Annotated in this window: 42 protein-coding genes and 1 riboswitch (2 of these 43 running past the window's edge); of the genes, 14 read left to right on the top strand and 28 right to left on the bottom strand. The window is 60.7% G+C overall.

The window, feature by feature from the left end; genetic code table 11:
* The 4 genes from AC1RP7_RS07895 to AC1RP7_RS07880 all read right to left on the bottom strand — a co-directional run.
* Positions 1 to 199 carry the 5' end (the start) of a YqiA/YcfP family alpha/beta fold hydrolase gene (locus AC1RP7_RS07895; RefSeq protein WP_057712262.1) on the bottom strand. The gene continues 410 nt to the left of window position 1, outside the view, so only the first 199 of its 609 coding nucleotides appear in the window; the start codon lies at positions 197 to 199; its stop codon lies beyond the left edge, outside the window.
* A 272-nt stretch (positions 200 to 471) separates the two neighbouring features.
* Positions 472 to 1287, bottom strand: a complete 816-nt coding sequence (gene cpdA, locus AC1RP7_RS07890; protein ID WP_493181571.1) for a 3',5'-cyclic-AMP phosphodiesterase — start codon at positions 1285 to 1287, stop codon at positions 472 to 474.
* A 112-nt stretch (positions 1288 to 1399) separates the two neighbouring features.
* Entirely contained in the window at positions 1400 to 1852 is a 453-nt protein-coding gene (locus AC1RP7_RS07885; protein WP_007977461.1) for a DUF1249 domain-containing protein, read from the bottom strand.
* Positions 1843 to 2460: an NUDIX domain-containing protein gene (locus AC1RP7_RS07880; RefSeq protein WP_057712264.1), complete on the bottom strand. Its 618-nt coding sequence runs from the start codon at positions 2458 to 2460 to the stop codon at positions 1843 to 1845. Before AC1RP7_RS07880 ends, AC1RP7_RS07885 begins: the two co-directional genes overlap by 10 nt.
* A 224-nt stretch (positions 2461 to 2684) precedes the next feature.
* Here AC1RP7_RS07880 and AC1RP7_RS07875 point away from each other — a divergent pair, with 224 nt between their 5' ends.
* Positions 2685 to 3431: an RsiV family protein gene (locus AC1RP7_RS07875; RefSeq protein ID WP_102669298.1), complete on the top strand. Its 747-nt coding sequence runs from the start codon at positions 2685 to 2687 to the stop codon at positions 3429 to 3431.
* Here AC1RP7_RS07875 and cytX read toward each other — a convergent pair.
* Together cytX and thiC are read right to left on the bottom strand one after the other, a co-directional pair.
* Complete coding sequence (gene cytX, locus AC1RP7_RS07870; RefSeq protein WP_493181570.1) at positions 3400 to 4692, bottom strand: putative hydroxymethylpyrimidine transporter CytX; 1293 nt, start codon at positions 4690 to 4692, stop codon at positions 3400 to 3402. The two genes, AC1RP7_RS07875 and cytX, sit on opposite strands and share 32 nt — an antisense overlap.
* 152 nt (positions 4693 to 4844) lie before the next feature.
* Positions 4845 to 6734 (bottom strand): phosphomethylpyrimidine synthase ThiC, encoded by a 1890-nt coding sequence (gene thiC / locus AC1RP7_RS07865; RefSeq protein WP_008063536.1) that lies wholly within the window; start codon positions 6732 to 6734, stop codon positions 4845 to 4847.
* A 165-nt stretch (positions 6735 to 6899) separates the two neighbouring features.
* A riboswitch (TPP riboswitch) is annotated at positions 6900 to 7005 on the bottom strand.
* 205 nt (positions 7006 to 7210) lie between these two features.
* Here thiC and AC1RP7_RS07860 point away from each other — a divergent pair.
* A complete protein-coding gene (locus AC1RP7_RS07860) occupies positions 7211 to 8644 on the top strand; it encodes a TolC family outer membrane protein (protein WP_493181569.1) in 1434 nt (477 codons plus the stop codon).
* A 121-nt stretch (positions 8645 to 8765) separates the two neighbouring features.
* Here AC1RP7_RS07860 and waaA read toward each other — a convergent pair whose 3' ends face one another.
* Positions 8766 to 10058 carry a lipid IV(A) 3-deoxy-D-manno-octulosonic acid transferase gene (gene waaA, locus AC1RP7_RS07855; protein ID WP_493181568.1) on the bottom strand — a complete coding sequence of 431 codons (1293 nt, stop codon included), beginning with the start codon at positions 10056 to 10058 and terminating at the stop codon, positions 8766 to 8768.
* 11 nt (positions 10059 to 10069) lie between these two features.
* The gene (locus AC1RP7_RS07850) at positions 10070 to 10972 is read right to left on the bottom strand and encodes a LysR family transcriptional regulator (protein ID WP_198530224.1); all 903 of its coding nucleotides are present in this window, start codon (positions 10970 to 10972) and stop codon (positions 10070 to 10072) included.
* A 103-nt stretch (positions 10973 to 11075) separates the two neighbouring features.
* Here AC1RP7_RS07850 and AC1RP7_RS07845 point away from each other — a divergent pair, with 103 nt between their 5' ends.
* The 4 genes from AC1RP7_RS07845 to AC1RP7_RS07830 all read left to right on the top strand — a co-directional run bounded on the left by AC1RP7_RS07845 (position 11076) and on the right by AC1RP7_RS07830 (position 14592).
* A complete protein-coding gene (locus tag AC1RP7_RS07845; RefSeq protein ID WP_057712271.1) occupies positions 11076 to 11408 on the top strand; it encodes a DMT family transporter in 333 nt (110 codons plus the stop codon).
* Between the two features lie 201 nt (positions 11409 to 11609).
* Complete coding sequence (locus AC1RP7_RS07840; RefSeq protein WP_057712272.1) at positions 11610 to 12785, top strand: NAD(P)/FAD-dependent oxidoreductase; 1176 nt, start codon at positions 11610 to 11612, stop codon at positions 12783 to 12785.
* On the top strand, positions 12782 to 13594 hold the full coding sequence (locus AC1RP7_RS07835) for an aldo/keto reductase (protein ID WP_493181567.1): 813 nt from the start codon (positions 12782 to 12784) through the stop codon (positions 13592 to 13594). The genes AC1RP7_RS07840 and AC1RP7_RS07835 overlap by 4 nt, the downstream gene beginning before the upstream one ends.
* Before the next feature lie 32 nt (positions 13595 to 13626).
* Positions 13627 to 14592 carry a hypothetical protein gene (locus AC1RP7_RS07830; protein ID WP_057712274.1) on the top strand — a complete coding sequence of 322 codons (966 nt, stop codon included), beginning with the start codon at positions 13627 to 13629 and terminating at the stop codon, positions 14590 to 14592.
* 181 nt (positions 14593 to 14773) lie between these two features.
* Here the strand turns inward: AC1RP7_RS07830 and hldE are convergent, their stop codons facing one another.
* Complete coding sequence (gene hldE / locus AC1RP7_RS07825) at positions 14774 to 16198, bottom strand: bifunctional D-glycero-beta-D-manno-heptose-7-phosphate kinase/D-glycero-beta-D-manno-heptose 1-phosphate adenylyltransferase HldE (protein ID WP_057712275.1); 1425 nt, start codon at positions 16196 to 16198, stop codon at positions 14774 to 14776.
* 211 nt (positions 16199 to 16409) lie between these two features.
* Positions 16410 to 18212, bottom strand: a complete 1803-nt coding sequence (msbA, locus tag AC1RP7_RS07820; protein WP_057712276.1) for a lipid A export permease/ATP-binding protein MsbA — start codon at positions 18210 to 18212, stop codon at positions 16410 to 16412.
* Positions 18213 to 18366: 154 nt separating this feature from the next.
* Between msbA and AC1RP7_RS07815 the strand changes: the two genes are divergently transcribed.
* Both AC1RP7_RS07815 and AC1RP7_RS07810 read left to right on the top strand, forming a co-directional pair.
* A complete protein-coding gene (locus AC1RP7_RS07815; protein WP_218495197.1) occupies positions 18367 to 20229 on the top strand; it encodes an O-antigen ligase family protein in 1863 nt (620 codons plus the stop codon).
* Positions 20229 to 21452, top strand: coding sequence for an acyltransferase family protein (locus AC1RP7_RS07810; RefSeq protein ID WP_493181566.1), 1224 nt, complete (start codon positions 20229 to 20231; stop codon positions 21450 to 21452). The genes AC1RP7_RS07815 and AC1RP7_RS07810 overlap by 1 nt, the downstream gene beginning before the upstream one ends.
* Positions 21453 to 21517: 65 nt before the next feature.
* Here the strand turns inward: AC1RP7_RS07810 and AC1RP7_RS07805 are convergent, their stop codons facing one another.
* The 15 genes from AC1RP7_RS07805 to glnE form a co-directional block, all read right to left on the bottom strand.
* On the bottom strand, positions 21518 to 22402 hold the full coding sequence (locus AC1RP7_RS07805; protein WP_218495199.1) for a glycosyltransferase: 885 nt from the start codon (positions 22400 to 22402) through the stop codon (positions 21518 to 21520).
* Positions 22399 to 23553, bottom strand: coding sequence for a glycosyltransferase family 4 protein (locus AC1RP7_RS07800; protein ID WP_150754789.1), 1155 nt, complete (start codon positions 23551 to 23553; stop codon positions 22399 to 22401). Before AC1RP7_RS07800 ends, AC1RP7_RS07805 begins: the two co-directional genes overlap by 4 nt.
* Complete coding sequence (locus AC1RP7_RS07795; protein WP_154861143.1) at positions 23550 to 24992, bottom strand: PIG-L deacetylase family protein; 1443 nt, start codon at positions 24990 to 24992, stop codon at positions 23550 to 23552. Before AC1RP7_RS07795 ends, AC1RP7_RS07800 begins: the two co-directional genes overlap by 4 nt.
* Positions 24993 to 25000: 8 nt before the next feature.
* Positions 25001 to 25897, bottom strand: coding sequence for a GNAT family N-acetyltransferase (locus AC1RP7_RS07790; RefSeq protein ID WP_493181565.1), 897 nt, complete (start codon positions 25895 to 25897; stop codon positions 25001 to 25003).
* Positions 25897 to 27027, bottom strand: coding sequence for a glycosyltransferase (locus AC1RP7_RS07785; protein WP_057712282.1), 1131 nt, complete (start codon positions 27025 to 27027; stop codon positions 25897 to 25899). Before AC1RP7_RS07785 ends, AC1RP7_RS07790 begins: the two co-directional genes overlap by 1 nt.
* The gene (locus AC1RP7_RS07780) at positions 27011 to 28768 is read right to left on the bottom strand and encodes a carbamoyltransferase family protein (protein ID WP_090452771.1); all 1758 of its coding nucleotides are present in this window, start codon (positions 28766 to 28768) and stop codon (positions 27011 to 27013) included. Before AC1RP7_RS07780 ends, AC1RP7_RS07785 begins: the two co-directional genes overlap by 17 nt.
* A gap of 166 nt (positions 28769 to 28934) precedes the next feature.
* Positions 28935 to 29270, bottom strand: a complete 336-nt coding sequence (locus tag AC1RP7_RS07775) for a YceK/YidQ family lipoprotein (RefSeq protein ID WP_489339635.1) — start codon at positions 29268 to 29270, stop codon at positions 28935 to 28937.
* A 228-nt stretch (positions 29271 to 29498) separates the two neighbouring features.
* Positions 29499 to 30950 carry a lipopolysaccharide kinase InaA family protein gene (locus AC1RP7_RS07770; RefSeq protein ID WP_492587260.1) on the bottom strand — a complete coding sequence of 484 codons (1452 nt, stop codon included), beginning with the start codon at positions 30948 to 30950 and terminating at the stop codon, positions 29499 to 29501.
* Positions 30950 to 31702, bottom strand: coding sequence for a lipopolysaccharide kinase InaA family protein (locus tag AC1RP7_RS07765; protein WP_090452769.1), 753 nt, complete (start codon positions 31700 to 31702; stop codon positions 30950 to 30952). The genes AC1RP7_RS07770 and AC1RP7_RS07765 overlap by 1 nt, the downstream gene beginning before the upstream one ends.
* The gene (locus AC1RP7_RS07760) at positions 31699 to 32433 is read right to left on the bottom strand and encodes a lipopolysaccharide kinase InaA family protein (protein ID WP_218495204.1); all 735 of its coding nucleotides are present in this window, start codon (positions 32431 to 32433) and stop codon (positions 31699 to 31701) included. The genes AC1RP7_RS07765 and AC1RP7_RS07760 overlap by 4 nt, the downstream gene beginning before the upstream one ends.
* A complete protein-coding gene (gene rfaP, locus AC1RP7_RS07755; protein WP_218495205.1) occupies positions 32433 to 33239 on the bottom strand; it encodes a lipopolysaccharide core heptose(I) kinase RfaP in 807 nt (268 codons plus the stop codon). Before rfaP ends, AC1RP7_RS07760 begins: the two co-directional genes overlap by 1 nt.
* The gene (locus tag AC1RP7_RS07750; protein ID WP_340312344.1) at positions 33240 to 34361 is read right to left on the bottom strand and encodes a glycosyltransferase family 4 protein; all 1122 of its coding nucleotides are present in this window, start codon (positions 34359 to 34361) and stop codon (positions 33240 to 33242) included.
* Positions 34361 to 35422 (bottom strand): lipopolysaccharide heptosyltransferase I, encoded by a 1062-nt coding sequence (gene waaC, locus AC1RP7_RS07745; RefSeq protein ID WP_046039742.1) that lies wholly within the window; start codon positions 35420 to 35422, stop codon positions 34361 to 34363. Before waaC ends, AC1RP7_RS07750 begins: the two co-directional genes overlap by 1 nt.
* A 1-nt stretch (position 35423) precedes the next feature.
* Complete coding sequence (gene waaF, locus AC1RP7_RS07740; RefSeq protein WP_057712291.1) at positions 35424 to 36458, bottom strand: lipopolysaccharide heptosyltransferase II; 1035 nt, start codon at positions 36456 to 36458, stop codon at positions 35424 to 35426.
* Between the two features lie 206 nt (positions 36459 to 36664).
* Positions 36665 to 39604: a bifunctional [glutamate--ammonia ligase]-adenylyl-L-tyrosine phosphorylase/[glutamate--ammonia-ligase] adenylyltransferase gene (gene glnE / locus AC1RP7_RS07735; protein WP_493181564.1), complete on the bottom strand. Its 2940-nt coding sequence runs from the start codon at positions 39602 to 39604 to the stop codon at positions 36665 to 36667.
* A gap of 383 nt (positions 39605 to 39987) precedes the next feature.
* On the opposite strand from glnE, the gene aceE reads away from it, so the two are divergent.
* The 5 genes from aceE (at position 39988) to msrA (ending at position 50079) form a co-directional block, all read left to right on the top strand.
* Complete coding sequence (gene aceE / locus AC1RP7_RS07730) at positions 39988 to 42633, top strand: pyruvate dehydrogenase (acetyl-transferring), homodimeric type (protein ID WP_057712293.1); 2646 nt, start codon at positions 39988 to 39990, stop codon at positions 42631 to 42633.
* 11 nt (positions 42634 to 42644) lie between these two features.
* Positions 42645 to 44612, top strand: a complete 1968-nt coding sequence (gene aceF / locus AC1RP7_RS07725; RefSeq protein ID WP_493181563.1) for a dihydrolipoyllysine-residue acetyltransferase — start codon at positions 42645 to 42647, stop codon at positions 44610 to 44612.
* A gap of 275 nt (positions 44613 to 44887) precedes the next feature.
* Positions 44888 to 46282 carry an alkaline phosphatase D family protein gene (locus AC1RP7_RS07720; RefSeq protein WP_493181562.1) on the top strand — a complete coding sequence of 465 codons (1395 nt, stop codon included), beginning with the start codon at positions 44888 to 44890 and terminating at the stop codon, positions 46280 to 46282.
* A 234-nt stretch (positions 46283 to 46516) separates the two neighbouring features.
* Entirely contained in the window at positions 46517 to 49210 is a 2694-nt protein-coding gene (locus tag AC1RP7_RS07715; RefSeq protein ID WP_090452761.1) for a putative bifunctional diguanylate cyclase/phosphodiesterase, read from the top strand.
* A gap of 218 nt (positions 49211 to 49428) precedes the next feature.
* Positions 49429 to 50079 (top strand): peptide-methionine (S)-S-oxide reductase MsrA, encoded by a 651-nt coding sequence (gene msrA / locus AC1RP7_RS07710; protein ID WP_057712297.1) that lies wholly within the window; start codon positions 49429 to 49431, stop codon positions 50077 to 50079.
* Positions 50080 to 50189: 110 nt separating this feature from the next.
* On the opposite strand, the gene AC1RP7_RS07705 is transcribed toward msrA, so the two are convergent.
* The 3 genes from AC1RP7_RS07705 to putP form a co-directional block, all read right to left on the bottom strand.
* Positions 50190 to 51029 (bottom strand): 23S rRNA (adenine(2030)-N(6))-methyltransferase RlmJ, encoded by an 840-nt coding sequence (locus AC1RP7_RS07705; protein WP_057712298.1) that lies wholly within the window; start codon positions 51027 to 51029, stop codon positions 50190 to 50192.
* Positions 51030 to 51269: 240 nt separating this feature from the next.
* Complete coding sequence (locus AC1RP7_RS07700; RefSeq protein WP_493181561.1) at positions 51270 to 51506, bottom strand: hypothetical protein; 237 nt, start codon at positions 51504 to 51506, stop codon at positions 51270 to 51272.
* A 431-nt stretch (positions 51507 to 51937) separates the two neighbouring features.
* Positions 51938 to 53422 (bottom strand): sodium/proline symporter PutP, encoded by a 1485-nt coding sequence (putP, locus tag AC1RP7_RS07695; RefSeq protein ID WP_057712300.1) that lies wholly within the window; start codon positions 53420 to 53422, stop codon positions 51938 to 51940.
* Between the two features lie 461 nt (positions 53423 to 53883).
* Between putP and putA the strand changes: the two genes are divergently transcribed.
* On the top strand, positions 53884 to 57671 hold the 5' portion of the coding sequence (gene putA / locus AC1RP7_RS07690) for a trifunctional transcriptional regulator/proline dehydrogenase/L-glutamate gamma-semialdehyde dehydrogenase (RefSeq protein ID WP_493181560.1). It continues 163 nt past the right edge of the window; 3788 of the gene's 3951 nt are visible here — the first part of the coding sequence; the start codon lies at positions 53884 to 53886; its stop codon lies beyond the right edge, outside the window.

Below are 57671 nucleotides of genomic sequence, written 5' to 3'. Positions count from 1 at the left end.
TGCCGACCAGCAGTGGCCGCCCCAGCTCGGCAATCGCTTGCTCCAGCTGCTCGATAGCCTGGCGCGGGTGATGGTGCAATGCCGGAACGCGCAAGTGTTCGCTCAGGCCCAGACGCTCCATCACCTCGACCAACTGACAGGCCTTCTTCGACAACGGCGAGCTGTTGAAGCCGTGGATATAAAGGATCGAACCGGACATTTGAGCTCCCTGTGCGTCGGCTAAAGAGGCGGAGTTTACTGTAGGAGCGAGCTTGCTCGCGATGGTCGTCAACGATAACGGTGCAAACCTGACGCCCCGCGGCGCTCTCAGGCTAATCACGAGCGAGCTCGCTCCTGCAAGGGATTTATGAACAACGCAGATCCAATGTGGGAGCGAGCTTGCTCGCGATGGTCGTCAACGATAACGGTGCAAACCTGACGCCCCGCGGCGCTCTCAGGCTAATCGCGAGCGAGCTCGCTCCTACAGGGGGGTCAGTAGCCGTTGGAACCGTAATCCACGGTGAAATCAAACTCGGTGACCCGCTCGACACCCGTTTCCAGCCGCCCATCGGGCAGCAACCGCAGCCAGCGATATCCGGGGGCCTGTTCCCCGACCTTGAAATCCTCACTGCCGGGCTCGAACTGGATGCAGGTCGAGGGCGAGGCGATCAAACGTACGCCGTTGCGCATCCGGTCGATTTCCTGGTGCACATGCCCCCACAACACCGCACGTACCTGCTCGAAGCGATCCAGCACGGCGAACAGCGCCTCGGGATTGCGCAAGCCGATCGGTTCCATCCATGCACAACCGATGGACACCGGGTGATGGTGGAAGCACACCAGATGATGGCGCTCCGGCGCTTCGCTCAACGAGCGGGCGAGCAACTGCAGCTGTTCATCCTGCAAATAACCCGGCACCGAGCCTGGCACCGCCGAATCGAGCAACGTGACCCGCCAGTTGCCGATATCCACCACCGGTTCGAGCAAAGCGCTCTGCACCGCCGCCTCGGCCATGATCTGCGGCTCATCGTGATTGCCGGGAATCCAGCGCGCCGGCGCATCGAGCTGACGCGTCATGTCGCGAAATTGTTTGTAGGACTCCAGCGTCCCGTCCTGGGACAGATCACCCGTGGCCAGGATCAAGTCAATCCGCGGCTGTTGCGCGCGCACCAGTTCGATGACCTTTTGCAGGCTGTCGCGCGTGTTCATGCCCAGCAACACGCCGTCCGCTTCGGCAAACAGGTGACTGTCGGAGAGTTGCACCAGCAACGCCGGATCGGCGGTGGTCAATGTGGATACGCTCGGCAAGGCGTTCTCCCAGGGCGTGATCACGGGGATGGGTAAGTGCCGCAATTATGCTGGGGGACGATCGAAAGGGGAAATCTGTGAAGCTGACGCAGTTCACAACTGCTGATCACAATTAACGTACCACTTCGTACTCATGTCCCAGCGCCAGGCAATGGCTCAGCCATTCGCCCAGAAACATGTTCAGCTGGGCCTTTTCGTCCGGCTGGTGCATCGAGGCGTTCGGGTAAGGATAGATGCCGCGAAAGCGTCGTGCATGTTCGGCGCTGACCACTTCGGCCATGCGCGCGTCGTGATAGACCTGCACTTCCAGTTGCGGCACCGGCAGCCAGGGCAGGCTGTGTTCCTGACGCACTTGCAGGGTCGTGGTGTAGGGGCAGGTCAGCAGGACTTCCAGGGCCAGCACACCGAGCATCTGGTCGCCATGGGTCACGGCGATGCGCCGCGCGGCGGGCTCGCTGCGCATGTCCGGCAGCAGTCGCATCAAGCGCGCGTAGTTCGCCTCGCAGGACGCTTGCAGCCCCACCAGGTCCACCCGATAGCGATCGCGCAGCTTGTTTACGACCATAACCCCCTCACTTCAACGCGGTTCAAAGCCAGCCATTGCAAGGCAATGATGCTCGCCGCGTTGGCAATACGCCCGTCGCGCACGGCTTGCAGGGCATCTTCGAAAGCCCAGACCGTGACGCGGATGTCTTCTGCCTCTTCCTCCAGCCCATGCAGGCCGCCAACCCCGGTAGTGTCGCAACGCCCCAGGTACAGATGCACGAATTCGTTGCTGCCGCCCGGCGATGGAAAGTATTTGGTCATCGGCCAGAGCGCCCCGATTTCAAGCCCAGCTTCCTCCTGCGCTTCGCGGTGAGCAACTGCTTCCGGCACTTCATCCTTGTCGATCAGACCAGCGACCAGTTCGATCAGCCACGGGTTGTCGGTCTTGCCCATGGCGCCGACGCGAAACTGCTCGATCAGCACCACTTCATCGCGTTGTGGATCGTAAGGCAGCATGCATACCGCGTCATGGCGAACGAACACTTCACGATTGATCTCGCGACTCATGCCCCCGGCGAACAATTCGTGGCGCAAGTGCACGCGTTCGAGTTTGTAGAAGCCCTCGTAGCACTTTTCGCGCCGCACGATATCAACGGCGGTCGGAATGGCGTTGGCAAAATCCGTCATGAGTATCCTCTTTTACTGCAAATCCTGTTCGAGGTTGCTTTTTTCCTGGGCCTCGACTTCGCGCCATCCTAACGCGCCCGTGACGTTTGATGCAGCCCCTTTCCCGTCAGCGGGATGGACGGTGAGGGCGAAACCCACTCTAATTAGCTTAGTGGCGAACTGACTGCTTTGTTGAGAGTCGAAGCCGGTAACTTTTTGCCTTCCCTGTTTCAGAAAGGACGCTCATGTCGCTTTTCAAAATCGCCTCCGTGGCCGCTATCGCCCTGACCCTGGGCGCTTGCGCGAGCCTGTTCCAGCCCAACTACCGGACGCCGCTGGAAACCACCCGCGACGCCTCCGAGCAACTCAAGCCCGGTTGCAGCAACCCGGATTGCCCCCTGGTCAACATCGACACCCTGCACTTCCCGGACGAGCCTGCACTGGACGGCATCATCGAAAAGCGCCTGCTGCAAATGACCCGCACCTCGCCCGACGCGCCGGTCGCCCCGACTCTGGCGGCCTATCGCGAAGAGTTTTTGCGCACCGCCGGCCCGCGCTTCAGCAGCTATCTGCAGGCAAAGGTACGTGAGCAGCATGACGGCTTGGTGATTGTCGAATTGTCCAGCTATCTGGACACCGGCGGTGCCCATGGCACCCCAGGTCGAGGGTTCATCAACTATTCACGCCAACAGCATAAAGTGCTGACGCTGTCGGACATGCTGGTGCCTGGGCAGGAAGACGCGTTCTGGAAAGCCGCGCAAGTGGCACACAACAGCTGGTTGATCAGCACCAAGCTCGATCAGGAACCGGAGTTCGTGAAGAGCTGGCCGTTCCAGAAAACCCAGAACGTGGCGCTGACCTACGGCGGGGTAATCCTCAAATACGAAACCAGCACCATCGCGCCTTACGCGCTGGGCCATGTCGAACTGAAGATCCCCTACCCTCGCCTGAACGGCATCATCAAGCCCGAGCTGTTTCCAGGCCGTAACTGAAGGCCCGACCCAGCACTAGCTGGAGCAACCCTGCCACTACCAGTGCCGGCAGGGTTGCGCCGACATCCGGATACAGGTTGGCCAGCAAGTGATAGGTGCTGACCCCGCCCAGCCAGGCGAGGAGCGCCGGCCAGCGCAACGCGGCTGACGCCACCTGGCCACTGCGTTTGCGCAGGATGAAGTGATCCACCAGCACTACGCCGAACAACGGCGCAAACACCGAACCGATCAGCAACAGGAAGTTCTGGTACTGGGCCAACGGCGCCAGCAGGGCAATCAGCGTGCAGATAACGCCGATGGCCAACGCCAGGTGCTCGACTTTGGCGCGCAACAGAATCCCGCTGGACACCGCCGCCGAGTGAATATCGGCAAAGGCGTTTTCCGATTCATCCAGCAGAATCAGCAACAGCGGAATCCCCAGGCCGGCGCCGGCCAGTGCCAGCAGCAAGGCATTGACTTCGCCGCTCGGCGCGAACGCCAGAGTGTAGGCCACGCCCAGGCTCATCAGCCAGAAATTGCCGATGAAGAAGCCGATGGCGGTGCCGCCGAAGACGTTTTTCGCCCGCTTGCCGAAGCGCGAGTAGTCGGCGATCAGCGGCAACCACGAGAGCGGCATGGCAATGGCGATGTCGAAACCCACGGCGAACGGCATCGAACCGTCACCGGCCTGGGCCCACAATGCGGCCAGGTCAGCCTTGGCGAACAGGTTCCAGGTCAGCCAGACACACGCGGCCAGCAGCAGCCAGATACCCCATTTGCGCAGGATCTGGCGCACGAAAGTCAGCGGACCGCTGACCGCGAGCAAGGTCGCAAGGGCACCGAAAAACAGCGTCCACAGCACGGGATTGGACAGCAGGCTACCTTCGTTGAAGGCCTTCGCGCCCAGCAGGCTGGCAGCATCGCGCATGACGATGATTTCGAACGAACCCCAGCCGATCAATTGCAGCAGGTTCAGTACCGCCGGCAGGCTTGCGCCTTTGGCGCCGAGGCTGAGTTTGAGCGCGGCCATCGACGACAGGCCGGTGTCGCTACCGATCACGCCGACCGCCGCCAGCAGCAGAACGCCGACCAGGGTGCCGAGAAAAATTGCCAGCAACGAACCGGACAGGCCAAGGCCCGGCGCGAGCAATGCACCAGTCTGCAGGACCATCAGGCCGATGCCGAGGGAGAACCACAGGGAAAACAAATCACGGCCGCCGAATACGCGTTTGTCGGTCGGCACCGCGATATCGGGGGAGTAAGTGCTGGGTTGAATGCTCAAGGGTGTTATCTCAGAGGGACATTTGTTGTTTGTATGATCGTCATCGCGAGCAAGCTCGCTCCCACAGGGGACTTGCGGCGCTCACAAATCCCTTGTGGGAGCGAGCTTGCTCGCGATGGCGGCGGTGCAAGCACCGCCGCCCTCAGCTCAGATCAAACTTTCTGATACAGCTGACTGCCTTCCTGCTTGAAGCGCTCGGCCTGTTCGGCCATGCCTTGGGCGACGTCCACGTCGACCGCTTCGATCCGCTGGTTGGCCGCATACTCGCGGACTTCCTGGGTGATCTTCATCGAGCAGAATTTTGGCCCGCACATGGAGCAGAAGTGCGCCACCTTGGCCGAATCCTTCGGCAGGGTTTCATCGTGATACGAACGCGCGGTGTCCGGATCGAGCCCCAGGTTGAACTGGTCTTCCCAACGGAATTCGAAGCGCGCCTTGCTCAAGGCATTGTCGCGGATCTGTGCGCCCGGATGCCCCTTCGCCAGATCGGCGGCATGCGCGGCGATCTTGTAGGTGATGATCCCGGTCTTCACGTCATCCTTGTTCGGCAGGCCCAGGTGCTCCTTCGGCGTCACGTAGCAGAGCATGGCGCAACCAAACCAGCCGATCATCGCGGCACCGATACCGGAGGTGATGTGGTCGTAGCCCGGCGCAATGTCGGTGGTCAGCGGGCCAAGGGTGTAGAACGGCGCCTCGTCGCAGCATTCGAGCTGCTTGTCCATGTTCTCTTTGATCAACTGCATCGGCACGTGGCCCGGGCCTTCGATCATGCACTGCACGTCGTGTTTCCAGGCAATCTTGGTCAGCTCGCCGAGGGTCTCCAGTTCGCCGAACTGCGCTTCGTCGTTAGCGTCGGCAATCGAGCCCGGACGCAGGCCATCGCCCAGCGAGAAGCTGACGTCGTAGGCCTTCATGATTTCGCAGATGTCTTCGAAATGGGTGTAGAGGAAGTTCTCTTTGTGGTGCGCCAGGCACCACTTGGCCATGATCGAACCGCCACGGGAGACGATGCCGGTCACGCGCTTGGCGGTCATCGGCACGTAGCGCAACAGCACGCCGGCGTGAATGGTGAAGTAGTCGACGCCCTGCTCGGCCTGCTCGATCAGCGTGTCGCGGAACAGCTCCCAGGTCAGGTCTTCGGCCACGCCGCCGACTTTTTCCAGGGCCTGGTAGATCGGCACCGTACCGATCGGCACCGGCGAGTTACGGATGATCCACTCGCGGGTTTCGTGGATGTGCTTGCCCGTGGACAGGTCCATGACCGTGTCCGAACCCCAGCGAATGCCCCAGGTCAGTTTCGCCACTTCTTCTTCGATGGACGAACCCAGTGCACTGTTGCCGATGTTGCCGTTGATCTTCACCAGGAAGTTACGGCCGATGATCATCGGTTCCAGTTCGGTGTGGTTGATGTTGGCCGGAATGATCGCGCGGCCACGGGCGATTTCGTCACGGACGAATTCCGGGGTGATGATTTTCGGCACACTGGCGCCGAAGCTGTGGCCGGCGTGTTGCTGGTCCAGCAGGCCGGCGGCACGGGCCACTTCCAGCTTCATGTTTTCGCGGATGGCGACGTATTCCATCTCGGCGGTGATGATGCCTTTGCGCGCATAGTGCATTTGGCTGACGTTGGCGCCCGGCTTGGCGCGGCGCGGGTTGTTGACGTGGGCGAAGCGCAGCTTCGTCAGCTCCGGATCGGCAAGTCGCTCCTGGCCAAAATTCGAACTCAGGCCGCTCAGGCGCTCAGTGTCGCCACGGGATTCGATCCACGGCGAACGCACATCGGCCAGGCCTTTGCGCACATCGATGATGACATTGGGGTCGGTGTACGGACCCGAGGTGTCATACACCACCACCGGTGCGTTGACCTCGCCACCGAAGTCGGTCGGCGTCACGTCCAGGCTGATTTCGCGCATCGGCACGAGGATGTCCGGGCGAGTGCCCTGGACATAGATTTTTTGCGAGCGGGTAAACGGCTGAACCGATTGCTGATCGACCTTGGCCGAATCACTCAGGTTGGTGGCAATTTTTGCTTTTGTAGTCATCACGGGCTCTCCAGACACACATCCAGGCAGTGGATTTTTGTCGGAGCGAACCTGTAAACGAATGGACGCACGGGCGCTGGGAAAACCAGCTGTGCTGTGCTCAGTGCTCGAGGGGTGTTCGATTGTCGAACAACATCCCGGACGAAGCACAAGAGGACTCGCCGGGTGACGAGAAATCTTGTTCCCTACGCAGGCGCTAACCTGATCAGGTTCAACGGGATCCGAAATTATTCGATCTCAGCCTCAAAGCAAGGCACCCCGACAAGAACCCGGCCAGTCTAGACACAACTGGCAAAGAACGCCAACCCCACGGCAAACACCATGATGAATGGCGTAATTACACGCAGTATCAGGATTGTTGCCGTCCGAATGCACAACTACACTCGCTACGCTGAGCCGCGCATTGACGCTGTCAAAGCAGGGCCTTAGCCTTGGCGCTCAAATTACCTCTGTAATATCAATTCTAGGGATCGTCTATGCTGCGCAAACTCTCACTGGCCCTCGCCGTGTCTTGTGCGTCCAACGGAATGGCCTGGGCAGCAGATGCGCCCTTATCGGCCAAGACGGACCTGGTCAGCGTTTATCAAGAAGCCGTCAACAACAACGCCGACCTGGCGGCTGCCATCGCCCAATATGGCGCGCAGAAAGAAGTCGTGCCCCAGGCTCGCGCCGGGCTGCTGCCAAACCTCTCGGGCGGCGCCAATGTTTCCGAGGTGCGTACGTCGCTCGATCAACCTTCGGGCACGACCAACCGCGACGCTCATTCCTACCAGGCCACTTTGGCGCAGCCGCTGTTCCGCGCCGATCGCTGGTTCCAGTTCCAGGCCGCCAAGGAAGTCAACGAACAGGCCGCCCTGCAACTCTCGGCGACCGAGCAAAACCTGATCCTGCAAACCGCTGACAGCTATTTCAACGTGCTGCGCAGCCAGGACAACCTGGCTTCGACCAAGGCCGAAGAAGCGGCGTTCAAACGCCAGCTCGATCAATCCAATGAGCGTTTCGATGTCGGCCTCTCGGACAAGACCGACGTATTGAACTCACAAGCCAGCTACGACACCGCTCGCGCCAACCGCATCGTTGCGCAGCGCCAGGTGGACGACGCCTTTGAAGCATTGATTACCCTGACCAACCGTCAGTACAACTCGATCTGGGGCATCAGGCATGACTTGCCGATCCTGCCGCCAGTACCGAACGACGCCAAGGCCTGGGTCGAAACCGCGGGCAGGCAGAACCTCAATCTGTTGGCCAGCAACTATGCCGTCAGCGCCGCCGAGCAAACCCTCAAGCAACGCAGGTCCGGGCACTTGCCAACGGTTGACGCGATCGCCAAGTACGAGAAAGGCGACAACGACGCACTGGGCTTCAGCAACCCGAACAACCTGCCCCAGGCGTATGGCGGCAACGTCGAGCAAACGACCGTGGGCCTGCAACTGAACATCCCGATCTACAGCGGTGGCCTGATCAACTCCCAGGTGCGTCAGTCCTATGCACAACTGGACCAGACCGAACAGCAACGCGAATCCCTGCGCCGCAGCATCGTGGAAAACACCCGCGACCTGCACCGCGCGGTGAACACCGATGTCGAGCAGGTACAGGCGCGCAAGCAATCGATCATCTCCAACCAGAGCGCGGTGGAAGCGACTGAAATCGGCTATCAGGTGGGTACGCGAAACATCGTCGACGTGCTGGATGCGCAGCGCTCGCTCTACACCTCGGTGCGCGACTACAACAACACCCGCTACGACTACATCCTCGACAACCTGCGCTTGAAGCAACAGGCCGGTACGTTGAATCCGGGGGACCTGCAAACCCTGGCTCGCTGGCTCAACCCGAACTACAACCCGGACAAGGACTTCCTGCCTCCGGATCTGGCCAAGGCGGCAGAGGAGCAGTTGAAAGCGCGACCTTGACCATCAGAGTTCAAGGCAGCACAAACCTTGTGGGAGCGAGCTTGCTCGCGATAGCTGACTGACAGGCAACTTAGGTGTTGGATGTACAGCCGCCATCGCGAGCAAGCTCGCTCCCACAGGATCAGCGGCGAACTGAAGACTTGTCGATCAACCGCCCCAACCCATCCAGCAACCGCTGCAACGCCCCCTGATTGGTGCGCATCACCGTCAACCCGGCCTCAGCCATGCGCTGCGCATCTCGCGGCAGTTCGAACAGTCGCTGCACCGCCACCGCCAGCCCTTCGGCATCTTCCACTTCCTGCAACGCCCCGGCACTGCGCAACTGCGCGGCGATTTCGAGGAAGTTGAAAAGATGCGGACCGCTCAACACCGGTTTAGCCAGGGCCGCCGGCTCCAGCAGGTTATGCCCGCCATTCGGCACCAGGCTGCCACCGACAAATGCGCTGTCCGCCAGAGCGTAGAGAAACAGCAACTCGCCCATGGTGTCGCCCAGCAGCACTGAAGTATTCGCACTGACTGCATCGCCGCTGGAGCGCCGGACCGTGGCAAACCCTTGTTGCTGGCACAACCCGAACACCGAATTGAAGCGCTCAGGATGACGCGGCACCAAAATCAGCAGGGCATCGGGGTGACTGGCCAACAACTGACGGTGGGCCGCCAGCACCACCTCGTCTTCGCCGTCATGGGTACTGGCCGCGATCCACACCGGTCGTTCCAGCGCCTGCCATTGCCCGCGCAGCTCAACGGCGCGCTCCAGCAGTTGCGGGTCGATGGTCAGGTCGAACTTGATCGAACCGGTCACTTCGACGGTTTCCGTCCGCGCGCCCAGGTCGCGCAAGCGCTGGGCCTCGGCTTCGGTCTGCACCGCGAACAGACTCATCTCGGCCAGCATCGGCTGGGTCAGTCTGGGGAACCGGCCGTAACCTCTGGCCGAACGCTCGGACAGCCGCGCATTGGCCAACGCCACGGGGATCCCGCGTTTGGCACATTGATGGATGTGGTTGGGCCACAGTTCGGTTTCCATGATCACCGCCAATTTCGGCTGGACCCGATCAAGGAAGCGCCGGGCAGCGCAAGGCAGGTCATAGGGCAGATAGCAGTGCTGGATACGCGGCTCATTGGCGAACAGTGCATGGATGCGTTCCGAACCGGTCGGGGTCATGCAGGTCACGGTGATCGGCAGATTCGGATAACGCGCCAGCAAGGCGCGAATCATCGGTGCGGCCGCAATGCTTTCGCCCACCGACACGGCGTGCACCCAGATGCCGCCCGGTTTCATCGTCGGCATCCCGTAGGAAAAGCGCTCGCCGATGCGCCTGGCATACGCCGGCGCCTTGCGCGCGCGCAGCCAAAGCCGAATCGCTACCAATGGCAGCCCCAGATAAAACAGCGCGGTGTAGAGAGTTCTATTCATGGCGGCGGAGTTTATCGGCTTTTTTCGCCTATCGTCTGCAAGTGCACGGCAAAACGTTCGGCGAGCCAGCGCGCGGCCGGACCGAGCGGTTCATCCCGGCGCCATACCAGTTCCACCACCAGGGCCGGCGGGGTCCATTCGCTGACCAGTTCGACCATCTGGTTCTGATAGGTCGGGTACTGCACCACGTGGCGTGGCAACCAGGCCCAGCCGAGGCCGCGCACCAGCCATTCGGCCATCACATAAAAGCTGTCGGCGCGCCAGACCTGCGGGCTGGCCGGGTCACTGCCGGGATAAATGCTCGACTCTGTGGACATCAGCAACTGCCGATGTTGCGCCAGTTGCTGGCCGTCCACGGCGCCCTTGCGCGCCAACGGATGATCCTTGCCGCACACCGTGACCATTTCCACACTGCCCAGCACCCGCCGCTCAAGAGCCTCGGGAATCTGATCGTGAAAGAACAGCAGCCCCAGATCGGCGCGCCGCTCCACCAGCTTGCGCGCGACATCGCCTTGGGCAGCGCTGGTCAGTTGCACTTCAAGGCTGGGGAATTTTTCCGCCAGGGCTTCGAAGCTTTCGATGATCGGCTGATAAGGCATCGCCTCATCCTGCGCCACACGCAGTCGAGCTTCCTGCCCGCGCATCATCGCCAGCGCCCGGCCATTGAGCCGTTCGCACTGGCGCAACACTTCCCGCGCTTCGTCCAGCAATGCCGTGCCGGCTTCAGTGAGTTTCGGCTGACGGCCGCTGCTGCGGTCGAACAGGCTGACGCCCAGGTCTTCTTCCAGCAACGCTATCGAACTGCTGACCGCCGACTGCGCCTTGCGCTGATCGCGCGCCACAGCAGAAAACGAACGCTGCTCCGCTACGCTCACAAACAACCGCAGCTGCTCCAGACTCCATTGCATGCTCATGGCTCAACCCATCTCTCAAACAGATAGGTAATGACTTTACCGCATCTGGCGAATCTCTAGAATGCCGACCTCAGAGAGCAACACTTCACACGAGGATTGACCCATGACCGCTTACTACTACCTGGCCATTGCCATCTGCGCCGAAGTGATTGCCACTGTTTCGATGAAAGCGGTCAAAGGCTTCAGCACCCCGCTGCCACTGGTGCTGGTCATCGTCGGGTACGGGATCGCCTTCTGGATGCTGACCCTGGTGGTGCGCAGCGTTCCGGTGGGCGTGGCGTACGCCGTGTGGGCCGGCATGGGGATCGTGATGGTCAGCATCGCAGCGCTGTTTATCTATGGGCAGAAGCTGGACGTGCCGGCGATGATGGGGATGGCGCTGATTGTGCTGGGTGTCGTGGTCATCCAGCTCTTCTCCAAGACTGCCGGGCACTAGAGTTCGAAACACGACCCCCTGTGGGAGCGAGCTTGCTCGCGATGACGGCATGGCATTCAGCATCAATGTTGACTGACCCACCGCTATCGCGAGCAAGCTCGCTCCCACAGGGTTACTCGTTGGCTCGAGAGTACTGGCGTCAGCCCCTCCAATCTTCGAGTCTGTATACTGCGCCCTCGTCTTGAACACAGAGGTCGCCGAATGCCATCCGTTATTTCCACCGACGTGCTGATTGTCGGCGCTGGTGTCGCCGGCCTCTGGCTGAATGCGCGCCTGCGTCGCCAGGGTTTTTCGACCGTGCTGGTGGAAAGCGCCAGCCTCGGCGGCGGGCAGAGTGTCAAGTCCCAGGGCATCATCCACGGGGGCGCCAAATACGCGCTGCATGGCGCCCTGACCGGTGCCTCGGAAGCCATCGCCGACATGCCGCGCCGCTGGCGTGAAGCCTTGGCTGGCGACGGCGAACTGGACCTGTCCGGGGTGCGACTGTTGTCCGAAGCCCATTACCTCTGGTCCCCTGGCACCCTCGCCGGCAACCTCACCAGTTTCTTCGCCAGCAAAGCCGTGCGCGGCCGCGTCGATCAGGTCAAGGGCGAGCAATTGCCGCCAGCCCTGCAAGACAAACGTTTCAAGGGCAAGGTCTATCGCCTGGCGGAACTGGTGGTCGACGTGCCAAGCCTGATCCAGCGCCTGGCCGATCTGGCCGGAGATGGCTTGCTTGCCGGGCAGAAGATCGAGCCGCTGCTCGAAGGCGGCGTGCTGGTCGGCCTGAAGGTGGACGAGCGCGAGATCCGTGCCCAACGCATCGTCCTGAGCGCCGGCGCCGGAACCGCGGCATTGCTTGAAACGCTGGGCCTGAGCCAGCCCGCCATGCAGCGCCGCCCGTTGCACATGATCATCGCCAAGGGGCCAAGCCTCAAACCGCTGTACGCCCACTGCCTGGGTGGTGGCACCAAACCGCGCATCACCGTGACCACGCACCCGGCGGCGGATGGCCAATGGGTCTGGTACCTGGGCGGCGATATCGCGGAATCCGAAGGCGTGACCCGTGAGCCCGCCGAGCAGATCGCCACCGCACAGAAAGAACTAGGTCAATTGCTGCCATGGATCGACCTGAGCACAGTGCAATGGGCCACCTTGCGCGTGGATCGCGCCGAACCGCTGCAATCAGGCCTGACCCGTCCCGACAACGCCTTTGTGGCCGAGGAAGGCCGACTGCTGGTGGGCTGGCCGACCAAACTCGCCCTGGCGCCGGACTTCGCCGACCGGGTGATCGCCAGCCTGACCCGCGACGGTATCCAGCCAAGCCACCCGGCAGCGCTGCCTGAACTGCCGAAGCCGCCGATGGGCGTACCGGCCTGGGAGCAACTGCTGCCATGAGCCAACCGACCCTGCACGACCTGCATCGCCCGTTGGGCAGCACCGGCCTGCTGGTTTCACCCCTGGGCCTGGGCACCGTGAAACTGGGCCGCGACCAAGGGGTGAAGTACCCCAACGGCTTTCAGATTCCCGATGACGACGAAGCACGCAGGCTGCTCAAACTCGCCCGCGACCTGGGCATCAACCTGATCGACACCGCCCCGGCCTATGGTCGCAGCGAAGAACGCCTCGGCCCGTTGCTGCGCGGTCAGCGTCAGGATTGGGTGATTGTCAGCAAGGTCGGCGAGGAGTTTGCCGACGGCCAGTCCCGTCACGATTTCAGCGCCGCGCACACTCGTATGTCGGTGGAACGCAGTCTGCAACGCCTGGAAACGGACTTCATCGACCTGGTGCTGGTGCACTCCGATGGTAACGACCTGGCGATCCTCAATGACTGCGAAGTCTACGAAACTCTCGCCGAGCTCAAGGCCGAAGGCAAGATTCGCGGTTTCGGGTTTTCCGGCAAAACCGTCGACGGTGGCCTCAAGGCACTGGAGCAAGGCGATTGCGCGATGGTCACCTACAATCTGAACGAACAAAACGAGAAAGCCGTCATTGACTATGCTGCTGCACACGGCAAAGCCATTCTGGTCAAGAAAGCCCTCGCCAGCGGTCATGTCTGCCTGAGTCCGGGCGTGGATCCGGTGCGCGCCAGTTTCGAGTTGTTGTTTGAACATCCGGGTGTTGCCAGTGCTATTGTCGGGACCATCAATCCGCTGCACCTCGCCCACAATGTCGCGACCGTTGCCCAGGTCCTACGTAGCCACTGACGCCGCCCACGCGGCCTTAAGCAGGAGCCGACATGTCGCGTACGCTCATCAGAAAGAACCCGAGCAACTTCAAGACCCTGCCGTTATTCGTCGAAGCGACCCCCGAAGGCCTGGCTTACCAGAGCGTCGGCAGGCCGCTGAATTTCTCCCAGACTCTGCAACGTCGTCGGCCGGTGACGGTTGGCGACAGCGAACGGTTTGCCCTGGAGTTGGCCAACCTCGGGGTTTCGGTGCGCCTGACCCTGCATTGGCAGAATCGCGACTATTGGGTGCTGGTGCGCCAACGCCGGCAGGACCGTGGCGATGTGGTGCTCAAGCTGATCTCCGGTTACGTGCCCGCCCATGAACTGAATCTGCCCTTGCACACGGCGATCCAGGAGATAGCCGAAGAATGCCTGCTGGAAACCCCGGAAGGCTGGCTCGGTGGGCGGTTCAACGACACCTGGCTGCCAGCGCCCTACTCGGCCGCCCTGCATTACCGTGAAGCCCTGCCGTTTCGCTTGTCGCCACTGTCTGGCTCGGCGCGACCGGTACGTTGCGCCAACCTGATGCTGATGGAGCGTCCGCGGGCTTACGTGCATTTGCCAACGGCGTCACTGCAACTGATCTACGACTTGCGCCTGGACGTTCCCAAGGAAGCCAAATCCCTGAGCCTGTTCCATGTCGATGAACGACTGGAAGGCGATCAACTCGTCGCCCGCCTCGACCGCAAGCGCCCCGATCTGTACTTGATGCCCTTGCAGGACGGCCACCCGATGGCTGAGCTCTACACCTTGAAAAAGGATCAGTTGTGTCCCGCCAGCACGCGCGGACTGTACCTGGCCGAAAGTTTTGCCCGACAGGAAGGCTGGCTGGTTCGCGACGAGCGAATTCGCTGGAAGGACTGGGTGAGGCAGCAGGGCCTGACCCCGCCGGGGAAGGATTCGGGTCTGGCGCGGTTACGCGGGAAGGCTAAGCTGTTGCTGAAGAAAATAGTGCCGCGTAAAGCGGCACGATAGGAAGATCACGTGGATTCTTGTGGCGAGGGGGCTTGCCCCCGTTCGGCTGCGAAGCAGTCGGAGAACCCGTGCATGCGGTGTACCTGATACCCCGCAGTTGCAGGTTTTAGGGTCGCTTCGCAACCCAACGGGGGCAAGCCCCCTCGCCACAGCAAGCCCCCTCGCCACAGGTGGCCGCAGATTATTCAGACTTGCGGATCTTCTCGACAATCGCGGTGGTCGAGCTGTTTTCCACCAGCCCCAGCACTTTCACGGTACCGCCATAGGCCGTCACGATGTCCGCGCCGACCACCTGGTCGATGCCGTAGTCGCCGCCCTTGACCAGCACGTCCGGCTTGACCGCGCTCAGCAGGTTTTCCGGGGTGCCTTCCGAGAAGCTGATCACCCAGTCCACCGCACCCAGGCCAGCCAGTACGGCCATGCGCCGGTCGACACTGTTGATCGGACGGCCTGGCCCTTTCAGGCGGCTGACCGATGCATCGTCGTTGATCGCCACGATCAGGCGATCGCCCTGGGCCCGCGCCTGCTCCAGATAGGTCACGTGACCGGCGTGCAGGATGTCGAAGCAACCGTTGGTGAACACGATCCGCTCGTTGTGCGCACGGGCATCATCGACCGCCAGCAACAGTTGCTCAAGGCCCAGCACTCCACGCTCGGAACCTTCCTCGCGCTGAATCGCACGACGCAGTTCAGGCGCACTGATGGCCGCCGTACCGAGCTTGCCGACCACAATACCGGCCGCCAGGTTGGCCAGGGCCACCGCGTGGGGCAACTCCTCACCCGCAGCAATCGCGGCCGCCAGGGTGGAAATTACTGTGTCGCCGGCACCGGTCACGTCAAACACTTCACGGGCCCGGGCCGGCAAGTGCAGCGCTGGATGATCCGGGCGCAGCAAGGTCATGCCGTGCTCGCCACGGGTCACCAGCAAGGCACCGAGGTCCAGGTCGTGCATCAGTTGCGCGCCCTTGCTCACCAATTCGTGCTCATCGGCGCAACCACCGACGATGGTTTCGAATTCGTTGAGGTTTGGCGTGATCAGGCTCGCACCACGGTAGATCGAGAAATCCTTGCCCTTGGGATCGGCCAGCACCGGAATGCCGCGGGCACGGGCAGCCTGGATCAGCGTCTGATGGTTTTTCAGCGCGCCTTTGCCGTAGTCGGACAGCACCAGCACCTTGATGCCTTCGAGCAACTCATCGACCTGCGCGGCCAGCGCCAGTGCGTCGGTGGCGAAGGGTTCTTCGAAGTCGATGCGCAGCAATTGCTGGTGACGGCTCATGACCCGCAGCTTGACGATGGTCGGCTGGTGCGCAATGCGCTGGAAGATGGCCCGCACGCCGGCGCCCTTGAGGCTGTTGACCAGGCTGTTGGCGGCTTCATCGTCGCCGGTGACACCGACCAGCGAAGCCGGAGCCCCCAGGGCGGCAATGTTCAAGGCAACGTTGGCAGCACCGCCCGGGCGGTCTTCGATGTGATCGACCTTGACCACCGGCACCGGTGCCTCAGGAGAAATCCGTGAGGTACCACCATGCCAGTAACGGTCGAGCATGACATCGCCGACCACCAAGACAGGGGCTTGATCGAATCGCGGCATGGACAACTTCATGGTGCAACCCACATACAGAATGAACAGGGGCGCGATATTAACACAGGGTTGGTGTCGGCTAGTGCGGTGGCTGCAACGGGATGATTCGCCAGCATTTTTTGCTCATTTTTTGAGCAATAAACCCGCTAGGCGAAATCATCAAAGTCACGGTAGTGGCTGACCGGTTTCGACGGGAGTGCGAAAGGGCGAGCCAGGCTCGCCCTTTCGGGGGTCAGGCGATGTCTTCGGCCGGGGCGTCGAGGCCCATCGCGTTGAGGCGCGAGTAGTAGCCGTTTTGCGCCAGCAGTTGTTCATGGGTGCCGCGCTCGACGATTTTCCCCTGATCCATCACCAGGATCAGGTCGGCCTTCTCGATGGTCGACAGGCGGTGAGCGATCACCAGCGTGGTGCGACCTTTCATGACCTGGTCCAGGGCTGCCTGAATATGCCGCTCGGACTCGGTATCGAGCGCCGAAGTCGCCTCATCGAGGATCAGCAGCGGAGCATTCTTCAACAGTGCCCGGGCAATCGCCAGGCGCTGGCGCTGGCCACCGGACAGCAGCACGCCGTTTTCCCCGACCTGGGTGTCCAGGCCTTCAGGTAATTGAGCGATGAAGTCCATCGCGTAGGCATCCTTGGCCGCCTTTTCAATGTCTTCACGGGGTGCGCCAGCCAGGTCGCCATAGGCGATGTTGTTGGCCACGGTATCGCTGAACAGGGTCACGTGCTGAGTCACCTGGGCGATATGCCGACGCAGGTTCAACAGCTTGTACTGCTCCACTTCGACGCCATCGATCAGGATTTCGCCCTTGTCGTGGTGATAGAAACGCGGAATCAGGTTGGCCAGGGTCGACTTGCCGCTGCCCGAACGTCCCACCAAGGCCACCATTTGCCCGGGCTCGACCGAGAAACTGATGTCATTGAGCACCTGACGCTCGGTGTCAGGGTAGGTAAAGCTGAGGTTGCGCACATCCAGGCGACCGCTGACCACATCACGCTCGACGGTGCCGGTATCGACTTCAGGCTGGACATCCAGTTGCTCGAAGATACTTTCAGCGCCGGCCACACCCTTCTGGATGGTCGAGCTGACTTCGGACAGCTGGCGAATCGGCTTGGGCAGCAGGCCAGCCAGGGTGATGTAGGCCACCATGTCGCCGGCCGACGCATCGCCCCGCAGGAACAGCACCAGGAACATCAGCACGGCCATGGCGGTGTAGATCACCAGTTGCAGCAACGGCGTGTAGATGGCGCCGGTGCGGGTCATGCGCAATTGCTTGTCGGTGTTGCCCTGGCTGGCATCGAAGAAGCGTTTCTCTTCGTACTTTTCACCGCCGAAGCTGCGCACCACGCGATAACCCTGGATTGTTTCGGACGCCACATGCGTCACGTCCCCCATTGCCAGCTGGATTTTCTTGCTCTGCTTGCGGAATTTCTTGCTGGCCGTGCGCACCATCAGGGCGATCAACGGCAGGATGGCGACCATGACCAGCGTCAGGCGCCAGTTCATGTACAACAGCGAGGCAAACAGGAAGATCACCGTCATGCCTTCACGGATTACGACCTTGATCGCATCTGTTGCCGCCCCCGTGACCATGGTCACGTTGAAGGTGATACGTGAAATCAGGTGCCCCGAGTTATGCTTGTCGAAATACCGGTTTGGCAACACCAGCAGGTTGTTGAACAACTGGACCCGCAAGTCATGGACCAGGCCCAGGGAAACCTTGGCCAGGAAGTAGTTGCCCAGGTACGACCCCAACCCCTGCCACGCGGCGATCAGGATGATCAACAATGGCACCGCCTGCAGCAGTTGCAGATCCCGCAGGTAGGGCACTGTTGGAAACAGAACCGCTTCAGGATTGGATAGACCGTCGACGAAGTACTTGAGAATGTAGCCCAGCATTGGCTGTGTCGAAGCGAAAATCAGAAAACCGACGATGCTGATCAGAAACAGGCTGATATACGGCCGGACATAGCCGAGCAGGCGGAAGTAGATTTTCAAGCTCGATGGGCTTGCGCAGAGACTGGAGTCGGTCATATCACGCGAATGTCGATGAAAAGGACGCTGACTTTACCACAGCTTCCCCAGGGTTCTGGCAATCGCATACAGTCTGTGTATTGTGGCGCGTCAAACAGCCACCAGATGTCCCTGCCTTGGTATGGTCGCTCAATTCAGGAATAAGTTACCCAGCATGCAATTAAACGTTTTGAACAGCACGTCCAACAGAATCTTCGATTTCATTTGTTTGTGGATCCTTCCGCTCGGTTATTTGTTGCTGCTTTGTGCGCTGTTTTTCCTGCCGGGGCGCAGTGTGCATCACAAGCTTTATTATGGCCTGTTCAGCATTCCGGCACTCTTTGCACTGTGCCTGCGGCCGCGGCTCGGCAAAGAGTTGCTGCGCGAACCGATCGTCATTGCAGTCCTGCTATTTATGGCGTGGGCACTGCTCAGCCTGAGCTGGAGGCCAGACGACGACATCGACTTTGGCCAGTTCAAACCGCCATTGCACACCTTGTTACTGTTCGTTGGCTGCTACCTGCTGGTGCGCTTTCGCAGTGAAATCATCCAGCCCCTGCTGTTCTGCGCCGCGACGGTGGCACTGGTCATCTCTGCCTACAACCTGTACAGGTTCGACCAGATCTACCAACCGGAAATGCGCCTGATCGGTGTAGGCGCATTTGACAATCCACTGCTCAGCTCCCACGTTTTCGGCTTTTTTTGTACCTATTGGCTGAGCCTGAGCATGACGTGCAAGCGACGCCAGGTACTTTGGCTGAGCGTACCGGCGATGGCGATCATGTTCGCCGCAGTGCTGGCCACCGGTTCCAGGACCCCACTGGTTGCACTGACGCTGGCTGCGCTTTGGCTGTGTTTCATCTGCTGGAATCGACGCTCGGTCTTCATGCTTGGCGCCATGTTCTTCGCCGGTACAGCGACTTTCGCGTTGTTTGCGGACAAAATCTTCGAAAGAGGCAGTTCCTTCCGCATCGAGCTCTGGCAATTGACCCTGAACAGGATCGCTGAGCACCCATGGATCGGGCACGGCTACAACGCCGCACTGAGACTGGACCCCGGCGTCGGCTACAGCCTTCAGGAACCCCATAGCTTTGCCCTGGGCGTGCTCTACTACGTCGGCATTATCGGCCTGCTGCCATGGCTGTTCTTTCTCGCATGGGGCTTCATCAGCAGCCGACGTCATCGCGTGCAACCGCTGTTCATCATTGCCTCAGCCTGGCTGGCCTTCGGTATCGGTGCAGGCCTGACCGAGGGTGGCGGGATCATCTCTCGCCCCAAGGAACACTGGTTCCTGCTGTGGATCCCCTTGGCGCTGATTGCCGCATTGAGCATCAATCAGCGGGCCCGGCGCCTGCTGGACACACCGATCAAGACGGCGACACCAAGCGCCCTGCAACAGCTGACTGCCGATGCCAGGGTCATTGAAGAGGATGGTCTGGGCCCCAAGGTCCTGCGCCTGACCGATGGCAGTTTTCTCAAGCTGTTCCGTCGCCGTCGTTGGTATACCTCGGGCAGTTTCACGCCCTACTCCGATCGTTTTGCCGTCAATAGCGTGCAACTGCGCGGCATGGGCATCCCGACACCGCACATCCTCGACCTTTACCGGTTCGAAGACGGCAGCACCGCCGTGCATTACTCCCCGTTGCCGGGCAACACGCTGCGCCAGATCCTGCAAGGCATCACCGCCCCGGCAGTGCGCCAGGCACTAGTGGAGCGCTTCGGCAAATTCATGGCTCAACTGCACCAGCAAGGGGTCTACTTCCGCTCCCTGCACCTGGGCAATGTGCTGGTGCTGGAGGACGGCGAGTTCGGCCTGATCGACCTGGCCGACCTGCGAATTTACCCCTCGGCATTGAGCCCTTCCCTGCGTCGGCGTAACCTGCGCCACATGCAGCGCTACGCATCTGATCGGCATTGGTTGTTCGAGGATCACTTCGAAGCACTGCTGCTGGGATACGCCGCGACGGCCTCGAAAGCCGACGTGGATAATTTGCACAGGCACGTGCTGGCCGGGAGTCCTCCGGCCCAGGCTCACTGATGACAGAAACCAACCCGCTTATCGCGATGACGGCCTACCTGCTCGCCATCGCGACCGCTGCGCTACTGTTGCGCAGCGTGCCGAGAATCCCCCGAGAGCTGGAGCATTGCGGCGAAAGCCGCTTTGCCGGCATCGACGGTTTACGCGGGTATCTGGCCTTCGGCGTGTTCGTGCACCACTCGATCATTACCTGGATCTTTCTGCAAACCGGCGTGATGGATTTTCCACCGAGCAACTTCTACTCGCAGCTCGGCCAGGGTAGCGTCGCCCTCTTTTTCATGATCACCGGCTTTCTGTTCTGGAACCGCTTGCTCACCCACGGACGGCAACACGACTGGCTGGCATTTGCGGTATCCAGGCTGTTTCGCCTCTACCCGCTCTACCTGCCGCTGATGTTGACCGTGTTTGTCTGCGTGTTCTATTTGCAGGACTGGGAACTCAAGGACTCCGGCACCCAACTCATTGGCCAGACCCTGGCCTGGCTGATCTTCGACCGGCCAGACGTCAACCAGTACCACCAGACCGGCATGCTGATCTCCAACGTCACCTGGACGCTGGGGTACGAGTTGTTTTTCTATCTGGCCCTGCCACTGGCCGCCATGGTGTTCATTTATCGCGGCGGCTGGTTGCAGACGGTGCTGTGCCTGATCGGCATCTATACCCTATACCAGGTGGTCGGCTGGGAACACTCGCTGAAGAAGCACTTCCTGGCCAGCTTCCTCGGCGGCATCGCTGCGGCGTACTGGATTCGCCGTCCACAATGCGTCGCCTGGAGCCTGTCTCCACTGGCGGGCATCGTCGCCCTGCTCGCGCTGGCGATCGCCTTTACGGCGTTCAACCGGGCATTCAACCTGGGGGCGCTGCTGCTGCTTTCACTGTTCTTTGTGATCGTGGCGTCCGGCAATACCTTGTTCGGCGCCCTGAGACCACGCAGCATCCGCTGGCTGGGGGAAATCAGCTACAGCACGTATCTGCTGCACGGTTTCGTGCTCTGGGTACTGGTGCAGCGGCTGCCGCCGATATTGCACCTTGACGTCCGGCAAGCCTGGGTCTTCCTGCCGTTGCTGGCCGTGTGCAGTTGCCTGCTGATCATCATCAGCAGCCTGACTTACCTGTACATCGAAAAGCCCGGTATCAATGCCGGCAAGAAAACCCTGCACTGGTTGCGCCAGAACAGGAAGCCGAGGAAAGCACTTCCGGAGGAAACAGCTCAACAACGTTGAGCCGTTTCCGGGGCATGCCTCCGAGGACAATGCCCCGCCTTCCCCCCTTGAATCCAGCCTCCGGCTCAGTCTTTCTCCAGCCGTGAGAAATACATCCGGCCCAGCCCACGCCAGGTTTTCTTGTTCCAGGCCTTGAATGGAATCTGCGCCAGCAACTCCCGCGCCAGCTTGCGATCACGGTTGGCGGTCTTGAGGAACATGGAATTGAGAAACTTGTAGCGCACCTCGTCATACAGCGGGTGATCGCTGAAGAGCGCGTAGGTGCGCAGGATGCTGTCGATCATGAAGCGGTGGTTCTTGTAGGAGTTGGTGGCGTGCTTGCGATAGCGCGCCATCAACACATTCAGACCATCGATGAAGTAACCGGCATGGGTCACCTTCAGCTCGATCAGCAAGTCTTCCAGGCGAATGGTCGGGTCGAAACCGCCCACCTTGTCCAGCGCTTCGCGGCGGATCATCAGGGTAGGCGCCGGAGGATAGGGCTTGCGCTCGAGGAACATGTCGTCGAAATCCAGACGACGGAACGGCACATCCCGACGCTGGCGCTTCTCGGGGTAGAGATTGCCGTCGGCATCGATCAGTTCGATGTTACCGGCGCAAATGCCGACCTCGGGCTTGCCCTCCATATGCGCGACCTGAGTGGCGATTCGCTCCGGCAGCATGATGTCATCCGAACCGAACGGCACGATCAGGCTGCCCTTGGCCCGGGCAATTGCACCGTTGAGGGTGTTGGTCAGCCCCTGGTTTTCCTGAACCCGGAAGTCGAAGCCATGGATGGCCTGCAATGCCTTGATCCGCGCGACGCTGTCATCCTTCGAGCCGTCGTCGACCACCAGCAACTCGATGTTCCGATAGGTCTGGTTGAGGACGCTGAGAATGCTTTCCTCGATGTAAGGAGCGTGGTTGTACGACGCGATGATGACCGTGACGATGGGTTGCGCGTCGTTCATGGCTGCTCCTTGCGGGCCTGTTCCAGGCCGGAATCGATCAGATTGAGGTATTCGCGACGGAACTCCTCAATGTCATGGTGTTGCTGCAGATAACGGAAGGACTGCTCGCCCTTGGCCTTGAGCTCGTCATCCGAAAGGCCAAGGTAAGTGTCCAGCGCCGCCTGCAGCGTCGGCACATCCTTCGGCGTAATCGCCAGGCCACCGGCCCCCTCGATGAGCGGCAACATGGCCGGCACGTTCGAGGCGATCACCGGCAAATGCCCGCTCATGCCTTCGAGCAGCGCCAGCCCGAGGCCTTCGGCCAAAGAAGGCATGGTCCAGATGTCGAAAGCTCGAATGTACTGCAGGGCAATTTCCTTGAACCCCAGCAAATGGGCGCGACCGCTGAGGCCGAGGCGGTCGATTTCCGCGGCCAGGCGCGACTCTTCGCGGCCGGCACCAATGATCGCCAGTTGGGTATTGGGGTATTTGTCCTTGAGTGCCGCGAAGGCCTGCAGCAAATAGATATGGCCCTTGACCGGCACCAGTCGCCCCAACGCACCGATCAGCCGCACCGACGGATCGATGCCCAGCATTTCACGTGCCTTTTCACGACTGTGTTGCAGACCTTCGGCCTGCTCGATGTCGATGGCATTGGTGATGGCATAGGTATTCTGATCGGTGAAGCCACAGTCACAGTCCAGCAGATACTGTTTCACCGCTGGCGACACGCCGACGAAGCGCCAGTGACGATCAATCAGGCGCTGGGTCTGGCGGCGCCGGTAAAAACGGTCGTACTCGCCAAAGCCGTGGGAAATGCCGATGCACAGCGGCACTTTCAACCAGCGGTTGAGCGCCAGCATCATGTTCACCGGCTTGAAGCGGTTGCAGATCACTACATCGAATTTTTCCCGACGGCAGAACTTGTACAGCTGCCACATGGCCCGCAGGCGCATGCCCTTGAGGGATTTGTCGGAAAATTCGAAGTACACCGAACGGTCGGCTCGGCTCACTGCTTCGCCCGGCCCGGGTTTGCCGCGCAGAAACGCGGCGGTCACTTCATAGCGATCACTGGGTAGGGCCTTGACGATTTGCTCCGCGAGGTCGGCGAAATCATGGGCTTTGACGTTGTAGTCAGGCTGCAGCTGCAGGACCTTCGACCGCTGACTCATAACTCTCCCCGCTGAGAAACATTGCCTGGTGTGTGCTTGATGGACCACAAAAGCTCGTGGCGCCGGACGGCCTTGCGAAAGAATTCGTTCTGGCCATAGCTGGACGGCAACCGGCCGGCCAACAAACGTTGTATCAACCGACGCAAGCGACGCTTGAACGGCATCGCCGATTGCAGGTCGTGCATCATGCCCAACGCCATGGCCTTGTCTCGCTGCTGCTCCAGCGGCAAGGGCAGGCAATAAGGCTGCATCGGCTGGGCCGGATCGAAGGCCGGCGGCAGGGCGATGCCATCACCGGTATCGCCCATCGGCCAGCGGTCGTTGTCGTGCAGGTGGTTGGCATAGCCCAATAGCGTGGTCGGCTGCCAGTCCAGGCCTTGCAAGGCTTCGAGAACTGCCGCCTGGGCGCAGACATGGTCGGGATGCGGATCGAGGGTCGGATGCGGCAGGACGATGACCTCGGGGCGGGCCCGCAGCAGCAACTCACGCAGATCCGCCAGCAGATTGTTCCAGGTCGGCGCGCCATCGGCATCGCCCGGTAGCGTGAAAGGATTCAACTGACGGAACAGCCGGGTATCGTCCAAGTCCGCTTCCCGCGATCCCGCGGTCACCGCAGGCGCGGCCTGCATGCTCGCCAGTTGCAGGCAGAAATAACCCAGTTGTACGCAGCGGGCCTCGGGTACACCGGCCCAACGTGGCACGGTGATGCTATCCCAGGTGCGCAGGCGGCCTTTCAAGCGGGCCGCATCGACCTTGTTCAGTCCCATCTGCCGGTAGTGTTCGGCTTCGATTTCGCCCGCTGTCAGCGTGACGATCCAGGTTTCGTCGGCCTGGCTGTACAAACCGTAGGCTGCCAGCTCGGCATCATCGGCGTGGGGCGCGATGACCATCACCCGTTGACGCCGATAATCCGGATGTTCCAGTGCCCACAGCACAGGCTCACCGAACACACGACAGAAACGCCCGCGCAAGCGCAGCTCACCACGCGACAGCGCCTGAGCCTGACCACTGAGATTGAGGTAACGCAGGCCGTTTACGCCTCGTTCGAAGGTTTGTCGGTCAGGGTTTTCGCCCCCCGCCAACTCGACCACTGGATCGATAAAACGTCCCAGCCAGGTGCTTTTTACCCGCAGGGCCAGCACCAGCGTCGCATCGTCGACCAGCATCACGCCCTCGTCCAGCCGCAAATGTTCGCCGTTCAGGTGCACCTTGGGCTGGGGCGTGTAGGGGGGAAAGCTGTACTGGTAATCGTCTTTCGGTGAGTAGAACAGGTGGTCGGCAAACCAGGCTTCGTGGGCAACCCAACCCAGAACCGCCAGCACCAGCGGCAACCACCAGGCCACCAGTACACCCATGACGATCAACAGCACCAGCGCAATCAGCAGGCCGATACGTTTATTGCGCCGATGGCGCTTGAGCAGTTGCTGTTTGCGGCTCATGGTTTGGCTCATACGGTGAAGACCGGCACGGGGTTGCACCAGCGATCCTTGTATTCACGGTCGGCGCGACCGAAGGAAAAGCGCAACGGTTTGTCCTGCGCCCGGGCATGCTCCCAGGCGCTTTGCGTATTGATAAAGCTCAATACGCTACCGGGGCTGAATTCGCGGGTTTCGGGGTCAACGCCGCCGTTGATGTACTCGACGCTGATCCATTTCGGCGCTTCGACGCGGTACACCAGTTGAATCGCAATCGGCGCATCGTTGAGGAAGATCACCGAACCGATCAGCAACTCGCGCAGCAGTTCGAGGACTTCGGCCATGCGCGCAGCGCCGGTGGCCGGGAAACCCCAACGACGCTGGAACAGATCACAGTAGATCGCCGCCAATTCAGCGCTGGAAAATTCGCTGACCGGACGCACCACACCGCCCGCCTCTTCCAGCAGACGCAATTCGCGGCGCTGGTTGTAGCGAAACTTCTTCGACAGTTCTTCCGGGGTACGGGCCATGGCCAGTTGTTCTGTCTGCAGCTTCATGCCGCTGAAGCGGGTTTCGTTGAGTGCCGACAAGTAGCGTGCACGATGGCGCAGAGGAGCCTGAACATCAGCGGCGGCCGGCAAAATCAGCTCGGCATTGCCGAGATCGAACAGGCCTTTTTTGCCGTTGCGCTTGAGCACATCCTTGGACAGCGCCACATCGCGGCCCCAGGTCGGGATCGCGGCCTTGACTTCGCCCTGTTGCTCCCAGGCCAGGTATCGCACCGGGATGCCGGCAAGATTCGCCAGACGTTCGACCACCAGAGGATGAGTCGCGACGCTTCCGCCAAATTGCTGCCAGGCTTTTGCGTAGGTAGAGGCGTCAACGGGCGACCAGCCACGTTCGCGCCAGCCTTGGAATCGGTTGAGCATCAGCCCCTCGGTGCCAGATCGGTAACTTGCGGCAGACGCCAGAAGGTGTCGCGCACCGCACGGTCGGAGAAACGCTCACGCAAGCGATCGAGCATCATCTCGGCGCATTGACGGCGCTGTTGATCATCCATACCCGCCAAATGTTGCAGGCCTTGTGCAAGGTGTTCAGCATCGCCGAGCGGGAACAGAATGCCCACGCCTTCGACCACTTCCTTCGCCCCGCCACACGCTGTGGCGAGCAAGGGTACACCAGCGGCCATTGCCTCCAGCAGCACCATGCCGAACGGTTCGTGATCGGAACTCAGGGCAAATACATCAAAGGCGCGGAAGTAATTGCGCGCGTCCGGCACCTGACCGAGGAACAGCACCCGATCACCGATACCCAGCTCCCGAGCCAGCTCCTTGAGATCCTGCTCCAGACGCCCCTTGCCGAGAATCACCAGTTGGCTGTTACCCGGAAGCCCCGGCAACGCCGCAGCAAAACCGTGCAGCAGAGTAGCCTGATCCTTGTCCGGGTGCAGTCGGCCAACGTTGCCGACAATCCACGCATCAGCCGAGAGACCGAGGGTTTCCCGAGCTTCGCGAGCGGAAACCTGACTGGCTTGCAGCGCAGGCACGTCAATGCGGTTGTAAAGGGTTTGAATACGCGTCGCCGGCCATTTCGGCAGGCATTGGCGCATGTCGTCGCGCACCGCATCGGACACCCCGAGCAGGCTCAGACGCTTGCGGAAAATATGCGCGAACAGCTTGCGCGTGCCGCGTTTGTAATCGTCAAACGCGTGGTGCACGCCAATCACCGGCAACGAAGTGCCGAGCAAGGCGATGTAGATCGGCTTGAAGCGATGGGCGATGCAGAAACTGAAGTTGCGCGACGCGGCGATCTTGCGCAGATCGCCGATGGCACCCAGCTTCAGGCCACGAATGGCCTTGGAGCTGTATTCCATGAACAACACTTCATCGGAAGCACACGCTGCGGCCACCTCGCTATCGGCAGCCCCGGTCAGAAAGACCGTGGTCACCCGATAACCGGTGCCCGCGAACAGGCTGGCGTACTGCCGTGCGCAGTCCAGGAACGGCCCGTCATAGCCGTGGCAGAACTGCAGCACATGGCGTTCAGCCGAGCGAGTCATAAGCGTTTGCGCCCTCTTTGACCACCAGGATGTCTTCCATGATCAGGTACTGCAGATCCGAGCCGAAGAACATATTCAGCGCATCGGTCGGCGAGCAGATCATCGGCTCGCCACGACGGTTGAGCGAGGTGTTGAGCGACACGCCGTTGCCGGTGAGCACTTCCAGCGCTTTCATCATGTCGTAGTAGCGTGGGTTATATTCACGCTTGAGCACCTGGGCTCGGGACGTGCCGTCTTCGTGGACGACTTCCGGCACGCGGGTTTTCCACTCTTCCGCCACTTCGAAAGTGAAGGTCATGAACGGCGCCGGGTGATCGATCTTGATCATCTGTGGCGCCACGGTGTCGAGCATCGACGGGCAGAAAGGCCTCCAGCGCTCGCGGAACTTGATCTGGTGGTTGATGCGGTCGGCCACGCCCGGCACGCTTGGGCAACCGATGATCGAACGCCCGCCCAGTGCACGCGGACCGAACTCCATGCGGCCCTGGAACCAGGCCACCGGGTTGCCATCGACCATGATTTTGGCGATCTGCTCCGGCATGTTGTCGAGCTTGCGCCACGTTGGCTTGTCGGCGTGACGGGCGCAGGCTGCGATCACGTCTTCGTTGCTGTACGACGGGCCGAGGTAGACGTGCTCCATCTTCTCGACCGGCACGCCGCGGGCGTGGGACACATAGGCTGCCGCGCCGACTGCGGTACCGGCATCACCGGACGCCGGCTGTACGAACAGCTCTTTGACGTCGTCGCGGGCGATGATTTTCTGGTTCAGCTTGACGTTCAACGCACAGCCACCGGCGTAGGCCAGTTTGCCGGTTTCCTTGAGCACGTCGCCCAGGTAATGGTCGATCATCTGCAGCGCAATCTTTTCGAACAGCGCTTGAATGCTAGCGGCGTAGTGGATGTAAGGCTCGTCGGCGATGTCGCCTTCGCGCTTGGGACCCAGCCACTCGATCAGCTTCGGCGAGAAGTAGTAACCCTTGCCCTTCTCTTTGTAGCGACGCAGGCCGATGACGTTGGCGTAGTCGGTGTTGATCACCAACTCGCCGTTTTCGAACGAAGCCAGGCGCGAGAAATCATATTTGCTGGCGTCGCCGTACGGCGCCATGCCCATGACCTTGAACTCACCGTCGAGCATATCGAAACCGAGGAACTCGGTGATCGCGCCATACAGGCCGCCGAGGGAGTCCGGATCGAAGAATTCCTTGATCTTGTGGATCTTGCCGTTTTCGCCATAACCGAAGAAGGTCGTGGCGTACTCGCCCTTGCCGTCGATGCCCAGGATCGCGGTTTTCTCTTTGAAACCGGAACAGTGATAAGCGCTGGAGGCGTGGGCAAGGTGGTGCTCGACCGGCTCGATCTTGATCTTCTTCGGATCAAAACCCAGCTGCTCCAGGCACCAGACGATCTTGTTGCGATAGCGCTTGTAGCGACGATTGCCCATCAGGATCGCGTCGAGTGCACGGTCCGGGGCGTACCAGTAACGCTTGGCGTACTGCCAGCGGGCCTTGCCGAACAGACTGATCGGTGCGAATGGGATCGCGACCACGTCAACGTCGGACGGCTTGATACCGGCCTGTTCCAGGCAGAATTTCGCCGATTCGTAGGGCATGCGGTTCTTTGCATGTTTATCGCGTACGAAGCGCTCCTCTTCAGCCGCCGCGACCAGCTTGCCGTCGATATACAGGGCTGCGGAAGGATCATGGCTAAGGGCGCCGGACAGGCCAAGAATCGTCAATGCCACAGGGGTCTAGCCTCTTTAGTCTGCATGCAGGCGCAAGCGCCTCAAAAATTAATGTGCCCTCGCAATGAGCGAGAGACAGCTAAAGGGCGGGATTATAGCGTAAAAGCGGCGGCAAACCTCTAGCAGCAAGCGGCATGCAACCACGGCCGGGACCTCACGGCATTTTTTATCCGCGCGCAGGCCGCCAATAGATGGAGATACTGCCGTCCACGCTTTGCCGGTAAATCGTGTACGGCAAGACAACGGTATCCAGCGCGCCAGACACGGCCAGGTCCACCAATACGAGCGGCACAAGGACACCCGTAGGGTCTGGCGGTGCATTCAAGACACAGAAGTCGTAGGCGAGGCCGCTGTAGACCCGTGGAATGGATTGGCAATAGGTCTTTTGCCGACGCAGCCCCTGCGCGGCTTGGGCTTCATCCTGCAGGACGGTGGCGGCGGTCCCGCAACCCGTTAGCGACACTGATAAAACACCCGCTGAAACTGCCATTTTGATCGTCACAGCCTGCCCTCCGAGAACGTCAGGCAAATTAGCATCCGGGCGATTTGGGCCACAGTTCATGACTTCCCAAGATCGCGTAGGACGGTTCACAAGAACTTGTCTGCTTTCTCGGTTGGCAGTACCGGCCTCATCGCGAGCAAGCTCGCTCCCACAGTGGTTCTCGGTCGCACACAAAATATGTGCCCGACAAAGATTCAGTGTGGGAGCGAGCTTGCTCGCGATAGCGGTTTAAGCAGCGCTGGAGATGTCTTTGGGAAGACGCTGATCAATGACCTGATAAAGGGCACTGCCTTCAGGCCAATTGCGCATGAACCGCGCGCGATCCCTTGCATACGCCGGGGAGAAACTGCCGAGGGAGCCGTGCTGGCACATCGAATCGAGGTCGATCAACGCCCAGCGATCCTGCTGCCAGAACAGGTTATGCCCCTTGAAATCGCCATGGCTGATGCGTAGACGAATCAACTCGGCGAACAGATGATCCAGTGCCGCCAGCTCGGCTTCCGGCGCATCACCACGCTCCACATACGGCGCAAAACGCTCGATGATGTCCGGCCCCGGCAGGTACTCGGTGATCAGGTAAGCCCGGCTACGCAGCCACAGGAAACGCTTTTCCAGCAACGCCAGCGGCTTGGGCGTGGCAATCCCGAGGAACGCCAGGCGGTTGCCTTCGCGCCATGAATGCCAGGCCCGGCTCGGACGCCAGAAACGCTTGAGCCAGTGGGCAAAACCCTTGATGTTGTAGCGCTTGATCACCAGCGTGCGGCCATCCACCTCGACCTTGCCGACGCTCGCCGCACCGCCGGTCTTGTACAGGTGCCCCTGATCGAGCAAGGCATCGGCCTGCTCCAGCACAGGCACCATCGACGGCACTTCCTCGCGGCGAATCGCCCGTAACCCGAAGGCTCCGCGCTGGACGCTGAACAGCGTGCACTCGCGGCCGACCTTGATCAGGAAGTCCTTGAGGCGCCAACTGCGGACCTTGTCGATCTGCTTCTGCAACGCCTCCATGGGCAAGGCGTGTTCGCCGTTGCTAAGCAGGTAATACACCAGCAACTCTTCAATGAAGGGTTCAATCGACTTCGGCAACTGGGCGAAGAACACCCCGAGGTTTTCCAGGACCTTCTGCCGGGACAGCGGCTGGCCAGGTGTCTCGCAGCAGATACCTGCGCCATCGATCAGGTACAGGCGACCGCCCTGGCGCAGCAAATTGTCCAGGTGCAGGTCTTCCTGCCACAGGCCCTTGCGATGCATCTGGCCGATCGCGCCCAACGCCTCGGCCAGCACCGCCCCTTGCCCATCGGACAGTACGGGCTGCTGCTCCACCTGTTTCCAGGTGTCGCCCAGGCTTTCGGCATGCTCAAGGAAATCAAACAGCAGCCAGCCACCCTCGCCGTCCTTCAGGCCATCGGCCAACAGCTGCGGCGTGGTCAGCCCCTGGGCAGAGAGCAGGCGCACGCCATCCAGTTCACGCTGAAAATGCCGTGCAGCCTTGCTGCCGACCAGCAATTTGGCCAACACCGGCCGGCCACGCCAGACGCCGGCACCGACATAACGCTGCCCCGGCAACACTCGCAACAGGCTCAGCAGTTGCAACTCGGCAGGGCCGGCGGCGTCGGCCAGCGAAACGCTCAGCGGCAAAACGGGATTGCGGCCTGCGGTCTTCAGTTCGGATAAACGCATCAGCGCGGCCTCTTTTGGCTGCGCCGCGCAGTCAATCGCTGCAGCCAGCTATCGATCAGCGAGCTGTCCTGCGGCTGATCCAGATAGGCGGCCAGCAATTGCCGCAGTTGCGACTCGCCCCACTCGGGCGCACGGCGCGTCAGCGGCTCCAGGTCCTTGATTCGGTCACGCTGCCCGTACAGCAGCGGCCGGGTCTTTTCCAGGTCGATCAATTGAGCCTGATAGCCGTTGCCGGTGGCGCGCATGAAAATGTGCTTGGGATAGAAGCACCCATGCACCTGGCGTGCGGCGTGCAGCTGCCGGGCCAGTTCGCCACTGGCCTTGAGGATTTCCGAGTGCTGCTCAGGGCTCAATTGAGTCCAGCGCTGCAACAGCGAGTCGAGGTCGTCCCAACCGTCCAGCGCACGGGTCAGCAGGATCGCACGGACCTCGCCATTGACCTTGCGCTCCCCGTAGAACACCGCTTCGAGCGCCGGAATGCCCATCTTCCGGTAACGGGAGATGTTGCGAAACTCGCGAGCGAAACTCGGCTCGCCGAACGGTGCGCGCAAGGTGCGGGTCAGGTAGTTGCTTTGACGCTTGAGGTAGAAACCATGACCTTCCAGGTCCAGCCGAAACACGCTGCTCCAGCCGCCGCCACCGGTGTTGGGTTCGTCCACCGCATCGAGCTGTTTGGTCCAGAGTGCCTCGAACGTGCCGAGGCCATGGCGCTCAAGCAGCGCACGGTCTTCAGCGGCCAGAAAGTCAGTCATTCGCGTCCCTCGAAAAATCTCACCACGTGCCGGATGCGTTTTTTGTCCGCAGCGTTGAGCCGGGTCCGGTTGCGGTATTGCAGGTAAAAGCGCAGGCGCTGTGTAGCCGACAATTGATATTTGGCGACCTTGTCCAGGCACGCCAGATCCTTGGTAATACGGTACTTGAGCCAGAAACCGCGCCAGAAATCGCCGTTGGGGCAATCGATCAAAAACACTCGAGCCTGATCGTCGATCAGTAGGTTGCGCCACTTCAAATCATTATGGGTGAAGCGGTGGTCGTGCATGGTCCGGGTGTATTGGGCCAGCTGACGACTGACGGTATCGACCCAGGCGCGGTCCGACAGCTTCGGGTCGTGGCGCTCGGCCAGTGCCGACAAGTCCTCGGTACCCGGCAGCTCCCGGGTAATCATCGCGCCGCGAGCGTAGGCCGCACCGCGCCGCTCCAGCCCCCAGGCCACCACTTCGGCAGTGGGGATACCCCACTTGGCAAAGCGCTTGAGGTTCTGCCATTCCATCTTCACCCGAGGCTTGCCCAGGTAACGTCGCAAGCCTTTGCCAGCGCCCACATACCGTTTGACGTAATAGTTGACGCCATTGCGCTCGACACGGATGACCTCCGAGAGCGCGTCACGGGTCAAACGCTCGCCTTGCAGCGCAAACACAGCCTCGAGGCTGCCGAAGTCATCGGCCAGCTCGCTGTAGGCCGGTTCCAGCTTCCAACCCGACATCAGAGCGCATCCCCGTATCGCTGTTTACGCTCGTAGAGCTTGTTGGCCTTGCCGTCGAGCCATGCCAGCAAAGCTGCCTCTTCACACAGGATCTGTCGTAGCGGTAGCTGGAAATAGCCTTTGAGGAAACGCAGCTTGTCGCGGCGGGTCAGGCCGATGTCCAGCGCGGAAAAGTACAGGGCAGCCAGGTCCTTGTTGCGCCAGCGCAAGGTGATCGCCGGGCGGGTCTGGGCACGGTGCAAGTCGATCACCGAAAGCTTGAAGTCGTCGGCGGTCACCGGTTTGTCGGTGTGCAGCAGGAAATGGCAGATGTAGCAGTCGCGGTGGTTGACCCCGGCGCGGTGCATCATGCCGGTCATGCGCGCGACTTCGGCGATCAGTGCGCGCTTGAGTTTTGGCTCCGGTGGCTGCCGGGTCCAGTTGATGCTGAAGTCTTCCAGGCTGACCGTCGGCGCCAGCTCTTCGGTGACGATGAACGAATGTTGATCGGCCGGGTTACGGCCCTTCTCGCCATACGCGACGGCGGTCATGGTCGGCACGCCGACTTCCTGCAGGCGCTGAATCGCCTTCCACTCCTGACCGGCACCCAGTACAGGAAGCTTGGCCGTCAGCAGGTTCTTGAATATTTCGCCCCAGCCAATGCCACGGTGGATTTTCACGAAAAACCCGTTGCCGTCGACTTCCGTGCGTAATGTCCGGCGTGCTTCCAGCTCGCGGTACACCTCGCCCTTGAGCCCCTCGACTTCGGCGAACGGGTCGCGTCCGGCCCAGAGGCTCTTGAACGGTTCAGCCAGCATCAACTTCATTTAAGCGTGCTCCGCCAGAATCACATCCGCCGCGTGCTGCGGCATGCTGTAGAGGTCGGCCGTTTCGGCGAAGGCCAGACCATTGCGGCTCCAGGCCGCCCTTGCTTGAGCGTCGTTCAACATGCCGGTCAGGTACTGCGTCAGCTGTGCCTGATCGAACGGTTCGTCCAGCACCAGGCCAGCATCGGCCTCGGCGATGTAATGGGCGTAACCGCACACCGCGCTCACCAGCACCGGCAAGCCGGCCACCAGGGCTTCGAGCAGCACGGTGCCGGTATTCTCGTTGTACGCCGGGTGGATCAACAGATCGGCACCCAACAGGAAACGCGGAATGTCACTGCGCCCTTTGAGGAACGTGACGTTGTCACCCAGCCCCAAGGTCGCGCTCTGCATCTGGAATAACTTGGGGTCATCCTGGCCAATTACAAACAGCCGGGTGCGCTTCTTAAGATCAGCGGGCAATGCCGCCAACGCCTTGAGGCTGCGATCGACGCCCTTGGTCTTGAACCCGGAGCCGATCTGCACCAGCAGCAGTTCATCGTCCTTGAGATTGAATTCAACGCGGAACCCGGCACGAATTTCATCGGCATCGGCCGGCCGACGACGATCCTGGGCGATACCCGGTGGCAGCAGGTGAAAGCGCTCCAGCGGCGTGTCGTAATGTTTTATGAACAGCGGTTGCTGGACCTCGGAAATCATCAGCACTTCGGTCTTCGCCTCTTTGGCGAACACCGCCCGCTCGTATTCGGCGAAGTGGCGATAGCGGCCCCAACGGCGATACAGCGAGTTACGCAGGTTCTGCGCCTTGTCTTCAAAACAGCCGTCGGCGGCGTAGTAGACGTCCAGGCCCGGCATCTTGTTGAAGCCGATCAGGCGGTCGACCGGGCGCTTGGCCAGGTCCGCTTCCATCCATTCGCTGAGCTTTTCGTTGCGCCGATGGTTGAAGAACGCCTTGACCGGCGCCACCAGCACTTCGAAACCCGGCGGTACGTCGCCTTCCCAAATCAGCGTGTAGACGCGAATCTGATGGCCGCGCTTCTGGCACTCCAGGGCGATTCGCATGAAATCGCGCTGCAAGCCGCCAAATGGAAAATACTTGTACAAGACAAATGCCAATTGCATCAGCGCAGCTCCTCAGCCATTAACAACGTGCTCAGTCGGCTCGCGACACGCTCGGGATTCAGACGCGTGAAGCACAACGGCCACTCGCGTTTCAAGTCAAACTGACGGGCATCTTCAGCCGTCGGTTGATAAGTGCATTTCTTTTGCAGGCACGGCGCACAAGGGAAGTCGCTGGCCAGGTGAATCTGCACCTTGCCATAGGCGCCGGTCAGGCCTGGATTGGTCGGGCCGAACAGCGACAGCGTCGGCACATCCAGCGCGGCGGCCAAATGACCCAGACCGGTGTCCACCGCCACGCAAGCTTGCGCGCCCGCCAGTACCTTGCCGACACCGGCCAGGTTCAGTTTGGGCAACACTTCGGCGTGTTTGAAACCGGCTGCGATGCGCTCGGCCCGGGCTTTCTCCAGCGCATTGCCCCACGGCAGTTTCACCCCTACGCCCAGGTAGCCGACCCGCTCGGTCAGCTCACGCCAATAGGCTTCGGGCCAGTGCTTGGTGTCCCAGGTGGTGCCGTGCAGAAACACCACGTACGGATTCTTGCGCGGCAATTCCACCAGGCGCTCGATATTCAGGCCGTAGTCACCCAGGCCTTTGGGCAAGTCATAGCCCAACGCGATGGCGAACAACTGACGCACTCGCTCCACCGCGTGCTGCCCGCGGGCAACGGCCAGGCGTCGATCGTAAAAGCGCGCAGCGATGGGTTCGCGTGCAGAGTTTTTATCGAGGCCGGCCACCGGCGCCTTGACGTAACGGGTCAGCCAGGCGCTTTTCAGCAAGCCCTGAGCGTCAATCACCAAGTCATATTTCGTGGCGCGAACGCTTTGCTTGAAGCGCTTCCACTCACCGCTCTTGATGGTCTGCCAGATGTTTTTGCGCCAGCGACGTATCGCCACCGGAATCACCTTGCCCACCGCCGGATGCCAGGTCGGGATCTCGGCAAAGCCTTCTTCCACCACCCAGTCGAATTTGATGCCGGGGATCGCCCGCGCCGCGTCGGTCAACGCCGGCAACGCATGAATGACGTCGCCCAGCGAAGAAGTCTTGATCAACAGAACCCGCAAGCTATTTGACCTCGACCGGAGTGCCTTGCAACCGCTGCAGGGCTTCGTTCACCGCTTGCGGCATGAGTTGGCGCAGGCAGTTGTAATGGCCGAAACGGCAGGTGCGGTCGAAGCATGGACTGCACTCGATGCCCAGGCGAACGACTTCGACGTGCTCGGCCAACGGTGGCGTGAAACCTGGCGACGTCGAGCCGTAGACTGCCACCAATGGGCGATTCAGGGCGGCGGCAACGTGCATCAGGCCGGAGTCGTTGGACACCACCGCATCGGAGCAGGACATCAGGTCGATGGCTTCGGCCAGCGAGGTGCCGCCGCTGAGGTTGACCGATTCTTCACGCAGGCCGGGAATCAGCCGCGCGCGGATGTCTTCGCCCACGGCGTGGTCGTTTTTCGAACCGAACAGCCAGACTTGCCAGCCTTCGCGGATCTTCGCTTCGGCAACCTTGGCGTAATGCTCGGACGGCCAACGCTTGGACTCACCAAACTCGGCGCCGGGGCACAGGGCCAACACTGGGCGGTCGAGGGTCAGGCCGAACTTGGCAAGCGCCGCTTCGCGGGTAACCGGGTCGATCTGCAGGCTCGGACGTGGATACGGCTTTGGCAACTCAAAGCCCGGCTCATAAGCCAGGGCCATGAAGCGCTCGATCATCAGCGGATAACGATCCTTGTCCAGCGTGCGCACGTCATTGAGCAGGCCATAGCGAAACTCGCCACGCCAGCCGGTGCGCTTCGGGATGCCGGCAAAGAACGGCACCAGCGCCGACTTCAGGGAATTGGGCAACAGGATCGCCTGGTCGTACTGGCCAGCCAGGGATTTGCCGATGCGCCGACGCGTTGCCAGTTCCAGGACACCGTGACCGAGCGGAAAGCTCAAGGCCTGGCGAACTTCGGGCATGCGCTCAAGAATCGGCCGGCTCCACTCGGGGGCCAGCACGTCGATTTCGCATTGCGGGTGGCGTTGTTTCAGACACTGGAAAAGTGTCTGCGCCATCACCATGTCACCGACCCAACTGGGCCCAACGATCAGAATTTTCATGTGGTTTCCATAAACGAACCGGGGAGGCCTACGCCTCCCCGCCTCGAAAATTCTACAGAACAACGCAAATCTACTACTGTAGGAGCGAGCTTGCTCGCGATGAACCTGAAAACTCCGCGGGGTGTCAGGCTCGCCGCGTTCTCGTTAACGACCATCGCGAGCAAGCTCGCTCCTACAGGGAATATTGGCGTATCAAATATCCCGTTTCAGCTTAGCCCCAGCTCACGCCAGATCCGCATGACCTGCCGCCGTTCGTCCGCGAACTGATCGCCCGGAATCACCCCGGGGTCCTTCTGCAAGGCCTGCCGGTGGGCGGCGGAACGGTACGCTTTATACGCTTCACGCAACAGGCTGGCATCTTCGACGGGCATTAACCCTTCATGCTCCAGCTCTTCCAGAATGCGGATGTTGTCCGTCCAGCGTAGCAATGGCGGGTGTGTTTCGGACCACGCCAGGGCCGCGTATTGCACCATAAATTCAATATCGACGATACCTCCGGCGTCCTGCTTGATATCGAACGGCGCCGTGGCTTCGAAGGCATTTGCCCCGGTGCCGGCCGCGGTGCTCTTGCTGCCGAGGTTATCGCGCATCTTGGCACGCATCTCGCTGACTTCCTGGCGCAGGGTCGGCAGATCACGTGTTTTGCCCAATATCGTGGCACGGACTTTCTCGAAGGCCTGGCCGACATCCTGACTGCCCACCAACACCCGCGCGCGCACCAATGCCTGATGCTCCCAGGTCCAGGCCTCGTTTTCCTGATAGCGGGCAAACGCACCCAGGGAACTCACCAGCAAGCCCGACGCCCCGGACGGTCGCAGACGCATGTCCACTTCATACAACTGCCCGGAGTTGGTCTGCGCCGTCAGCAAGTGAATGATCCGCTGCCCCAATCGGGTGAAAAATTGCGCGCCATCGATGGGTTTGATGCCATCGGTTTCAGCCTGCGGATCGCCGTCGTGGATGAACACCAGGTCCAGGTCCGAACCATGCCCTAGTTCCAGGCCGCCGACTTTCCCATAACCGACAATGATGAAGCCGGGATCGCACAAGGTGCCATCGGTGCGCAGCGGCGTGCCGTACTTGGCCACGGTTTGCCGCCAGGCCAGTGCCAGCACTTGCTCCAGGATTGCCTCGGCGAGCCAGGTCAGGTAATCGCTGACTTTCATCAGCGGCAGGCTGCCGGCGATTTCCGAGGCGGCCACTCGCAAGCGGTGCGCCAGCTTGAAATGGCGCAGAGCTTCCATTTGCTGTTCGAGGTCGTCCTCGGGAATCCGCGTCAGGCGCTCGCGCAACTCTGCCGCCAGTTCTGGCGCCAGTGGCGGCTTGAACAGCCGGCCTTCGTTGAGCAATTCGTCGAGCAGCAGCGGGAAGCGGGTGATTTGCTCGGCGATCCACGGGCTCGCCGCGCACAGCGTCAGCAAACGCCGCAACGCACTGGGGTTCTCGGTCAACAGCACCAAGTACGCGGAACGACGAGCCACGGCTTCGACCAGCGGCAGCACCCGTTCCAGTACCAAGTCCGGATTGTCATGTTCCACGGCCTGTGCCAGCAAACGCGGAATAAAAGCATCGAGACGTTCGCGACCCAGACGCTGCATCGCCCTCAATTGCGGGCTGCCGCGCAAGCCAGCCAGGGCTTTCAAGGCTTTTGGGGCATCCTTGAAACCACCCTCTTCCAGTTGACGGCAGGCGGCCTCATCGTCCTGGGCCTCTTCCCACAGCGGCAACCACTCACCGCCGACCACCACTTCGCTTTCGGCGCCCTGCTCTTCATCGGGATCGGCGATCACCTGCCCGAAGTGCCAGGCCACTCGGCCGCGCCAATACATCAGTTGTTCGTGGAACGCCGTCCAGTTCGCGAAGCCCAGCATAAAGGCAATGCGCGCCTGATCCTGCTCGCCATCGGGCAACATTTGCGTCTGGCGATCGGCAATCGCCTGAATCGCGTGTTCGGTGTAACGCAGGAACTCGTAACCTTCACGCAGCTCGCTGATCACGTTCGGCGGCAGGTACCCCTGACCTTCCAGCGTGCTCAGTACCTTTAATAGTGGGCGCTGCTGCAAGCTCAGATCGCGGCCGCCGTGGATCAACTGGAACGCCTGGGCAATAAACTCGACTTCGCGAATACCGCCGGAACCGAGCTTGATGTTGTCGGCCATGCCCTTGCGCCGCACTTCCTGCTGGATCAGCTGCTTCATGGTGCGCAGCGCTTCGATGGCCGAGAAGTCCAGGTAACGCCGGTAAACGAATGGCCGCAGCATCTCTTGCAGTTGCGCGCCGGCTACTTGATCCCCGGCCACCACCCGCGACTTGATCATCGCGTAGCGTTCCCAGTCGCGCCCCTGGTCCTGGTAATACTGCTCCAGCGCGTTGAAGCTCAGCACCAGCGCGCCCGCCGAACCGTAGGGACGCAAACGCATGTCGACGCGAAATACAAAGCCGTCGACGGTCATCGGGTCCAGGGCCTTGATCAGCCGCTGGCCCAGACGGATGAAAAACTCCTGGTTATCCAGCGGGCGTTTGACGCCAACTGTTTCGCCACCCTCGGGATAGGCAAATATCAGGTCGATGTCCGATGACAGGTTCAGCTCCACGGCACCGAGCTTGCCCATGCCGAGAATGACCATCTGCTGCGGTTCGCCGCTGCGCCGCCCGGTCGGCACGCCGAACTGCTGGCAATGCCGCACGTACAACCATTGATAGGCCTGATCGATGCTGGCATCGGCCATGTCCGAAAGGTCGCGGCAGGTCTGGATCAAATCGGCCTGGCGGGTCAGGTCGCGCCAGATGATCCGCACCTGATGGCGTGCACGCTGGCGGCGCAAGGCGCGGCCAAGTTGATCATCGGTCTCGGCCACGTTCGCGGCGGCCGCGATCTGCCCGCACAACTCAGCGGGAGCGAAGCCGCGGTCCAGTTCGCCGGACTGCACCAGCCCCAGCAACATCAAAGGGTCACGAACACACTGTTCAATCACGAAATCGCTGGCGGCGGTGACGCGGGCAAATTGCGCCCAACGCTCCGGCGTCCAGGCAGACAACCCGTGGTCATCGTCCAGAGCGGCGACGGCAGCCCGGAACGACTGCTCGGCACGGGTGACAAACGGCAGGAGAATGGCGGGCAGTTCGGCAAGCGAGGGGAGGCTCATGGTCTATCCTTGATCGGCGTGCAACGGGCTGCATGTAGTGGTTTTCGAAAACCCACTACCTGAGGGAGTGTCGAACAAAAGTTAGAAATAGCTGAAATTTCTTTTATTTTGGCAGCCAGCATCAAGCTTTTACCTTTTGTAGTTGGAAAAAGACCAACCTTAACGATTATTCTCACAACGCAGCCGGGGGCCACAAGCCGCTCTTCTGTAGTTTTACTACTCGTATATACATTAGACGGGCTGAAATGCCGGATGATTTGTAGTAAAACTACACGCCGCCGGAACAACCTGTCGGCAATCCAAGAATTCATAACGTCTGCCCACAAGGCCAGTCGCTAACTCAGGCAACCGATTCTGGTAGCCTTTCCGCCCTGGAGCAAGCCATGCAAGACCTCGATCCCGTCGAAACCCAGGAATGGCTGGACGCCCTGGAATCGGTTCTCGACAAAGAAGGCGAAGACCGTGCTCACTATTTGATGACCCGTATGGGTGAACTGGCGACCCGCAGCGGTTCGCAGTTGCCTTACGCCATCACCACGCCTTACCGCAACACCATCCCGGTAACCCACGAAGCACGCATGCCTGGCGACCTGTTCATGGAACGCCGCATTCGCTCGCTGGTACGCTGGAACGCGATGGCCATGGTAATGCGTACGAACCTGAAGGATTCTGACCTCGGCGGTCACATCTCCAGCTTCGCCTCCAGTGCGACCCTGTATGACATCGGCTTCAACTACTTCTTCCAGGCCCCGACCGAAGAACACGGCGGCGACCTGATCTACTTCCAGGGCCACACCTCGCCAGGCGTTTACGCCCGCGCATTCATGGAAGGCCGCATCACCGAAGACCAGATGAACAACTTCCGCCAGGAAGTCGACGGTCAGGGCCTGTCGTCCTACCCGCACCCTTGGCTGATGCCTGATTTCTGGCAGTTCCCGACCGTATCCATGGGTCTGGGCCCGATCCAGGCGATCTACCAGGCACGTTTCATGAAGTACCTGGAGCACCGTGGTTTCATCCAGCCAGGCAAACAGAAAGTCTGGTGCTTCCTGGGCGACGGCGAGTGCGACGAGCCGGAATCCCTGGGCGCTATCTCCCTGGCCGGCCGCGAGAAGCTGGACAACCTGATCTTCGTCATCAACTGCAACCTGCAGCGCCTCGACGGCCCGGTTCGCGGCAACGGCAAGATCATTCAGGAACTCGAAGGCGTGTTCCGCGGTGCTCAGTGGAACGTGACCAAAGTCATCTGGGGCCGTTTCTGGGACCCACTGCTGGCCAAGGACGTCGACGGCATCCTGCAACGCCGCATGGACGAAGTCATCGACGGCGAGTACCAGAACTACAAAGCCAAAGACGGCGCGTTCGTACGTGAACACTTCTTCAACACGCCAGAACTCAAGGCGATGGTCGAAGATCTGTCCGACGACGAGATCTGGAAACTCAACCGTGGCGGCCACGACCCGTACAAGGTCTACGCGGCGTACCACGAAGCGGTCAACCACAAAGAACAACCGACCGTCATCCTGGCCAAGACCATCAAGGGTTATGGCACCGGTGCCGGCGAAGCGAAGAACACTGCGCACAACACCAAGAAAGTCGACGTCGACAGCCTGAAGTTGTTCCGCGACCGCTTCGACATCCCGGTCAAGGACGATGAACTGGAAAACCTGCCATTCTTCAAACCGGAAGAAGGCAGCGCCGAAGCCCGTTACCTGAGCGAACGCCGTACCGCACTGGGCGGCTTCGTACCTCAGCGTCGCGCCAAGAGCTTCAACATCCCGACCCCGCCACTGGAAACCCTCAAGGCGATCCTGGACGGCTCGGGCGACCGCGAAATCTCCACCACCATGGCCTTCGTGCGGATCCTCGCGCAACTGGTCAAGGACAAGGAAATCGGTCCACGCATCGTACCGATCATCCCGGACGAAGCCCGTACCTTCGGTATGGAAGGCATGTTCCGTCAGCTGGGCATCTACTCCTCCGTCGGCCAGCTCTACGAGCCAGTCGATAAAGACCAGGTGATGTTCTACAAGGAAGACCAGAAGGGCCAGATCCTCGAAGAAGGCATCAACGAAGCGGGCGCCATGAGCTCCTTCATCGCTGCCGGTACTTCGTACTCCAGCCACAACCAGCCGATGCTGCCGTTCTACATCTTCTACTCGATGTTCGGCTTCCAGCGTATCGGCGACCTGGCCTGGGCCGCTGGCGACAGCCGCACCCGTGGCTTCCTGATTGGCGGCACCGCCGGCCGTACCACCCTGAACGGTGAAGGCCTGCAACACGAAGACGGTCACAGCCACCTGCTGGCCGCGACCATCCCGAACTGCCGCACCTACGATCCAACCTACGGCTACGAGCTGGCGGTGATCATTCAGGACGGCATGAAGAAGATGACCGAAGAGCAACAGGACGTCTTCTACTACATCACCGTGATGAACGAGTCGTACCAGCAGCCAGCCATGCCGGCCGGTGCCGAAGAAGGCATCAAGAAAGGCATGTACCTGCTCGAAGAAGACAACCGCGAAGCGGCGCACCACGTTCAGCTGATGGGCTCCGGCACCATCCTGCGTGAAGTCCGTGAAGCAGCGAAGATCCTGCGTGAACAGTTCAACGTCGGCGCCGACGTGTGGAGCGTTACCAGCTTCAACGAACTGCGTCGCGACGGCCTGGCCGTTGAGCGCACCAACCGTCTGCACCCTGGCCAGAAGCCTAAGCTGAGCTATGTGGAAGAGTGCCTGAACGGCCGTCAAGGTCCGGTCATTGCCTCTACCGACTACATGAAACTGTTCGCCGAGCAGATCCGTCAGTGGGTACCGTCCAAGGAATTCAAAGTCCTGGGCACCGACGGTTTCGGCCGCAGCGACAGCCGCAAGAAACTGCGTCATTTCTTCGAAGTCGACCGTCATTTCGTGGTGTTGGCAGCCCTGGAAGCACTGGCTGACCGTGGCGATATCGAACCTAAAGTGGTGGCTGAAGCCATCGCCAAGTTCGGGATCGACCCGGAAAAACGCAACCCACTGGACTGCTGAGGAGAGATTCTGTGAGCGAACTCATTCGCGTACCTGACATCGGCAGCGGTGAAGGTGAAGTAATTGAACTGTTTGTGAAGGTCGGCGACCGTATCGAAGCCGACCAGAGCATCCTGACACTTGAGTCGGACAAGGCGAGCATGGAAGTGCCTGCGCCGAAGGCCGGTATCATCAAGAGCCTGAAAGTGAAGCTGGGCGATCGCCTGAAAGAAGGCGACGAACTGCTGGAGCTGGAAGTCGAAGGTGCCGCTACTGCGGCTCCTGCGGCTGCCGCACCGGCGGCCAAGGCTGAAGCCAAACCGGCTGCTGCACCTGCCGCCGCTCCTGCTCCTGCTCCTGCTGCGCCGGCTGCTGCCAGCGTTCAGCAAGTGCACGTGCCGGACATCGGTTCGTCGGGCAAGGCCCAGATCATCGAGATCCAGGTCAAGGTCGGCGACACCGTCGCGGCTGATCAGTCGCTGATCACCCTGGAGTCCGACAAGGCGAGCATGGAAATCCCGTCGCCTGCCGCTGGCGTGGTCAAGGCCATCAGCGTCAAGCTCAACGACGAAGTCGGCACCGGCGACCTGATCCTGGATCTGGAAGTGGCGGGTGCTGCTGCACCGGCTGCTGCTCCGGCCCAGGCTGCCGCTCCGGCACCCGCCGCTGCACCTGCTGCTGCCGCAGCCCCGGCCGCTCCAGTGGCCGACAGCGTTCAGGACATCCATGTTCCGGACATCGGTTCGGCGGGCAAGGCCAAGATCATCGAAGTCCTGGTCAAGGCCGGCGACACCGTTGTGGCCGACCAGTCGCTGATCACCCTGGAATCCGACAAGGCGAGCATGGAAATCCCGTCGCCAGCCGCTGGCGTGGTGGAAAGCGTTTCCATCAAGCTCGACGACGAAGTCGGAACCGGCGACCTGATCCTGAAACTGAAAGTCAAAGGCGCCGCTCCTGCTGCACCTGTTGCTGCGACCGCACCTGCCGCTGCTGCTCCGAGCGCTCCGGCTCCAGTCGCTGCTGCTCCGGCTGCCGCTGCTCCTGCTGCTGCCCCGGTTGCTGCTCCAGCCAAGCCAGGCGCCAAAGTTCACGCCGGCCCTGCCGTGCGTCAACTGGCCCGCGAATTCGGCGTCGAGCTGAGCGCCGTTGGCGCCAGCGGCCCGCACGGTCGCATCCTGAAGGAAGACGTGCAGGTTTACGTCAAAGCCATGATGCAGAAGGCCAAGGAAGCACCGGCCGCTGCTGCTGGCGCAAGCGGTGGCGCGGGCATCCCGCCGATTCCGGTCGTGGACTTCAGCCGCTTCGGTGAAATCGAAGAAGTGCCGATGACCCGCCTGATGCAGGTCGGCGCCGCCAACCTGCACCGCAGCTGGCTGAACGTACCGCACGTGACGCAATTCGACTCGGCGGATATCACCGAGCTCGAAGCGTTCCGTGTTGCCCAGAAGGCCGTTGCAGAGAAGGCCGGCGTCAAGCTGACCATCCTGCCGTTGCTGCTCAAGACCTGCGCGCACCTGCTCAAGGAACTGCCGGACTTCAACAGCTCGCTGGCGCCAAGCGGCAAAGCGATCATCCGCAAGAAATACGTGAACATCGGCTTCGCCGTCGACACCCCGGATGGCCTGCTGGTACCGGTCATCAAGAACGTCGACCAGAAGAGCCTGCTGCAATTGGCCGCCGAGGCTGCTTCCCTGGCTGAAAAAGCCCGGACCAAGAAGCTCTCGTCGGACGAGATGCAAGGCGCCTGCTTCACCATTTCCAGCCTCGGCCACATTGGCGGCACCGGCTTCACGCCGATCGTCAACGCGCCGGAAGTGGCGATCCTCGGTGTTTCCAAGGCAACCATCCAGCCAGTCTGGGACGGCAAAGCCTTCCAGCCGAAACTGATGCTGCCGCTGTCGCTGTCCTACGATCACCGTGTGATCAACGGCGCCGCTGCTGCACGCTTCACCAAGCGTCTGAGCGATCTGCTGGGCGACATCCGCACCATGCTCCTGTAACACCGACCGGCCCTCCTTCTCCGGAGGGCCTGTTGCGTTCCACGTTTCCGAGCGCCACGCTCGTACCTCAACCCCGCCAATTTGGCGGGGCTTTTTTTTGCCTGAAGTTATTACTTAAAACGTCTTCCTACATTTGTGGCTGATACCGCCCACAACTCGAGTCCATTTCTGCCAGATATTTTTTCGGGCCAAATAACTAGTCTTGGCTGGAAGACTACTTATTACATCCGAAACAACCATCTGACTAATTCATTAGCAGCCGAATGGACTCAAACATGTTCAAACCCACTGTCGGCCCGATTATTGGCCACACCACAACTAATCACGCCCGTATTTTTTTACGCGGCGAACACAATAAAGACACCTTGGTATTTGCTGGCATTCGCTATAGACGACAAGGTGAAGATCACTGGTCAAAAGGTAACTTTGCGAAACTCGAACCCGAGCACGACATGTGCGAAGTTATCGTGCTGAACAACCTGTCCGCCGACTCCGACTATGAATATCAGGCCGGGTGGTTCAGCCTGACCAGCCCGGCGCACACCGTCGACACGGTGAAGGAACTGCCGCTGCAATGGTCACGGCAGGTTTATCACTTGCGTACCCGTTCCAGCCAGTCCAGCCTGCCAAGGGCCTACATTGTCGGCTCTTGCCGATACCTGCGCATGACCGCAGGCATAGCATCCGCCCCTCACTTGGGCGACAGAGTCTTTGCTTCGATTTCACGTTTGGTGGAGCAAGCCAGTCCTCCCGTCAGCGCGCTGGTGATGACGGGAGACCAAATCTATGTCGATGACTTGAACATTATTGCCCCTGATCGGGAACTCAAGGAAATCCTCCATAAATATCGCGTGGCGTTTTCGCAGATAAATATCGCAAGGTTAATGTCCAATCTGCCCACTTACATGATCCTTGACGACCATGAAATAGAGGACAACTGGCCCGCCAACAAGAGCAAGTCCGATGAGTACTTATATGCAAACGCAATCAGGGCCTATGAGTTGTATCAGGCCAGTCATAGTCCTGCCCATGCACTAACTGATGATGGACTGACAAATAAACGACTGGACAAATACTGGTATCAATTTACTGAAGGTGATACCGAATGGTTTGTTACCGACAGTCGGACCCGACGCAATCTGTCGGCCACTGACCGACGCATTCTCGACGCAGCCCAGGAACAAGCCTTGTGCGACTGGCTGATCCACAGCCCGGCACGGGTCAAATTCGTGGTCACCAGTGTCATGTTCTACCCTGACCGCAAACGCACGGATGATGACGCCTGGCAGGCCTTTCCAGAGCAACGGCTACGGTTGCTGGAGACCATCCGCACACACCGCATCAAGAATGTCTTCTTCATTTCCGGCGATGTCCACGGCTCGCTGACCAGTCGGCTGAGCCACAGCGAGGATGCGGACTTCGAGGTCCACACCATCGTCTCGTCACCGCTGTGCAACAGCAAAATGCTGCCCTATGCCACGACCGCCACATTCGTCCTCGATCACCCCCTGGTCCGCACCACCGCAGGCGACTATCGACATGAACTGAGCAGCAAGGTGATCAGCCAGGATAATTTTGCACACCTGGTCGTCGATGCCGGGCAGCTTCAGGTGAATTTCCACGACCGGGAGGGCAAGCATTTGCAGTCCATTGTCATCCCGATTCGCTGACCCGGAAACAGATCGCAGTCACTGGCAATACTTGCAAAACTGCGATTTTTCAGCGACTGGCAATACTTTCTGCCACGGACTGAAGAAAACTTGTCGTCTGCCGACATATTCTTATAGCACTTGGCCTTCATCTCTCTTGTCAGTCGGTGTCGCAATGATGCAACCTTGCCGCAGGCAACAGTAAAGAGGGCGAGAGCCCAGCGCGTTCAGCATATTCGAAGCGAGTTTCCCTCCATGAAAAGCCAGCCCGATGCCGCCAGCCGTATGGTGGCCGAGGTAGTGACGCAGTTGCCTGTGCCCTCGCGGCTCGGCATGCTGCGTTTCGAACGGCTTAATGAACCCAGCTGGGCGCTGCTGTTTCTCGATCCCAATTGCGAACGCCAGTTCGGCCTGCCAGCCGTGGAACTGTGTGCGCTGGTGGGCTCGCCCTACGCCAGCCTGATGGAGCCGCTAGCGCGCTATCAACTGCACGACGCAGTCCAGCAACAGCTGACTGAAAGCCCGCACTACCTGATCCGCTATACCCTGCACACCGCCGCTGGCTCCCTGACTCTGCTGGAGCTGGGCGAAGCCTACAAACAACACAATCGACACCTGTTGCGCGGCTACCTGCTGGTCATCGACGGCCTGTTCGAGGATGACCCGCTGCAACCGGCCATGGACCTTGAAACCCAGAACTCGCGCCTGCAAATCGCCCTGGAACTCAATCAGCGTGCCCAGCAGGAGCAACTGCTGCATCTGGAGCGGGTGCGAGCCCAGCAGGATCTGATCCTGCTGCTCACCCGTCAACGCTACAGCAGCAACAACTCCTTGCGCGAAGCCGCCGAGCTGATCACTCGCAGCGCCTGCGACATCTACGAAATCGACAGTGCCAGCCTGTGGCACCTCGAAGGCTCGATGCTGGTGCCGATCTCGGCCTATCACCGCACGAATCAGGAATACCTGCTGCCGCAACCGATCGACGTCAGTCTTTTCCCCGATTACCTCGACGCCCTGCACACCGGCCGTGCCATCGACGCCCATAACGCCATGCGCGACCCACGCACCCGGGAGATGGCCGAAAGCCTGCGCCCGCGGGACGTCAACGCAATGCTCGACGCCAGTATCCGCGTCGATGGCCAGGTGGTCGGCGTTTTGTGCCTGGAGCAAACCGGGGCAACCCGCGCCTGGCAGTCGGATGAAATCGCGTTCGCCGGAGAACTGGCGGACCAGTTTGCCCAGGTCATCAGCAACCACAACCGGCGAACCGCCACCAGCGCCCTGCACCTGTTCCAGCGTGCGGTCGAACAAAGTGCCAACGCCTTTTTGCTGGTCAACTGCGATGGCGTGGTGGAATACGTCAACCCGAGCTTCACCGCGATCACCCAATATTCCACCGAAGAAGTGCACGGTCAGCGCCTGTCAGAACTACCGGCCCTGGAGAACCTCAGCGAACTGCTGTTCGATGCACCTTCGGCGCTGGCCAAGAGCAACAGTTGGCAAGGTGAATTCAAGAGCCGCCGGAAAAACCTCGAACCCTACTGGGGCCAATTGTCGATCTCCAAGGTTTACGGCGACAACCGCGAGCTGACCCACTACATCGGCATCTACGAAGACATCACCCAGACCAAGCTCGCCCAACAACGTATCGAGCGCCTGGCCTACACCGACAACCTGACCAACCTCGGCAACCGCCCGGCGTTCATCCGCAACCTCGATGAACGCTTCGCCCGGGACAGCGACGCGCCGATCAGCCTGTTGCTGGTGGACATCGACAACTTCAAGCGGATCAACGACAGCCTCGGCCACCAGACCGGCGACAAACTGCTGATCAGCCTGGCCCGGCGCCTGCGCAACAGCCTGATCCCGAGCGGCAGCCTGGCGCGATTCGCCAGTAACGAATTCGCCGTGTTGCTGGACAACAGCGACCTCACGACGGGCCAGCAAGTGGCCAACCAGTTGCTGGCGACCCTCGACAAACCGATGTTCGTCGACAACCAGTTGATCAGCGTCACCGGCTCCGTGGGCCTGGCCTGTGCGCCACTGCACGGGCGCGACCCGCAAACCCTGATGCGCAATGCCGGGCTGGCGCTGCACAAGGCCAAGGCCAACGGCAAACATCAGGTGCAGGTGTTCACCGAAGCGCTGAACGCCGAGGCCAGCTACAAGCTGTTCGTCGAAAACAACCTGCGCCGCGCCCTGACCCAGAACGAACTCGACGTGTTCTACCAGCCCAAGCTGTGCCTGCGCAGCGGTCGCCTGCTGGGGATGGAAGCCCTGCTGCGCTGGGACCATCCGGAAAAAGGCATGATCCGCCCGGATCAGTTCATCAGCGTCGCCGAGGAAACCGGGCTGATCATTCCGATCGGCAAGTGGATCGCCCGCCAGGCCTGCCGCATGAGCAAAGCGCTGACCGCCGCCGGCCTGGGCAACCTGCAAGTGGCGATCAACCTGTCGCCCAAGCAGTTTTCCGACCCGGACCTGGTGGCCTCCATTGCCAACATCCTCAAGGAAGAAGCCCTGCCGGCGCATTTGCTGGAGCTGGAGCTGACCGAAGGCCTGCTGCTGGAGGCTACCGAAGACACCCACTTGCAGCTCGACCAGCTCAAGCGCCTGGGCCTGACTCTGGCCATGGACGACTTCGGCACCGGTTACTCGTCGCTCAGTTACTTGAAAAAATTCCCCATCGACATCATCAAGATCGATCGAAGCTTTATCCACGAAATCCCGGACAACCAGGACGACATGGAAATCACCTCCGCGGTGATCGCCATGGCCCACAACCTGAAACTCAAGGTCGTGGCTGAAGGCATCGAAACCGCCGAGCAGTTGTCGTTCCTGCGTCGTCATCGCTGCGACGTCGGCCAGGGCTACCTGTTCGACCGTCCGATCCCGGGCAATGAGCTGATCGACAAGCTCAAACGCTACCCGCGTGGCCCAATCGCCTGACAGACACAGAACCTGTGGCAGACATAAACTCTGTGGCAGGCAAAAAACCTGTGGGAGCGAGCTTGCTCGCGATAGCGGTGGACCAGTCAGCTCCCATGACACCGACACACCGCTATCGCGAGCAGACTCACCCCTACAGGGGTAGTGCGTATCGGGCAGGTATTGGGCACACTGACGGTCTGTTTATTTACAACCCAACCTGACTGAGAGGACTGATCATGGTTCTGCGCTCGGAAATTCTGGTGAACAAAAACGTGCTCCCTACTAAAGAACAAGCTCTGCCTGGCCGCGAAACCGCGATGACCCTGCCTGAAAAGCACTTTGTGTTTAAAGACACCCCCTTGCTCGGCCCGTTCTTCGAAGATGTCGACTTCGCGATCTTCGGCCTCGGCTGCTTCTGGGGCGCGGAACGCCGCTTCTGGCAGCGTGAAGGCGTGGTCAGTACCGTGGTCGGCTACGCCGGCGGTTTCACACCGAACCCGACCTACGAAGAAGTCTGCTCGGGCCTGACCGGTCACGCCGAAGTGGTGCTGGTGGTGTATGACAAGGCCAAGGTCAGCTACGAAGAACTGCTGGCGATGTTCTGGGAACTGCACAACCCGACGCAAGGCATGCGCCAGGGCAATGACATCGGCACCCAGTACCGTTCGGTGATCTACGCCACTAGCCCGGAACAACTGGACGCGGCGCTCAAGAGCAAGGAAACCTACCAGGCCGAGCTGTCCAAGGCTGGTCTCGGTGAAATCAGCACCGAAATCGACCAGGCCCCGACCGTCTACTTTGCCGAGACGTATCACCAGCAATACCTGGCGAAAAACCCGGAAGGCTATTGCGGCATCGGCGGCACAGGCGTGACCTGCCCGATCTGACAACTGACCGTAGGAGCGAGCCCGCTCGCGAAAAACCAAAGGACGCCGCTGGGCATCCGGTTTTACGCGTTAACGTTCACAACCTTCGCGAGCAAGCTCGCTCCTACAGATCAACTCTCGGCAATCAACCAATCCATCCGCCACCCACCCTGGGTCTGCCCAAGCTTCTCGGACAACCAAGGCAGCAGCTCACGCAATTCTTCCTCCAGCCCCCACGGCGGATTGGCGATCGCCAGCCCGGAACCGTTCAGGCTGTTGGGCGTATCCAGCGGATGCACCAGCAACTCCACCCGCAACAACTTCGGCGCACCGGTACCGGCCAGGTCCTGATAGAAGCGGCGCAACGCGCGCTGATCCTTCACCGGGTACCAGATTGCCGCCACTGTCTGACGCATCCGGCCAATCGCTTCCTTCAACGACGCGGCACAGCGCTGCATCTCATCGAGCTTCTCGAACGGCGGATCGATCAACATCACCGCACGCTTCTCCGGCACCGGCAGCAAGGCCCGCGACACATGCCAGCCCTCACCCAAGTGAACCTTGACCCGACGATCACCGGCCATGTTGTCCTTGAGCAGCACACCATCTTCCGGGTGCTTCTCATTGAGCAACACGCGATCCTGCGGACGGGTCAGGCGCCGCGCCAGCTCCGGCGACCCCGGGTAATAGCGCAACTGGCCATCCGGGTTCATCTCGTGCAGCACCTGCATGTAATCAGCGGTCAGGATCGGCAGATCCGGCTGATCCCACAAACGCGCAATGCCTTCCAGGTACTCACCGGTACGATTGGCCTGATCACCCTGAAGGTCATACAGACCGATGCCGGCGTGGGTATCGAGATAGGCAAACGGCTGCTCCTTGCGCGACATCAGGGCGATGAGGCGGGTCAAGGTCAGGTGTTTGAACACATCGGCGTGATTGCCGGCATGGAAGGCGTGACGATAATTCATGGCTGCTCCTGCGAAGGCCGGGAAGTTTACCTTTTACCGGCCGGCAAGTCAGGGGTTGGCAGCCAAGCGGCCGGTGAGGCACTACGAAGCCCTGTGGCGAGGGGGCTTGCCCCCGTTCGACTGCAAAGCAGTCGCCAACCCCAAGTACTGCGGTGTGCCTGATAACACCGGGTCGCTGAACTCAGGGTTGCTGCGCAACCCAACGGGGGCAAGCCCCCTCACCACAAAAGCCACCCGGCGCTACGCCGAAGGCCGTGCCCGCAACCGCCGCCCAACCACATCCAGCACATCACAGCCATCGCGCAACGTAATTGCGCAGAGCAAGGCGAAATCGCTGAGGATGAAGGGCTCGCACTCGATCGAGCCGCGCATGGACAGGGTGGGCATATCGGTGCAGTTGCTGGTCAATGCCATGAAGCGGTTGTCGGGATGGGGGATTGGCTTTACGTAGGGTGGGTCGGGGTGAATCGTTTTCATTTTTTAAACCTCTGGTAGAAGTGAGGGCTACCATCGGCCTTCCTACAGGCTTGGGTGGCAGCCATACGCGGGGTAGGAATATCGAGACCAGAGAACTCGACCACGCCGAAGCGTGCCCGCGCACAGCCGCCGAAACAGATCTTACGGGCGCAAGTTAGTGGCCGCAAATCAGGTGTCGATGCCAAGCGTGTCTCATGGTCTTAACGGGTTCCTACACCCCACCACTGAATTGTCAGTGACCGCCAAAGACTATCGATGGATCTCCGGTCGCACCAGTTCATGAAAACCGCTACTTTTTGAAGGAAACGTCCGAGGACCCTGCCCGGAAAATTCGCACCACGGATATCGGTGAAGCAAAAAAAACGGCCCGCACTGTTAAAGCTGCGAGCCGTTCTTTTATCAGAGGCGGGAAGAGTTCAACCCATCACTCATCACTTGTTCAAACGATAGTCCGCCTCAGCAGCAGCAAAACGCTGGAACATGCCGGCAGTCGGCGTGCCCATTTTGCTGACGAAGTAGATCGCCAGGCTGGCGAAGATGAAACCAGGGATGATTTCGTACAGGCCCAGCAGTTCGAAGTGTTTCCAGACGATCACGGTGATCGCGCCGACCAGGATACCGGCCAGTGCGCCGTTGCGGGTCATGTCTTTCCAGATCACGGAGATCAGCACGACCGGACCGAATGCGGCACCGAAACCGGCCCAGGCGTAGCTCACCAGACCCAGTACACGGTTTTCCGGGTTGGACGCCAGGGCGATCGCCACCAGGGCAACCAACAACACCATGGCACGGCCGACCCACACCAGTTCCAGCTGCGAAGCGGATTTACGCAGGAAGGTCTTGTAGAAGTCTTCGGTCAGGGCGCTCGAGCACACCAGCAACTGGCAGCTCAGGGTGCTCATGACGGCAGCCAGAATGGCCGACAGCAGGATACCCGCGATCCATGGGTTGAACAGGATCTTGGCCAGTTCGATGAACACACGCTCGTGGTTCTCGGTGACTGCGCCAGCCACGTCCGGGTGCGCCGAGAAGTAGGCGATACCGAAGAAGCCGACTGCCACGGTGCCGCCCAGGCACAGGATCATCCAGGTCATGGAAATGCGACGGGCGTTGGCGATCGATTTAACCGAATCGGCAGCCATGAAACGCGCCAGGATATGCGGCTGGCCGAAGTAGCCCAGACCCCAGCCCATCAGCGAGATGATGCCGATGAAAGTGGTGCCCTTGAGCATGTCGAAGTTGCTTGGATCTTGCGCTTCGATGGCCAGGAAAGTGGTGTCGACGCCGCCGGTGGCCAGCAACACGATAACCGGCGTCAGGATCAACGCGAAGATCATCAGGGTGGCTTGTACGGTATCGGTCCAGCTCACGGCCAGGAAACCACCGATAAAGGTGTAGGCAATCGTCGCCGCAGCACCGGCCCACAGCGCAGTCTCGTAGGACATGCCGAAGGTGCTTTCGAACAGACGGGCGCCGGCCACGATGCCGGAAGCACAGTAGATGGTGAAGAACACCAGGATCACGACCGCGGAGATGATCCGCAGCAGGCCGCTTTTGTCTTCGAAACGGCTGGCGAAGTAGTCCGGCAGGGTCAGTGCATCACCGTTGTGCTCGGTCTGCACACGCAGACGGCCGGCGACGAACAGCCAGTTCAGGTAGGCGCCGACGATCAGGCCGATGGCGATCCAGCTTTCGGAAAGGCCGGACATGTAGATTGCGCCGGGCAAGCCCATCAACAACCAGCCGCTCATGTCGGAGGCACCGGCGGACAGTGCGGTCACGACGCTGCCCAGGCTACGACCGCCCAGAATGTAGTCGGAAAGGTTGTTGGTGGAGCGATAGGCCATCAAGCCGATCAGCACCATTGCTGCGATGTAGATCACGAACGTGATCAGGGTTGGATTGCTTACGCTCATTAAGTTACGCCCTGGCTTTGTTTTTATGTAGCTGCGGCTGGTGAACCGCTCGCAAACGCATACGTTTGACAGACGATCCGGATTCCCGCGCATTTATGACTGATGTTTCCCCAGGAAAGCCATCAGCCGGAGCACCCGGGTTTCGACCGGGTTGCACCTTGGGCGCGAATGCTATTCAACAAAGCAAATAAGGTGCAACCAGTTTCTTGAGAATAAGTTGCACCCAGTCGGAAATAAATTTCAAACCCGGTTTTTTGCTCCTTTTCGGAGCAAGAACCCGGGCCAACCACCCTAAAAAGCACCAAGCAAAGGCAGCACCGCCGTACCAGAATTTATTTCCTGACGAGCTGCGTAATATTCCGACAAAAAAAGGGTTGCACCCGGTTGCACCTCAACAGTCGCACGGCTAATCTTGCCGCCAGCTGATGCCACGCAGTCGTGGCAAACATGAGGATAAAAACATGGCTACCACCACCCTTGGGGTCAAACTTGACGACCCGACCCGCGAACGCCTCAAGGCCGCCGCGACCTCGATTGATCGCACGCCGCACTGGCTGATCAAGCAGGCAATCTTCAATTACCTGGAAAAACTCGAGGGTGGTGCAACCCTGTCCGAGCTGAACGGTTCGACCAAGGATTCCGACGACTCCGTCGACGCGCCTCTGGATCACGCCCACCAGTGTTTCCTGGAATTCGCCGAAAGCATCCTGCCGCAATCGGTACTGCGCGCGTCGATCACCGCCGCCTACCGTCGCCCTGAGCCGGAAGTCGTGCCGATGCTGATCGAGCAGGCTCGCTTGCCGGCACCGATGGCCGAAGCCACCAACAAACTCGCCGCCTCGATTGCTGAAAAACTGCGCAACCAGAAGAGCGCCGGCGGCCGTGCCGGCATCGTCCAGGGCCTGCTGCAGGAGTTCTCCCTGTCGTCCCAGGAAGGCGTGGCGCTGATGTGCCTGGCCGAAGCGCTGCTGCGCATCCCGGACAAAGGCACCCGCGACGCCCTGATCCGCGACAAGATCAGCACCGGCAACTGGCAGCCGCACCTGGGCAACAGCCCGTCGCTGTTCGTCAACGCCGCCACCTGGGGCTTGCTGCTGACCGGCAAACTGGTGTCGACCCACAACGAAGCCGGCCTGACTTCGTCCCTGAGCCGCATCATCGGCAAGAGCGGCGAGCCGATGATCCGCAAGGGCGTCGACATGGCCATGCGCCTGATGGGCGAGCAGTTCGTGACCGGCGAAACCATCGCCGAAGCCCTGGCCAACGCCAGCAAGTTCGAAACCAAAGGTTTCCGCTATTCCTACGACATGCTGGGTGAAGCCGCACTCACCGAGCATGACGCGCAGAAGTACCTGGCCTCGTACGAACAAGCCATCCACTCGATCGGCAAAGCCTCCCACGGTCGCGGGATTTATGAAGGCCCGGGCATCTCGATCAAGCTGTCCGCCCTGCACCCGCGCTACAGCCGCGCCCAGTACGAGCGCGTGATGGACGAGCTGTACCCGCGCCTGCTGTCGCTGACCCTGCTGGCCAAGCAATATGACATCGGCCTGAACATCGACGCCGAAGAGGCCGATCGCCTGGAGCTGTCACTGGATCTGCTCGAGCGCCTGTGCTTCGAGCCGCAACTGACTGGCTGGAACGGCATTGGTTTCGTGATCCAGGCTTACCAGAAGCGTTGCCCGTACGTGATCGACTACGTGATCGACCTCGCTCGCCGCAGCCGTCATCGCCTGATGATCCGCCTGGTAAAAGGCGCGTACTGGGACAGCGAAATCAAGCGCGCCCAGGTCGAAGGCCTGGAAGGCTACCCGGTCTACACCCGCAAGGTGTACACCGACGTGTCCTACATCGCTTGCGCCCGCAAGCTGCTGTCGGTGCCGGAAGTCATCTACCCGCAGTTCGCCACGCACAACGCCCACACCCTGTCGGCCATTTATCACATCGCCGGTCAGAACTATTACCCGGGCCAGTACGAGTTCCAGTGCCTGCACGGCATGGGTGAACCGCTGTACGAACAGGTTGTAGGCAAAGTTTCCGAAGGCAAGCTGAACCGTCCGTGCCGCGTGTACGCTCCAGTCGGCACCCACGAAACCCTGCTGGCCTACCTGGTGCGTCGCCTGCTGGAAAACGGCGCGAACACTTCGTTCGTCAACCGTATTGCCGACCAGTCGATTTCGATCCAGGAACTGGTGGCCGATCCGGTAGCCAGCATCGAGCAAATGGCGACCGTGGAAGGTGGTTTCGGCCTGCCGCACCCGCGCATTCCGCTGCCGCGTGACCTGTATGGTTCCGAGCGCGCCAACTCCAGCGGCATCGACATGGCCAACGAACATCGTTTGGCATCCCTGTCCTGCGCGCTGCTCGCTACCGCACACAACCACTGGAAAGCGGCGCCGATGCTCGGTTGCGCTTCCAGCAGCGAAGCCCCGGCACCGGTCTTGAACCCGTCCGATCTGCGTGACGTGGTCGGCCATGTACAGGAAGCGACCGTCGAAGATGTCGACAACGCGATCCAGTGCGCCCTCAACGCTGCACCGATCTGGCAGGCCACGCCGCCCGCCGAGCGCGCCGCGATCCTGGAACGTGCCGCCGATCTGATGGAAGCCGAGATCCAGCCGCTGATGGGCCTGCTGGCCCGCGAAGCCGGCAAGACTTTCGCCAACGCCATCGCCGAAGTGCGTGAAGCCGTGGATTTCCTGCGTTATTACGCGGTGCAGGCACGCAACGATTTCACCAACGACGCTCACCGTCCGTTGGGCCCAGTCGTATGCATCAGCCCGTGGAACTTCCCGCTGGCGATCTTCAGTGGTCAGGTGGCTGCTGCATTGGCCGCTGGTAACCCGGTATTGGCCAAGCCTGCGGAACAAACGCCGCTGGTCGCCGCTCAGGCCGTGCGCCTGATGCTCGAAGCCGGCATCCCGGAAGGCGTGCTGCAACTGCTGCCGGGCCGTGGCGAAACCGTCGGTGCCGGCCTGGTCGGCGACGATCGCGTCAAAGGCGTGATGTTCACCGGTTCCACCGAAGTCGCGCGCTTGCTGCAACGCAACATCGCCGGCCGCCTGGACAGCCAGGGTCGTCCAATCCCGCTGATCGCCGAAACCGGTGGCCAGAACGCGATGATCGTCGACTCCTCGGCACTGACCGAACAGGTTGTGATCGACGTGGTGTCATCGGCGTTCGACAGCGCCGGCCAGCGTTGCTCGGCTCTGCGTGTACTTTGCTTGCAGGAAGATTCCGCCGACCGCGTCATCGAAATGCTCAAAGGTGCCATGGCTGAAAGCCGTCTCGGCAACCCTGAGCGTCTGTCCGTGGACATCGGCCCGGTGATCGACGCCGAAGCCAAGGCTGGCATCGAGAAGCACATCCAGGCCATGCGCGACAAAGGTCGCAGCGTGTACCAGGTGGCCATCGCCGACGCCGAAGAAGTCAAACGCGGCACCTTCGTGATGCCGACACTGATCGAACTGGAAAGCTTCGACGAACTGCAGCGGGAGATCTTCGGCCCGGTGCTGCACGTGGTTCGCTACAAGCGCAAGGACATCGATCAACTGATCGGTCAGATCAACGCTTCCGGCTACGGCCTGACCCTGGGCGTGCACACCCGCATCGACGAGACCATTGCCAAGGTGATCGACAACGTCAACGCCGGTAACGTCTACGTCAACCGCAACATTGTTGGCGCAGTAGTAGGCGTGCAGCCATTCGGCGGCGAAGGCCTGTCGGGTACCGGCCCGAAAGCCGGCGGCCCGCTGTACCTGTACCGCCTGCTGTCGACCCGCCCTGCGGATGCGATCGAACAATCCTTCGCTCGTGGCGATGCTGCCGCGGCACCGGACGTTCGTCTGCGCGATGCCATGAGCAAGCCGCTGACCGCCTTGAAAGCCTGGGCCGACAACCACAAGTTCGCCGACCTGAGTACCCTGTGCGTGCAGTTCGCCGCGCAATCGCAAAGCGGTATCACCCGCCTCCTGGCCGGCCCGACCGGCGAACGCAACAGCTATGCGATCCTGCCACGGGAACACGTGCTGTGCCTGGCGGAAGTCGAAGGCGACCTGCTGACGCAACTGGCGGCGGTATTGGCTGTCGGCGGTTCGGCGGTATGGCCGGAAGCTGACATGACCAAAGCCTTGTTCGCACGCCTGCCGAAGGACATTCAGGCGCGCATCAAGCTGGTTTCCGACTGGAACAAGGACGAAGTGGTGTTTGATGCGGTTCTGCATCACGGCCATTCCGACCAGTTGCGTGC

It is taken from the genome of Pseudomonas sp. GW822-FHT01E03 (genome assembly GCF_058802985.1).
This window is presented reverse-complemented; position numbering and strand designations above follow the sequence as displayed.

Excerpts from the sequence above, each read along its gene's own strand:
- AC1RP7_RS07765 (WP_090452769.1), bottom strand. The coding sequence starts at position 31,702 with ATGACTGACTTTCTGGCCGCTGAAGACCGTGCGCTGCTTGAGCGCCAT.
- AC1RP7_RS07760 (WP_218495204.1), bottom strand. The coding sequence starts at position 32,433 with ATGTCGGGTTGGAAGCTGGAACCGGCCTACAGCGAGCTGGCCGATGAC.
- AC1RP7_RS07840 (WP_057712272.1), top strand. The coding sequence starts at position 11,610 with ATGCCATCCGTTATTTCCACCGACGTGCTGATTGTCGGCGCTGGTGTC.
- waaF (WP_057712291.1), bottom strand. The coding sequence starts at position 36,458 with ATGAAAATTCTGATCGTTGGGCCCAGTTGGGTCGGTGACATGGTGATG.
- AC1RP7_RS07770 (WP_492587260.1), bottom strand. The coding sequence starts at position 30,950 with ATGCGTTTATCCGAACTGAAGACCGCAGGCCGCAATCCCGTTTTGCCG.
- AC1RP7_RS07750 (WP_340312344.1), bottom strand. The coding sequence starts at position 34,361 with ATGCAATTGGCATTTGTCTTGTACAAGTATTTTCCATTTGGCGGCTTG.
- AC1RP7_RS07885 (WP_007977461.1), bottom strand. The coding sequence starts at position 1,852 with ATGGTCGTAAACAAGCTGCGCGATCGCTATCGGGTGGACCTGGTGGGG.
- glnE (WP_493181564.1), bottom strand. The coding sequence starts at position 39,604 with ATGAGCCTCCCCTCGCTTGCCGAACTGCCCGCCATTCTCCTGCCGTTT.
- AC1RP7_RS07790 (WP_493181565.1), bottom strand. The coding sequence starts at position 25,897 with ATGCTCAACCGATTCCAAGGCTGGCGCGAACGTGGCTGGTCGCCCGTT.
- rfaP (WP_218495205.1), bottom strand. The coding sequence starts at position 33,239 with ATGAAGTTGATGCTGGCTGAACCGTTCAAGAGCCTCTGGGCCGGACGC.
- AC1RP7_RS07815 (WP_218495197.1), top strand. The coding sequence starts at position 18,367 with ATGCAATTAAACGTTTTGAACAGCACGTCCAACAGAATCTTCGATTTC.
- AC1RP7_RS07800 (WP_150754789.1), bottom strand. The coding sequence starts at position 23,553 with ATGAGTCAGCGGTCGAAGGTCCTGCAGCTGCAGCCTGACTACAACGTC.
- AC1RP7_RS07835 (WP_493181567.1), top strand. The coding sequence starts at position 12,782 with ATGAGCCAACCGACCCTGCACGACCTGCATCGCCCGTTGGGCAGCACC.
- aceE (WP_057712293.1), top strand. The coding sequence starts at position 39,988 with ATGCAAGACCTCGATCCCGTCGAAACCCAGGAATGGCTGGACGCCCTG.
- msbA (WP_057712276.1), bottom strand. The coding sequence starts at position 18,212 with ATGACCGACTCCAGTCTCTGCGCAAGCCCATCGAGCTTGAAAATCTAC.
- AC1RP7_RS07805 (WP_218495199.1), bottom strand. The coding sequence starts at position 22,402 with ATGAACGACGCGCAACCCATCGTCACGGTCATCATCGCGTCGTACAAC.
- putP (WP_057712300.1), bottom strand. The coding sequence starts at position 53,422 with ATGAGCGTAAGCAATCCAACCCTGATCACGTTCGTGATCTACATCGCA.
- thiC (WP_008063536.1), bottom strand. The coding sequence starts at position 6,734 with ATGACTACAAAAGCAAAAATTGCCACCAACCTGAGTGATTCGGCCAAG.
- AC1RP7_RS07880 (WP_057712264.1), bottom strand. The coding sequence starts at position 2,460 with ATGACGGATTTTGCCAACGCCATTCCGACCGCCGTTGATATCGTGCGG.
- AC1RP7_RS07845 (WP_057712271.1), top strand. The coding sequence starts at position 11,076 with ATGACCGCTTACTACTACCTGGCCATTGCCATCTGCGCCGAAGTGATT.
- AC1RP7_RS07795 (WP_154861143.1), bottom strand. The coding sequence starts at position 24,992 with ATGAGCCGCAAACAGCAACTGCTCAAGCGCCATCGGCGCAATAAACGT.
- AC1RP7_RS07850 (WP_198530224.1), bottom strand. The coding sequence starts at position 10,972 with ATGAGCATGCAATGGAGTCTGGAGCAGCTGCGGTTGTTTGTGAGCGTA.
- AC1RP7_RS07700 (WP_493181561.1), bottom strand. The coding sequence starts at position 51,506 with ATGAAAACGATTCACCCCGACCCACCCTACGTAAAGCCAATCCCCCAT.
- waaA (WP_493181568.1), bottom strand. The coding sequence starts at position 10,058 with ATGAATAGAACTCTCTACACCGCGCTGTTTTATCTGGGGCTGCCATTG.
- msrA (WP_057712297.1), top strand. The coding sequence starts at position 49,429 with ATGGTTCTGCGCTCGGAAATTCTGGTGAACAAAAACGTGCTCCCTACT.
- AC1RP7_RS07705 (WP_057712298.1), bottom strand. The coding sequence starts at position 51,029 with ATGAATTATCGTCACGCCTTCCATGCCGGCAATCACGCCGATGTGTTC.
- AC1RP7_RS07720 (WP_493181562.1), top strand. The coding sequence starts at position 44,888 with ATGTTCAAACCCACTGTCGGCCCGATTATTGGCCACACCACAACTAAT.
- AC1RP7_RS07785 (WP_057712282.1), bottom strand. The coding sequence starts at position 27,027 with ATGACTCGCTCGGCTGAACGCCATGTGCTGCAGTTCTGCCACGGCTAT.
- AC1RP7_RS07830 (WP_057712274.1), top strand. The coding sequence starts at position 13,627 with ATGTCGCGTACGCTCATCAGAAAGAACCCGAGCAACTTCAAGACCCTG.
- AC1RP7_RS07875 (WP_102669298.1), top strand. The coding sequence starts at position 2,685 with ATGTCGCTTTTCAAAATCGCCTCCGTGGCCGCTATCGCCCTGACCCTG.
- AC1RP7_RS07715 (WP_090452761.1), top strand. The coding sequence starts at position 46,517 with ATGAAAAGCCAGCCCGATGCCGCCAGCCGTATGGTGGCCGAGGTAGTG.
- hldE (WP_057712275.1), bottom strand. The coding sequence starts at position 16,198 with ATGAAGTTGTCCATGCCGCGATTCGATCAAGCCCCTGTCTTGGTGGTC.
- AC1RP7_RS07860 (WP_493181569.1), top strand. The coding sequence starts at position 7,211 with ATGCTGCGCAAACTCTCACTGGCCCTCGCCGTGTCTTGTGCGTCCAAC.
- AC1RP7_RS07810 (WP_493181566.1), top strand. The coding sequence starts at position 20,229 with ATGACAGAAACCAACCCGCTTATCGCGATGACGGCCTACCTGCTCGCC.